This is a genomic window from Chitinophaga sp. NPDC101104 (genome assembly GCF_050277495.1).
Classification (GTDB): domain Bacteria; phylum Bacteroidota; class Bacteroidia; order Chitinophagales; family Chitinophagaceae; genus Chitinophaga.
In genome coordinates this window covers 2,575,647-2,632,787 of record NZ_JBNNSF010000001.1, presented here as the reverse complement: position 1 = coordinate 2,632,787, position 57,141 = coordinate 2,575,647, and the positions used below count along the sequence as shown (strand labels likewise).

General features: G+C 56.4%; 51 protein-coding genes and 1 tRNA gene (2 of these 52 running past the window's edge). 23 read left to right on the top strand and 29 right to left on the bottom strand.

The genetic code is table 11. From position 1 onward, the window contains the following. A protein-coding gene (locus ACQKLP_RS10485; protein WP_427322654.1) for a DEAD/DEAH box helicase crosses the window boundary here: on the top strand, positions 1–355 show its 3' portion. It extends 890 nt beyond the left edge of the window; only the last 355 of its 1,245 coding nucleotides appear in the window; its start codon lies beyond the left edge, outside the window; the stop codon is at positions 353–355. A gap of 35 nt (positions 356–390) precedes the next feature. Beyond that, on the top strand, positions 391–1,185 hold the full coding sequence (locus ACQKLP_RS10480) for a 3-keto-disaccharide hydrolase (protein WP_427322652.1): 795 nt from the start codon (positions 391–393) through the stop codon (positions 1,183–1,185). Positions 1,186–1,188: 3 nt separating this feature from the next. Here ACQKLP_RS10480 and ACQKLP_RS10475 read toward each other — a convergent pair whose 3' ends face one another. The 4 genes from ACQKLP_RS10475 to ACQKLP_RS10460 all read right to left on the bottom strand — a co-directional run bounded on the left by ACQKLP_RS10475 (position 1,189) and on the right by ACQKLP_RS10460 (position 5,061). Next, positions 1,189–2,190 (bottom strand): ABC transporter permease, encoded by a 1,002-nt coding sequence (locus tag ACQKLP_RS10475; RefSeq protein WP_427322650.1) that lies wholly within the window; start codon positions 2,188–2,190, stop codon positions 1,189–1,191. Between the two features lies 1 nt (position 2,191). Beyond that, positions 2,192–3,151 carry an ABC transporter ATP-binding protein gene (locus ACQKLP_RS10470; protein ID WP_427322648.1) on the bottom strand — a complete coding sequence of 320 codons (960 nt, stop codon included), beginning with the start codon at positions 3,149–3,151 and terminating at the stop codon, positions 2,192–2,194. A gap of 5 nt (positions 3,152–3,156) precedes the next feature. Further along, on the bottom strand, positions 3,157–4,002 hold the full coding sequence (locus tag ACQKLP_RS10465; protein ID WP_427322646.1) for an NEW3 domain-containing protein: 846 nt from the start codon (positions 4,000–4,002) through the stop codon (positions 3,157–3,159). Between the two features lie 501 nt (positions 4,003–4,503). Beyond that, positions 4,504–5,061 (bottom strand): 5' nucleotidase, NT5C type, encoded by a 558-nt coding sequence (locus ACQKLP_RS10460; protein ID WP_427322644.1) that lies wholly within the window; start codon positions 5,059–5,061, stop codon positions 4,504–4,506. A gap of 95 nt (positions 5,062–5,156) precedes the next feature. Here ACQKLP_RS10460 and ACQKLP_RS10455 point away from each other — a divergent pair, with 95 nt between their 5' ends. Then, a complete protein-coding gene (locus ACQKLP_RS10455; protein WP_427322642.1) occupies positions 5,157–5,903 on the top strand; it encodes a DeoR/GlpR family DNA-binding transcription regulator in 747 nt (248 codons plus the stop codon). Here the strand turns inward: ACQKLP_RS10455 and ACQKLP_RS10450 are convergent. From ACQKLP_RS10450 to ACQKLP_RS10430, 5 genes are all read right to left on the bottom strand, one after another. After that, positions 5,890–6,852 carry a YihY/virulence factor BrkB family protein gene (locus ACQKLP_RS10450; protein ID WP_427322640.1) on the bottom strand — a complete coding sequence of 321 codons (963 nt, stop codon included), beginning with the start codon at positions 6,850–6,852 and terminating at the stop codon, positions 5,890–5,892. The genes ACQKLP_RS10455 and ACQKLP_RS10450 overlap by 14 nt on opposite strands. 108 nt (positions 6,853–6,960) lie before the next feature. Next, positions 6,961–8,640, bottom strand: a complete 1,680-nt coding sequence (locus ACQKLP_RS10445) for a SusD/RagB family nutrient-binding outer membrane lipoprotein (protein WP_427322638.1) — start codon at positions 8,638–8,640, stop codon at positions 6,961–6,963. Positions 8,641–8,664: 24 nt separating this feature from the next. Next, on the bottom strand, positions 8,665–12,378 hold the full coding sequence (locus ACQKLP_RS10440) for a SusC/RagA family TonB-linked outer membrane protein (RefSeq protein ID WP_427322637.1): 3,714 nt from the start codon (positions 12,376–12,378) through the stop codon (positions 8,665–8,667). A gap of 66 nt (positions 12,379–12,444) precedes the next feature. Continuing rightward, complete coding sequence (locus ACQKLP_RS10435) at positions 12,445–13,482, bottom strand: FecR family protein (protein ID WP_427322636.1); 1,038 nt, start codon at positions 13,480–13,482, stop codon at positions 12,445–12,447. Positions 13,483–13,604: 122 nt separating this feature from the next. Then, complete coding sequence (locus tag ACQKLP_RS10430) at positions 13,605–14,192, bottom strand: RNA polymerase sigma factor (RefSeq protein WP_427322635.1); 588 nt, start codon at positions 14,190–14,192, stop codon at positions 13,605–13,607. A 105-nt stretch (positions 14,193–14,297) separates the two neighbouring features. On the opposite strand from ACQKLP_RS10430, the gene ACQKLP_RS10425 reads away from it, so the two are divergent. After that, entirely contained in the window at positions 14,298–15,299 is a 1,002-nt protein-coding gene (locus ACQKLP_RS10425; protein ID WP_427322633.1) for an NADP-dependent oxidoreductase, read from the top strand. Positions 15,300–15,365: 66 nt separating this feature from the next. On the opposite strand, the gene ACQKLP_RS10420 is transcribed toward ACQKLP_RS10425, so the two are convergent. Beyond that, on the bottom strand, positions 15,366–16,493 hold the full coding sequence (locus tag ACQKLP_RS10420; protein ID WP_427322631.1) for an aldose epimerase family protein: 1,128 nt from the start codon (positions 16,491–16,493) through the stop codon (positions 15,366–15,368). Positions 16,494–16,641: 148 nt separating this feature from the next. Here ACQKLP_RS10420 and ACQKLP_RS10415 point away from each other — a divergent pair, with 148 nt between their 5' ends. Beyond that, positions 16,642–17,352: an NUDIX hydrolase gene (locus ACQKLP_RS10415; protein WP_240646639.1), complete on the top strand. Its 711-nt coding sequence runs from the start codon at positions 16,642–16,644 to the stop codon at positions 17,350–17,352. On the opposite strand, the gene ACQKLP_RS10410 is transcribed toward ACQKLP_RS10415, so the two are convergent. The 4 genes from ACQKLP_RS10410 to ACQKLP_RS10395 form a co-directional block, all read right to left on the bottom strand. Continuing rightward, positions 17,349–19,064, bottom strand: a complete 1,716-nt coding sequence (locus ACQKLP_RS10410) for a DUF885 family protein (RefSeq protein WP_427322628.1) — start codon at positions 19,062–19,064, stop codon at positions 17,349–17,351. The two genes, ACQKLP_RS10415 and ACQKLP_RS10410, sit on opposite strands and share 4 nt — an antisense overlap. Positions 19,065–19,139: 75 nt before the next feature. Continuing rightward, positions 19,140–20,597 (bottom strand): Gfo/Idh/MocA family protein, encoded by a 1,458-nt coding sequence (locus tag ACQKLP_RS10405; RefSeq protein WP_427322626.1) that lies wholly within the window; start codon positions 20,595–20,597, stop codon positions 19,140–19,142. Positions 20,598–20,781: 184 nt separating this feature from the next. Next, positions 20,782–21,486, bottom strand: coding sequence for a dipeptidase PepE (gene pepE / locus ACQKLP_RS10400; RefSeq protein ID WP_427322624.1), 705 nt, complete (start codon positions 21,484–21,486; stop codon positions 20,782–20,784). Between the two features lie 127 nt (positions 21,487–21,613). Further along, complete coding sequence (locus ACQKLP_RS10395) at positions 21,614–22,108, bottom strand: nuclear transport factor 2 family protein (RefSeq protein WP_427322622.1); 495 nt, start codon at positions 22,106–22,108, stop codon at positions 21,614–21,616. Between the two features lie 147 nt (positions 22,109–22,255). Between ACQKLP_RS10395 and ACQKLP_RS10390 the strand changes: the two genes are divergently transcribed. Beyond that, positions 22,256–22,582, top strand: coding sequence for a MerR family transcriptional regulator (locus tag ACQKLP_RS10390; RefSeq protein ID WP_341838984.1), 327 nt, complete (start codon positions 22,256–22,258; stop codon positions 22,580–22,582). A 57-nt stretch (positions 22,583–22,639) separates the two neighbouring features. Then, on the top strand, positions 22,640–23,404 hold the full coding sequence (gene map, locus ACQKLP_RS10385; RefSeq protein WP_427322619.1) for a type I methionyl aminopeptidase: 765 nt from the start codon (positions 22,640–22,642) through the stop codon (positions 23,402–23,404). Between the two features lie 52 nt (positions 23,405–23,456). Here map and ACQKLP_RS10380 read toward each other — a convergent pair whose 3' ends face one another. After that, positions 23,457–23,789 carry a hypothetical protein gene (locus tag ACQKLP_RS10380; RefSeq protein WP_427322617.1) on the bottom strand — a complete coding sequence of 111 codons (333 nt, stop codon included), beginning with the start codon at positions 23,787–23,789 and terminating at the stop codon, positions 23,457–23,459. Positions 23,790–24,045: 256 nt separating this feature from the next. Between ACQKLP_RS10380 and ACQKLP_RS10375 the strand changes: the two genes are divergently transcribed. The 5 genes from ACQKLP_RS10375 to ACQKLP_RS10355 all read left to right on the top strand — a co-directional run bounded on the left by ACQKLP_RS10375 (position 24,046) and on the right by ACQKLP_RS10355 (position 31,981). After that, positions 24,046–26,232, top strand: coding sequence for a chondroitinase-B domain-containing protein (locus tag ACQKLP_RS10375; RefSeq protein WP_427322615.1), 2,187 nt, complete (start codon positions 24,046–24,048; stop codon positions 26,230–26,232). An 86-nt stretch (positions 26,233–26,318) separates the two neighbouring features. After that, a complete protein-coding gene (locus ACQKLP_RS10370) occupies positions 26,319–27,497 on the top strand; it encodes a heparan-alpha-glucosaminide N-acetyltransferase domain-containing protein (protein ID WP_427322613.1) in 1,179 nt (392 codons plus the stop codon). Between the two features lie 9 nt (positions 27,498–27,506). Further along, positions 27,507–28,376, top strand: a complete 870-nt coding sequence (locus ACQKLP_RS10365; RefSeq protein ID WP_427322611.1) for an aldose 1-epimerase family protein — start codon at positions 27,507–27,509, stop codon at positions 28,374–28,376. A gap of 178 nt (positions 28,377–28,554) precedes the next feature. Continuing rightward, positions 28,555–30,645: a hypothetical protein gene (locus ACQKLP_RS10360; RefSeq protein WP_427322609.1), complete on the top strand. Its 2,091-nt coding sequence runs from the start codon at positions 28,555–28,557 to the stop codon at positions 30,643–30,645. Between the two features lie 13 nt (positions 30,646–30,658). Continuing rightward, on the top strand, positions 30,659–31,981 hold the full coding sequence (locus ACQKLP_RS10355; RefSeq protein ID WP_427322607.1) for a hypothetical protein: 1,323 nt from the start codon (positions 30,659–30,661) through the stop codon (positions 31,979–31,981). Between the two features lie 57 nt (positions 31,982–32,038). On the opposite strand, the gene ACQKLP_RS10350 is transcribed toward ACQKLP_RS10355, so the two are convergent. Genes ACQKLP_RS10350 through ACQKLP_RS10330 form a run of 5 tightly spaced genes read right to left on the bottom strand, consistent with a single transcriptional unit; the run spans position 32,039 to position 34,577 of the window. Further along, positions 32,039–32,746: a DNA alkylation repair protein gene (locus tag ACQKLP_RS10350; RefSeq protein WP_427322605.1), complete on the bottom strand. Its 708-nt coding sequence runs from the start codon at positions 32,744–32,746 to the stop codon at positions 32,039–32,041. A gap of 9 nt (positions 32,747–32,755) precedes the next feature. Next, positions 32,756–33,628 carry a pirin family protein gene (locus ACQKLP_RS10345; RefSeq protein ID WP_427322604.1) on the bottom strand — a complete coding sequence of 291 codons (873 nt, stop codon included), beginning with the start codon at positions 33,626–33,628 and terminating at the stop codon, positions 32,756–32,758. A gap of 13 nt (positions 33,629–33,641) precedes the next feature. Further along, positions 33,642–33,872: a (4Fe-4S)-binding protein gene (locus ACQKLP_RS10340; protein WP_427322602.1), complete on the bottom strand. Its 231-nt coding sequence runs from the start codon at positions 33,870–33,872 to the stop codon at positions 33,642–33,644. 11 nt (positions 33,873–33,883) lie between these two features. Next, positions 33,884–34,255: a hypothetical protein gene (locus ACQKLP_RS10335; protein WP_341838974.1), complete on the bottom strand. Its 372-nt coding sequence runs from the start codon at positions 34,253–34,255 to the stop codon at positions 33,884–33,886. A 22-nt stretch (positions 34,256–34,277) separates the two neighbouring features. Further along, on the bottom strand, positions 34,278–34,577 hold the full coding sequence (locus ACQKLP_RS10330) for a GNAT family N-acetyltransferase (RefSeq protein ID WP_126246502.1): 300 nt from the start codon (positions 34,575–34,577) through the stop codon (positions 34,278–34,280). A gap of 190 nt (positions 34,578–34,767) precedes the next feature. On the opposite strand from ACQKLP_RS10330, the gene bioA reads away from it, so the two are divergent. Continuing rightward, positions 34,768–36,048, top strand: coding sequence for an adenosylmethionine--8-amino-7-oxononanoate transaminase (bioA, locus tag ACQKLP_RS10325; RefSeq protein ID WP_427322599.1), 1,281 nt, complete (start codon positions 34,768–34,770; stop codon positions 36,046–36,048). A gap of 122 nt (positions 36,049–36,170) precedes the next feature. On the opposite strand, the gene ACQKLP_RS10320 is transcribed toward bioA, so the two are convergent. The 3 genes from ACQKLP_RS10320 to ACQKLP_RS10310 form a co-directional block, all read right to left on the bottom strand. Continuing rightward, positions 36,171–36,662, bottom strand: coding sequence for a DUF2911 domain-containing protein (locus ACQKLP_RS10320; RefSeq protein ID WP_427322597.1), 492 nt, complete (start codon positions 36,660–36,662; stop codon positions 36,171–36,173). Between the two features lie 74 nt (positions 36,663–36,736). Continuing rightward, positions 36,737–37,282 carry an SRPBCC family protein gene (locus tag ACQKLP_RS10315; RefSeq protein WP_341838971.1) on the bottom strand — a complete coding sequence of 182 codons (546 nt, stop codon included), beginning with the start codon at positions 37,280–37,282 and terminating at the stop codon, positions 36,737–36,739. Between the two features lie 27 nt (positions 37,283–37,309). Further along, positions 37,310–38,386 (bottom strand): ABC transporter permease, encoded by a 1,077-nt coding sequence (locus ACQKLP_RS10310; RefSeq protein ID WP_427322595.1) that lies wholly within the window; start codon positions 38,384–38,386, stop codon positions 37,310–37,312. A 267-nt stretch (positions 38,387–38,653) separates the two neighbouring features. Here ACQKLP_RS10310 and ACQKLP_RS10305 point away from each other — a divergent pair, with 267 nt between their 5' ends. Continuing rightward, positions 38,654–38,998, top strand: a complete 345-nt coding sequence (locus ACQKLP_RS10305; RefSeq protein ID WP_423735751.1) for a hypothetical protein — start codon at positions 38,654–38,656, stop codon at positions 38,996–38,998. A 187-nt stretch (positions 38,999–39,185) separates the two neighbouring features. Here ACQKLP_RS10305 and ACQKLP_RS10300 read toward each other — a convergent pair whose 3' ends face one another. Next, on the bottom strand, positions 39,186–39,971 hold the full coding sequence (locus ACQKLP_RS10300; RefSeq protein ID WP_427322593.1) for a hypothetical protein: 786 nt from the start codon (positions 39,969–39,971) through the stop codon (positions 39,186–39,188). A gap of 76 nt (positions 39,972–40,047) precedes the next feature. Beyond that, complete coding sequence (gene sppA / locus ACQKLP_RS10295) at positions 40,048–41,805, bottom strand: signal peptide peptidase SppA (protein ID WP_427322591.1); 1,758 nt, start codon at positions 41,803–41,805, stop codon at positions 40,048–40,050. A gap of 80 nt (positions 41,806–41,885) precedes the next feature. Between sppA and folK the strand changes: the two genes are divergently transcribed. Further along, positions 41,886–42,380: a 2-amino-4-hydroxy-6-hydroxymethyldihydropteridine diphosphokinase gene (folK, locus tag ACQKLP_RS10290; protein WP_427322589.1), complete on the top strand. Its 495-nt coding sequence runs from the start codon at positions 41,886–41,888 to the stop codon at positions 42,378–42,380. A gap of 3 nt (positions 42,381–42,383) precedes the next feature. Next, the gene (locus ACQKLP_RS10285; protein ID WP_427322587.1) at positions 42,384–43,004 is read left to right on the top strand and encodes a deoxynucleoside kinase; all 621 of its coding nucleotides are present in this window, start codon (positions 42,384–42,386) and stop codon (positions 43,002–43,004) included. Positions 43,005–43,162: 158 nt separating this feature from the next. On the opposite strand, the gene ACQKLP_RS10280 is transcribed toward ACQKLP_RS10285, so the two are convergent. After that, positions 43,163–43,369: a hypothetical protein gene (locus ACQKLP_RS10280; protein WP_341838964.1), complete on the bottom strand. Its 207-nt coding sequence runs from the start codon at positions 43,367–43,369 to the stop codon at positions 43,163–43,165. A 181-nt stretch (positions 43,370–43,550) separates the two neighbouring features. On the opposite strand from ACQKLP_RS10280, the gene ACQKLP_RS10275 reads away from it, so the two are divergent. Together ACQKLP_RS10275 and ACQKLP_RS10270 are read left to right on the top strand one after the other, a co-directional pair. Continuing rightward, positions 43,551–44,144 (top strand): hypothetical protein, encoded by a 594-nt coding sequence (locus ACQKLP_RS10275; protein WP_427322584.1) that lies wholly within the window; start codon positions 43,551–43,553, stop codon positions 44,142–44,144. A gap of 107 nt (positions 44,145–44,251) precedes the next feature. Beyond that, the gene (locus tag ACQKLP_RS10270) at positions 44,252–46,222 is read left to right on the top strand and encodes an STN and carboxypeptidase regulatory-like domain-containing protein (protein ID WP_427322582.1); all 1,971 of its coding nucleotides are present in this window, start codon (positions 44,252–44,254) and stop codon (positions 46,220–46,222) included. On the opposite strand, the gene ACQKLP_RS10265 is transcribed toward ACQKLP_RS10270, so the two are convergent. After that, the gene (locus ACQKLP_RS10265) at positions 46,219–47,463 is read right to left on the bottom strand and encodes an NAD(P)/FAD-dependent oxidoreductase (RefSeq protein WP_427322580.1); all 1,245 of its coding nucleotides are present in this window, start codon (positions 47,461–47,463) and stop codon (positions 46,219–46,221) included. The two genes, ACQKLP_RS10270 and ACQKLP_RS10265, sit on opposite strands and share 4 nt — an antisense overlap. Positions 47,464–47,596: 133 nt before the next feature. Here ACQKLP_RS10265 and ACQKLP_RS10260 point away from each other — a divergent pair, with 133 nt between their 5' ends. Beyond that, positions 47,597–50,032 carry an MG2 domain-containing protein gene (locus ACQKLP_RS10260; RefSeq protein ID WP_427322578.1) on the top strand — a complete coding sequence of 812 codons (2,436 nt, stop codon included), beginning with the start codon at positions 47,597–47,599 and terminating at the stop codon, positions 50,030–50,032. A gap of 238 nt (positions 50,033–50,270) precedes the next feature. On the opposite strand, the gene ACQKLP_RS10255 is transcribed toward ACQKLP_RS10260, so the two are convergent. Continuing rightward, the gene (locus ACQKLP_RS10255) at positions 50,271–51,479 is read right to left on the bottom strand and encodes a hypothetical protein (RefSeq protein WP_427322576.1); all 1,209 of its coding nucleotides are present in this window, start codon (positions 51,477–51,479) and stop codon (positions 50,271–50,273) included. Positions 51,480–51,796: 317 nt separating this feature from the next. On the opposite strand from ACQKLP_RS10255, the gene ACQKLP_RS10250 reads away from it, so the two are divergent. The 3 genes from ACQKLP_RS10250 to ACQKLP_RS10240 all read left to right on the top strand — a co-directional run bounded on the left by ACQKLP_RS10250 (position 51,797) and on the right by ACQKLP_RS10240 (position 55,384). Next, positions 51,797–51,870: transfer RNA gene (locus ACQKLP_RS10250), tRNA-His, on the top strand. A gap of 71 nt (positions 51,871–51,941) precedes the next feature. Continuing rightward, positions 51,942–52,532 carry a DUF445 domain-containing protein gene (locus ACQKLP_RS10245; RefSeq protein WP_427322574.1) on the top strand — a complete coding sequence of 197 codons (591 nt, stop codon included), beginning with the start codon at positions 51,942–51,944 and terminating at the stop codon, positions 52,530–52,532. A gap of 278 nt (positions 52,533–52,810) precedes the next feature. Further along, positions 52,811–55,384, top strand: coding sequence for a TonB-dependent receptor domain-containing protein (locus tag ACQKLP_RS10240; protein WP_427322572.1), 2,574 nt, complete (start codon positions 52,811–52,813; stop codon positions 55,382–55,384). A 130-nt stretch (positions 55,385–55,514) separates the two neighbouring features. Here ACQKLP_RS10240 and ACQKLP_RS10235 read toward each other — a convergent pair whose 3' ends face one another. Continuing rightward, positions 55,515–56,171, bottom strand: coding sequence for a protein-L-isoaspartate(D-aspartate) O-methyltransferase (locus ACQKLP_RS10235; RefSeq protein ID WP_341838956.1), 657 nt, complete (start codon positions 56,169–56,171; stop codon positions 55,515–55,517). Between the two features lie 96 nt (positions 56,172–56,267). On the opposite strand from ACQKLP_RS10235, the gene ACQKLP_RS10230 reads away from it, so the two are divergent. Further along, a protein-coding gene (locus tag ACQKLP_RS10230; protein WP_427322570.1) for a phospho-sugar mutase crosses the window boundary here: on the top strand, positions 56,268–57,141 show its 5' portion. The gene runs 848 nt beyond the window's last position; only the first 874 of its 1,722 coding nucleotides appear in the window; the start codon lies at positions 56,268–56,270; the stop codon falls past the right edge of the window.

Here is a 57,141-nt window from a genome sequence, read left to right as displayed (position 1 = left end):
ACTGCTCATTACCACTGACGTGAACGCCCGCGGGATCGATATCCCCAACGTAGACTACGTGGTGAATTACGACCTGCCCGAAGACCCCGAAAGCTACGTGCACCGCATCGGCCGTACGGGCCGGGGCGTCCAGAAAGGCCAGGCCATCAGCTTCTGCAGCAAGGAGGAAAAACCCCTGCTCGACGCCATCCAGGAATATATCGGCAAGCCCGTCCGGGAAATGACCATTTCCAAATCCGACTACGACGCTACCATCAAATTCTCCGAAGACGTGCCGAATGAAAACGTGGAATTGCTGATCCAGCAACACGAAGCGGAAATGAAAGCCGCAAAAAGGAAAAAGAAAAAGAAGTAATTGCTTATTTTGGAAGCCGATCTACTCTTTACATTATGAAAAAACTCTGGATCGGCCTCCTGGCCTGCATCACGCTTACCGCTTCCTCTCCCGCCACCGCGCCCGGCGACGGCGAATGGATGTCGCTGTTCAACGGCAAGAACCTGAAAAACTGGATCGTCAAAATCCACCATCACCCCGTCGGCAAGAACTTCGGGAATACTTTCCGCGTGAAAGACGGTGTCATCCAGGTGCGGTACGACCAGTACGGCGGGAATTTCAACGAGCAATACGGCCATCTGTATTATAAAACGCCTTTTTCCCATTACCACCTGCAGCTGGAGTATCGCTTCCGCGACCCCTGGGAAAAAACGGCGCCTTCCTACACCATCCTCAACAGCGGATTGATGTTCCATTCGCAGGACCCGCGTACCATGCCCGTGGAGCAGGACTGGCCCATTTCGGTGGAAATGCAGTTCCTGGCGGGATTGGGCGACGGGCAGCCGCGGCCTACAGGCAACATGTGCTCGCCCGGTACCAACATCGTATATGAAGGCAAATTCGATACGCGGCATTGCATCGACTCCAAATCAAAAACCTACGGGAAAGACGAATGGGTGAAAGCGGAGCTGATCGTTTACGGCGATTCCCTCATCCAGCACGTCATCAACGGCGATACGGTGCTGCAATACAGCAAGCCCTCCATCGGCGGCGGTGTGGCCAACCGGTACGATCCCAAACAGAAGATAGACGGTAAAGCCCTCACTTCCGGGTTCGTGGCCCTTCAAAGCGAAGGCCAGCCGATCGATTTCCGGAACATCCGCATCAAAAAACTGCCGGGCAACAAATAACCGTCAGCTTCTGATCTCCCTTCGCATAAACAGGAAATAAGACAGGGCAAAACAAGCCATGGTGGCGGCGATGAGACCGGTCACCTGCGGCCAGACGATCATGAGGCTCTCCCGGAACGATAGTGGCGCAGGGATCGCACCGGCCATCTGCTCCATCGTCAACGGGCCGAGGCTCCTTACGGAAGGCATGAGCAATGTGGTGGCCGCATCGCTGTACATCTGGCTGGGCGCCACGCGCAACAGCGACAGGAACATGTTGTTGAAAGATATGGCCCCCGCCTCCGACAGAAACCGCGGGTCCGGCACCAGCGCCCCCATCACCATGTTCACGATGATCTGGTAGAACACCGTGAAAAACAGCCAGATACCGATGGCCGTGAGCGCCGATGTAGCAGCATGCCGGAATAAAACCGACAGGCATATCGATAGGCTGAGCCAGAAGCCTACGTACACGATATTGAGCGCTACGAACGCCAGTATCCGTAACCACTCCGCCCCTTCGGGCCTTACGCCCGTCAGCAGCATGCCGCCACCCGCCATCAATAACACCAGGGACAGGAACAGCACGCCCACTACGAGCAATGCCGCATAAAACTTCGCCAGCAGCAGGTTGTCGCGGTACAAGGGCTGCGCTACCAGGCGCACGAGCGTGCCATTGTTACGCTCGGCGTTGATGGCGTCGAAACCCAGGGAAATGCCCAGCAGCGGGCCCAGGAAGCTCATGAGCACATGGAATGCCGGTAATGTATTGTCTGTAGACGTCAACAGCTTGAGGTATACGAATGTATGGTCGGGGTCGCTGAAGTTGGTGACCGCCTGTTTGATGTTGCCAAGTGAAATGTAAAGGGCGCCAACGAACGTGAGCAGGATCAGCGCCAGCATGATGTAAAACCGCCAGCTACGGATATAATCGCCTACTTCCTTCCTTACGATCACCTGGAACGGCGTGGCGATGGGCGCCACCCGCGTGGCGCTGCGATCAAGCCATGCGAAAATATTTGCCATGTCAGGAATGTTTATTTGATTGATTATCGAAAAAACGCGCGTAGATATCGTCGAGCCCGTACGATTTCCGCTGCACGCCGGTGATGCCGATCCCCAGGCCCACCAGCAGCTGCACGATTTCCGGCGTTATTTCCGTGCTGCAGGTAATGCCGATCGAATGTTCCTCAACGGTAACATCCTCGATGCCCTCCAGATCCCGCAACGCCGCCTCCACGGAAGGCTGACCGGTCAGGCTTTCCCGCGAAGTAACGGTTACCAGGCAAGGCTCCTGGCCAAACAGCTTCCCGGAAATGGAAGCGATATCGCCTTCCATGCGAAGCTTGCCTTCCACGAAAATGCCGACGCGGTCGCACACTTGTTGCATGTGATGGAGGTGATGGGAGGAAAGCAGTACCGTGAGCCCCTGCTGCCGGCTAAGACGGCGCACCAGGTCGAGGAATTCCTGGATGCCGCCGGGATCGATGCCGAGGGTGGGCTCGTCGAGGATCATCACCTCCGGCCCCCGCACAAGAATGTCTGCTAGGCCCAGCCGCTGCTTCATCCCGCGGGAATAAGCGCCGGTTTTCTTGTGCATCACGTCCGCCAGCCCTACCAGCTCCATCGTTTGCTGTGCCCGGCCAATGATCTCCTGCTCCGCGATCCCGTTGAGGCGGCCGATGAGCTGCAGGTTCTCCAGCGCCGTGAGGTTATCGTAAAAACCAACGCTATCGGGCATGTAGCCGACTTTTCGCTTCACGGCCACCGGGTTGCGCGTGGCATCGATCCCGCATACCGTGGCTTTGCCTGCCGAGGGTTCAGACAATCCCAGCATCATCAGGATGGTAGTGGTTTTACCGGCGCCGTTCGGGCCGATCAGGCCGAAGATCTCCCCCCGCCCGATCGACAGCGTAAGGCCGTCTACCGCCTTCTGCCGGCCGTAGTACTTCGTCAGCCCCTCCAGCTCAATTACAGGATGTTCCATAACGCTTATCTTCTTCCGTATTTACGAATCAGGTAATACACGATGCCCAGTGACAGCAGGATCACGAGGATGCCCAGCCAGCCCGACAGCAGGGAGGTTTTTACCGTCATCCGGAATGTGGCGGTAGCGTTGGCCGCATCGTTCTTAGCCGTGAAATTCGTCACATAATCGCCGGCAATGGTTTTATCCGGCACAGTGAGCACAGCGATGAGGGTTTTGGTCTGTCCCGGCTCCAGCCTTTCGATCTTCGAAGGCTCAAACGTGGCGCTCCAGCTAACAGGCGACTGCGCGGAAAGCTCCAGGCCTTCCAGCGGCAGCGTACCGGTGTTTTTCACTGTCATTTCGATGCGTTTCGCCGAGCCTTCCGTGATATCGTCGCTCAGCCGGCCCGTAGGCGTCGAAAGCTCCAGGCCATAGTTCCCTTTCACGACGGCTTCCAACTCCAACCGGAGGGTGTCGTTATCGCCGACGGCCACTACCGGCACTTTGTACTTACCGGGTTTTGCGGCGGGGGCGGCAGTGATCTCTACGGAAATTTCCTGGATACGCCCCGAATCGAGCCGCAGGCCCGCCACCTGGCTGCCGTCTACGCGGAAAACGCCCGACCAGCCAGCCGGTACCATGGCGCCGAGCTCATAGACCTGCGTACGACCGCTGCCGTTACTCAACGTAGCACTGTACCGGAAAGGCTCTTTCGCGGAAGATTCCAGGTTCATGAGGCGGACGGTGAACGTGTTTTTGCCTTTTGGCTTGCCCGTTTGCGCACGGACTTTAGCGGTGGAAGCGGCCATCAGGACCGAAAAACCAAGCAGGGCCATGCAACGGGCCCTCAGAAGAAGTTGCGCTGACATAGAAAAACAAGTAACTATTAAATAATGGTTGACAATAGACAATATCATCCGTTCCCCGCCGGGCGGGAACGGCACAATCACCATAAACGGCGTGATGCCCCGTATCAGGTTAGCTTACCTGAGGGCGGCGAATATTGGGAAATGAAAAAAGGCGTATGCGCTTTAGGAGGAGAAGCGGGAAAAATAAGCGGGCTGGCTGTTTGCGAATGGCTTGTCGCGGTTGCGTCGTGTAACTTGCTTTGTAGTGAATCGCTGGTCTTGATTTCGTTTGTCATACTAAATGAAATTGAATGTGTCAGAGACAAGTTCATGTAGAAAATCTGTCGGTCCCGGAACAATCCCATTGGAGTTGCCATGCAGGATTAAATTTTTGACAATGCGGCAAATTAGAAATTGAAATGTTATAAGAAAGTTAAAACCGGGCCCATCATGCAAAAAAATAGCCGGCAATGATTTGCCGGCCCCACTTCCTTACCCTTTTCGGGTATATGTCCATTCTATTTAAGCGAGTTGTTGGGCTACGGGCGCACGTTCCGCGGCGAAGAACTTCGCCACTTCGGCCCAGGTATCGTAGCGCTTGTAGTCCTGGTAATTGACGTTGTGGGGAGCGGTGAACAGGAGCCGCTCGCCTTCGAAGTAGCGGAGGTTTTTATCGTAATCGTCGATCATGTAATCCGCTTTTACGATGGTTTTAAGACCGCAGAACACGATGTTTTTCCAGCTGATGAAAGGGAAATGTTCCTTCAGCCAGTCGATCTTCTCTACGAGCGACTGCGGGAATTCCACCGCCGCCGAAACGATGAACACTTCATAATGTTCCATCAGTTCCAGGATCACGCGCTGGCTGCCTTCCATTACCGGCGCCGTGCGGAAAAAACCGGGGGTATGGAGGAAATGATGCACAATCCCTTCCTGCGGGAAACCCGTCGTTTCCGGCACCCCGTTCAGCTGCTCCTTGGTTACCCGCTCGCCCGTGCGCTCGAAGTACCAGTCGCAATAATGCTGGTTCAGGTCCGCCATAACTCCATCCATGTCGATTGCGATACGTTTCTTTGCCATATTCTGCTATTTACTGCAAAATTATGCAACTTTAATCAAATTAAAAATCCAATTATTGCTATTTATCGCATAAATTCGCATAAAACCGCAGGAATATGTTGAAAGAAGAAAGGCTGGATTACATCCTGAAAAAGCTCAAAGCCGACCAGAAAGTGCTGCAAACGGAGCTGAGCACGGATTTGCAGGTGTCTGAGGACACGGTCCGCCGCGACCTGGAGTCCCTCGCACAAAGCGGCCTCCTTATCAAGGTGCGGGGCGGTGCGATTCCCCATTCTCCCAATCCTTATTCTTTCAAGGAACGTACCCTTTTCCATACAGACGACAAGCTCCTCATGGCCCAAAAAGCCTTGGGCCTGCTGCACAACGGGCAGACGGTCATCCTCGATGGCGGCACGTCTACCCTGTCGCTCGTCAAGATATTCCCGCCGGAACTGCAATTGACCGTCATTACCAACAGCGTTCCCATCGCGGCGCAACTGATCGAGCATCCTCAAACGCAGGTCATTTTAACAGGCGGGCGGGTCAATAAAAACGCGCAAACCGCCGGCGGACAGGAAACCATGCGCATGTTGCGCCGCGTCCGGGCCGACCTTTGTTTCCTCGGCGTTTGCAGCCTCCACCCCATCCTCGGCGTAACGGGCATGAACATGGAAGAAGCGGAAGTGAAAACCACGATGGTAGAGTGCGCCAGCCATGTGGTAGCACTGGCTACCGGCGATAAAATGGGCACGGCGGAACCCTATAAAGTGTGCGACATCACCGATCTGGATACCATAATTACGGACAATGCCGAGCTGGAATTCCTGGAAGCTTACCGGGAGCAGGGCATCAGGGTGGTGTGATGGTTTCCGTACCTTTCTTTTCGATCATCTGGCCTTTTGTCTCCATTTCCACCTGTTCCACCCACACCGCATAATCGTTCGGGTAGATCCGTTCGCCTTTCTTTTGCACGTATTGCCGGGTGAATTCCGCGCCGAAATACAGGATCGCGGAGGAATAGTACACCCATATGAGCAGGATCACCAGCGACCCCGCGGCACCGTACGTTGTCCCGATTTTGCTGGAGCCCAGGTATAGCCCGATGCCGCTTTTCCCGATCATGAACAGCAATGCCGTCACCATCGCGCCCACCCAAACATGCCGCCATTTCACCTTCGCATCCGGCAAAACCTTGAAAATAACCGCAAAAAGCGCGGAAATCACGATGAAAGTGAATAGTAGGTTGACAATGTACACGGCCACAACCGTTACGTCAGGGAAAAGTGTGGTCAGCCGGTCCATCAGCACCTCGATAAGGCCATGCAGCACGAGCGACACTACCAGCACAAATCCGAGGCTGGCCACCAGCGAGAAGGAAAGCAACCGTGTGAGGAGGATTTTCAACAGTCCGCGCCCCTTCCGCGGCTTGGCTTTCAAGCGCCAGATCAGGTTGATCGAGTCCTGGATTTCCGTGAAAACACCCGTGGCGCCTATGATCAGCGTCGCGAAACCGATGATGGTAGACCAGCCTACGTCGGGCGAAAGGTAGGAATTGGCCACCACGTCCTGAATCTGCGAAGCCGCCGAAGCGCCCACCAGATCGCGCAGCTGGCCGTAAAGATTGCCTTCCAGCGCCTCCCGTCCCAGGAAAATATCACTGAAAAACAGGATGATGATCAACATCGGGGCAATGGAAAACACGGTGGAATATGCTAGCGAAGCGCTCATTTTCAATACTTTATCGTCCATAAAGTCGCTACCCGAACATTTGAGCAGCTCCCAGCCGTGGCGGATGATGAAAGGTTTTTCCATACTGCCCATAACACAAAAAGAAGGCCATGGGTTAAAAAAAGGCCGTCCCCCGGAAGAGGGACGGCTGTCTCTGGAATTGAGTATATATCAACAATAAACAAGGCGGAATTAATTCCCCTGTCCAAAGGCCGGACTGTTCTTATCGAACCAGAGGCGTTGCGCCGCCAGCGTGGTAGCGGTCCGGTCGTTGGGCGTGAAGCCCTGTTCCTGCTGTGCTTTCAGCCAGTTTTCGTTGTTCGTGCCGAGGGCGGGCTCATCCAGCGCGTAGCGGCGCGGAATTGGCTCGTTCCACGCGTTACGGGGGTAAAAGGCCGAATTGTTTTTCGGGTACCCGGTACGGCGGCAGAATGTGAACGCTTCGTTGGCGAGGCGGTAGAAATTCAGGTATTCCTGGATGTAAATCCGTTCCAGATCGTTCACCCCGTTGAATTTCACGTTGGGATGGTTCAGGTACGCAGCCACCTGCGCATTCCCGTCGCCCGAAAGCCCTGTAGTGCTTTCCGCGGCCACTGCGATGGCGTTCATGGTGCGGAGCGACGATTCCACACCGCGCTTATACCAGTCCTCTGCAGAACCTTTCGTATCAAAACCCGTCCCATGGCCTTTCTGGATCAATTCAGCGATGTAGAAACAGGTTTCGGCGCGGGTCACCATATAATCGAGCAGGCGGCCGGTGGTATTGCTCCCATATCGCGGCGCAAAGAATTTCTTGTTGATGAAACCGATGAGCCGCCATTTGTTGTTGCCGCCGGCATCGAAGGTGGATTTGTACCAGGTGGCTTTCACGGGGTCGGTGGTCCAGTCTGCGGGACCGCCCTGCCATCGGACCATCGGGTCGTTCACGTTAATAAACGCGGGCAATGTTTTGCCGTATTTGGTCAGCGTGTCTTTGAAGCTCCCTACCAGGTCGTTCGGCGTGAAGTAAATGGGCAAACGCGGATCGTTGGTGGATTTGAGGAAGTTGATGATAGACGAAGTGCCGAAGCGCGGGCTGCGGTAATCGATATCGTTGCCGATGGGGTTCCAGGTGGGGCGGTCGTATTTGAACTGCGACTCGTCCGTATCGATGGGCCCCGCGGCGCTTGTCATCACTTCGCGGAACACGCGCTTGGTGACGTTGACGTCTGCCTTTTCGTACCGCACGGCGATGCGGAGCTTCAGCGTGTTGGCGAGCTTGGCCCAGTGCTGCCAGTTGTTGGCGTAATACAGGTCCGACTGCCCGAACCCGATCTGGTTGGCGGCAGGCTGGCCGAGGGTGTCGATAGCGAGGGAGAGCTCCTGGAGCCAGGTGTCGAACAGGGCTTTCTGGTTGTCGTATGCCGGCCGGAGCTCGCCGGTATAGCGGGCCTGCATAGCCTGTGTATACGGCAGGGAGCCGTTCATGTCCGTCGTTTTCAGCGCCTGGAGGATGCCCAGCACGTAGGTAGCCGCGCGGATGTTGCGGTACCGGTCCCGGTCGGGCAGGCCGCTGCTGTAGCGGCGTATTTCCACGAGATTGGGCAGCACGTTATTATACAGCACACGGTAGCGGCTGTTGACGTTGTTGGACAGTTCATAAGGGTCTGTGGTGAGGTGCTGGGTGAAGCGCAACAGCTGCTCCAGGTTTTCCCACACCCATTCCGTGCCCTGATAATTTTCCACGCTCTCACAGGAATAGGCGAAGAGCGCGGCCACATCGGGCGTGGTCACAACGCTGGGATCGGTGTTGATGTCCGCGAAATCCTTCTTGCAGGAAGCGGAAAAAAGCGCGGCGGCCGATATGATGGAAAGGATCGTTAACTTTTTCATGTGTTTCGTTTGATGGGTGAACAACTAGAATCCGGCACGGATGGTGAACACGAAATTCCTTGTCATGGGCGGCACAAAGCCTTCTTCCTTGTTCACGCTCGTTCTGTTGGAGTTGTTGGCCGCCGGGTTGAAATTGTTCGGAAGCGTATTGTACAGGTAACCGAGGTCGCGGCCGATGATGCTCACCTGCAGGTTGTTCAGGTGCAGCCGTTCGGCGAAGCTGGCGGGCAGCGTGTAGTTCAGCGCGATCTGCCGCAGCGCGATCCAGGAGTTTTCCACCACCCAGTAATCGCCCACCGCAGTGGAGAACGAACCGTAGCGGTAGCTGAATTGCGGAAGGTGCGTGGGCTCCACGTACCCTTTTTCATACGCTTCGCGGAACGTCATGCCGGAAACATCCACCTGGGTGCCGTTGGGCTGCTCGATTTTCTGGCCGTTGTCGAACACGCCGTCGGGGATAATGCCATCGTCGTACGTGCCCAGGTCGTTGGGATATTTACTCGTCCATGAAATACCGCCATGTTGCGCATCGCGGCCCTGCAGCGAGGATTTGAAGATACCGGTGTGCGTGCCGTAGCGCATGGAGTGCATTACCATATCGCCGCCGATCTTGGCATCGAACAGAACGTTCAGGGAGAAATTCTTGTAGCGGAACGTATTGTCGAAGCTGGAACGGAAATCGGGGTTGATATCGCCCACGTCCATCCATTCGTTGCTGCGTTGCGGGAAGGCCGCGCGGGCGTCTGACCGCCAGGCCAGCACCGTTTTCCCGTTGTTGGCGTGCGCGATGGGCTTGCCATTGGCATCGTAAGCCTGGTAGCTTTTGGAATGGATCCGGGTGCGGATCACGCCGTAGGCGCCACCCACTTTCGCGTATGGGATCTGGTCGTTGGAACCGAGCCCTTCTTCATCGAGCGCATAATATTCGCGGTCGCCATACAGTTCGATGATCTTGTTGCGGTTCCGGGTGAAGGTGAGCGTCGTGTTCCAGTTGAAGTTCTTCGTTTGCACGGGCGTCGCGTTCAGGGAGATTTCGATCCCCTTGTTCTGAATGTTGCCGGCATTGATGAGCTGGCTGTTTACGCCGGATTCGGCCGCTGCGGGGATGAGGATACCCTGGTTGAAAGTATTGTCTTTATAAACGGTTACATCCACGCCCAGCCTGTCTTTCATGAACCGGACATCGACCCCTGCCTCCAGCGCGCGCTTGCGGCGGGGTTTGAGGCTCTTGTCGACCATATACGATTGCCCCTGCGAATTGAGGATGTACGCGAGCATGGGGATGTTGTTGCCGTTCGCCTGCGAGAACCCTCTCAGCTGGAAGCCGGGGTTGAGGACGAAGGGGTCCATATCGCCGCCGAGCCAGGCCACGTTGCCCCGCAGTTTACCGAACGATATGAATTCGGGCAGCTTGAACGTTTCGGAGAAAATCCACGAAAGGCTCACCGCCGGATAGTTGTAAAAGTTGAAACCGGTACCGTCGCTGTACGTGAGGGCCGACGACCAGTCGCCGCGCCATGTGGTTTGGAGGTACAGTTGTTCTCTCCAGGCGAGGTCGGCGCTGGCGTAGATGGAATTGATGGTTTTACGCGTGCGCACGCCGCCCGTGGAAATCTGCGGTTTCTTCGAGTTGGCGAGGAAGTAGTTGCCGGGGAAGATGAGGCCGCCGTCCGTTTCGCTGAGGTTATACACGTTGTTGTAGCGTTGTGTTTCGCCGCCAACGTAGCCGTTCAGGGAAAGGTCTTTGGTGAGCTGTTTGGTGACAACGCCCATCCATTTCATGAACCAGGCACGTTTCTGCGTAAGGCCGAGGCCGTATTTGCCGCCGCTGGTATTGTCTTCGCCCTTGAAATCGTATCCCTGTCCCAGTTCTTTCGATTCGTTCTTGATGCTGATATTGCTGAAGTTCCCTTCCAGCTGCAATCTGAGCCAGTTGGTAATGGTGGCGTTGATCGCGAGGCGGCCGCGGAACATCTGTTCGTCCTGCAGGTAATTGTTCTCGAAAATGCGGAACCAGTAATCGGCGCCGGGCACGAAATTCGTTTCATTGGGATCGTATACCTTGGGCACCCCGCCGAGCGAGCTGGTGTATTTGCTGCGCTGCATCCAGTATTTGGTGTCGTAGTTGCGGGGGAAGATCCAGATGAAGTTATTGAGCCCCAGCTGCGGCGGGTTCTCGGCCTGGATGTTGGTGTAATCGGCACCGGCGTCGAGGCTGATAAAGCTGGTCAGGTTATGGGTGGCGCGCAGGGTGAAGGCGTTTTTGTTCATCTTGTTGCGGAAGTTGATGCCTTCGGCCTGGTTGCGGGAATAGGAAACCCGGAACGAGGATTTGTCGGTAGCCCCGTCGAGCGCCACGTTGGTGAGGTAGCCCACACCGGTCTGGAATGCGTCGAGATAGTTATTGGGAACGGCTTTGTATTCCGTCCAGGTACCATCATAATTGCGGACGCGCTGGTTGGCGAATTTGGGCCCCCAGTTCTCCAGTTCCCTGTTTTTCTGCGGGTCGATATAAGGTTCGTTGGCAGCGTTGGTGGGGAACACTTTCGTTTGCCAGTTGGTACCGTTAGGATAGCCGGGGTCGCGGGTATCGGTGAAGAAAGCGCCCACGGTGCCGCCGCCGTATTCATTCTGGAAGTCCGGTCCGCGGTAAGGGTCCTGGATGTTGAGGGATTGGCTGACAGACACGCCCCATCCTTTCTTTGTCCGGCCTTTCTTGGTGGTGATGAGCACCACGCCGTTGATGGCGCGGGTGCCGTAGAGCGCCGCGGCTGCGGAGCCTTTCAGCACGGAAACGCTTTCGAACTCTTCCATGTTCAGGTTCTTGAGATCGTTCCCGAAATCGCGCCCTTTCCCGTCGAACGCGTCGTTTTCCACGATCACGCCGTCTACCACGAAAATAGGCTGGTTATTGAGGCTTAGGGTGGAGTTGCCGCGAAGCAGGATCCGCGAGTTGCCGAAAAGGCCGCCCGAGCCCTGGTCGATATTGATGCCGGGAGCTTTGCCCTGCAAGGCGTTGATAGGGTTCACTTCGTTGGTCTGCGCCAGGTCTGCGCCTTTCACTTCGGATACGGAATACCCCAGCGCGCGCTTCTCTTTCCGCTGGCCGAGGGCCGTTACCACTACTTCCGACAGTTCGCGCTTGGATTCCTGCAATACCACGTCGTAGTTGCCCGCCGATCCGACCGCAATTTCCTGGGCGGCGAAACCGATGGCGGAAAACACGAGCACCGCGCCTTCTTCGGCGTCGATCTCGAAAAACCCGTCGGCATTCGTGACCGCACCTTTGGAGGTGCCCTTCACGGTAACCGTTACGCCGGGAACGCTGGTGCCGTCGGCCGCCTTCACGCGGCCCGTCACTTTCTTGAAAAGCGCGTCGCGGGAGATGACCACTTTCACCCCGTCTTTCTGGATAATGATCTGGTTGCCTACAACTTCGTAACTGACGTTATAGGGCTGCAGGAGCGATTGCAGCACGTCGCCGAGGCGCGTATCGCGCACAGAGAGGCTCACGATGCTGGTGAGCGGAATAGTCCGGGTAGCATAGGCGAACTTGACGGAAGCCGCCTCTTCGATCTTGCCGAGCACATTTTTCAGTTCCTTGTTGGCTACGGTAAGGGAAATTTTTTTGTCGAGAACGCCTTGTGCGCCTGCTACCGCCGCCATGGCGGTGGTCACGAAAATGCACAGCAAGGTCTTCAACAGCGCTACCCGCATCATGAAACGGATGGTGTTCATACGCTTGATTTTTGGTTGACAGTAAATGTGGAATCGTTTGTTCAGTGTACGGTGGAGCGGTAGCGATCAGCAGCCAGGACCAGCAATCCGTACTTCATTGTTCACTATTTCATATGTGGCGCCCAGCACTTTGCAGAGCACCTCCAGTTTATCGTAAAAAGTGCCTTCTTCGAGAGACACGGTAATCCTGCATTTTTCGAACGTCCGCCTGTCGTAGCGGATATTCACGGCATAAGTTCCGGACAGTTCGTCTATCACCGCCGGGGCCGGGGTTTCGTCGAAACTGAACCGGGGAGTCGGCGGAACAGGGTTTTCGAGGATGGTTTTATTGATAACAACCGACTTGGCCATCGTGTTGCGACCGGCGTCATAAACCGCCTGTTCGTTGGGCAGCAAAATCCAGGCGCTGTTATCTCCCGCATGGGAAACGGACACTTTTCCCGAGCGCACGGCCACCGTGATGCTGCGTTCCCCGCTGATCCGGAAGCTGGTACCCAGTACGCGGGTCACCACTTTGCCGGCGAACACGGTGAAGGGCCGCTTCGGGTCGGGCGATACTTCGAAGAAAGCCGAGCCTTCCAGCCGCACGTTCCGGGCATCCGGGCCGGGCAGGCTTTGAAAATGCACCTTCGCGCCGGGGCTCAGCGTAATCCGCGAACCGTCTACCATTAATACGGTTTTCAGTCCCGCCCCGTTATTGGCCGCCGATATTTCCCCGTTTTCCCCTTTCACGACAGCGGGCGCTTCCATGGCCATATCCCCTTTTCCTGCGGGCCGCCCGTCCATCCACCACCATCCCGCCCCTGCCAGCAGCAATACCACCGCAGCGACCGCCGCATAAGACATCCAGCGGACCTTAGGGCGGAGGGCGCCCTGCATCTTATCCCAGATTTCCCCGGCCAGCATTTCGGCCGGAACTTCGGATTCCGCGGCATGAACGGCCAAAACGGCGCTCCGGCAGCGGTCTACCAGGGCACGGCGCTCCGCATCCCCGCCTATCCAGGCCTCCCAACGCGCGTCCCCTTCCGCCGTTGGGCGTAAAGTCCATTGCACGAAGTCGTCGTTTCGCAGTAAATTTTCCAGGTCGGATGGGTGGTTAGACATTTGCTGAAATGTGGTCGTTCTTCAATAGGTGACCCATTCCGCTCCGCGATACTCACCTGGCGGCGTTTTTTTTTTATTTTTTTTCGGTGGAAGGAAAACTGCGGGGCTACGGCCGTTTTTTATCAGCCCTCGCGGCAGAGGATAATGATGGCAAGCGCCCCGGGCCCGAGCATTTCGCGGAGCTGCGAAACGGCCCTGTGGAGAAGGTTGGCGGCGGATTGATAATTGACGGACATGACGCTGGCGGCTTCTTCCGTGCTCAGCCCCTGGTAAAACCGCAGGTTGACCATTTCCTGCTGGCGCTTCGGCAAACGGTCGATGGCCCGGCGGATGAGCTGGCGGCGGATGACTTCGTTTTCGTGCTCGAGGATGATGGATTCCGGGTTGGCGGTGTCTGCCTGTTCGGGGAGCGAATCGGCGTACAGCAGGCGCACGGCCGCTTTCCGCATGAGTTTGTAGCGGAGGGCTTTCAACAGGTAGCCCCTCACCGAACCGGGCGACTGCAGGTTCGCGCGGGAGCGCCAAATTTCAACGAAAAGGTCCTGGACCACGTCGCGCACCAACCCCTCGTCGCCGCTCACCCTGATCCCGTAAACGATCAGTGGCGGGGCGTGTTCGTCATACAACTGCGCAAACGCATCCCTGTCCCCTTTCCGGAAAGCCTCCCAGCCCGGGTCCGGTGCGGGAGGCGTGTTATCTTGTAGCGACATGCTGATACGGCGGCTTTCGTGCAGACAAGGTATGCATTATTCGTAAAAAATCCGATTTCAACCATCGACCGGCAACCAAACCCCGTGCCCGGGGGTTATTACAACATGAAAAAGGTAAAACAGATCACGTTCGCCGCCCGGCCCACCGGTCTCCCCGACGCTTCCATTTTCAGGATAGACGAAGTGCCGTTGCCCGACGCGAAGGAAGGCGAGCTTCAGCTGAAAGGATTGTTCTATTCCGTGGACCCGTACATGCGCGGACGGATGAACGATAGCAAATCCTACGTCCCCCCGTTCCAGGTGAACAACGCGCTGGAAGGCGGCGTAGTGGCGGAAGTGACCGCTTCCCGCGATCCTAAGTTCCAGCCGGGGGACGTGGTGCTCGGTCCCTACCTTCCCTGGCGCACGGAAATGACCGTTCCCGCATCCGCTGTTCAGAAAATCGACGCCAGCATCGCACCGCCCAGCTATTACCTCGGCGTGCTGGGGATGACGGGCCTCACGGCCTACATCGGCCTCATGGACATCGGCAAGCCCAAAGCCGGCGAAACCGTTGTGGTATCCGGCGCTGCCGGGGCCGTGGGCTCTGTGGTCGGGCAGATCGCGAAGCATTTGGGCTGCCGGGCGGTAGGGATCGCCGGGTCGGACGAAAAAGTGAAACTGCTGACCGATTACTTCGGATTCGATGCCGCCATCAATTATAACGAGCCGGGGCTCGACGATCGCCTGTCGACGCTCTGCCCCAACGGCGTGGATATTTATTTCGATAATGTGGGCGGCGAAGTGTCTGACGCGGTGATGAGACAGCTGAATTTCTTTGCGCGGGTGCCGCTTTGCGGGCAGATCTCCTACTACAACGCCACCGAAGTGCCGACCGGCCCGCGCTGGCAGGGGCTTATGGTGACGCGGAGCATCCTTATGCAGGGGTTCATCATCCGCAATTACGCATCCCGGTTCCGTGAAGGGATCGAGTTTCTGGCGCCGCTCGTGAAGGCGGGCAAAATCAAGTCGGAGGAAACCGTGGCGGAAGGGTTCGAGCAATTACCCGAAGCCCTGCTCGGCCTGTTTTCCGGCAAAAACAAAGGTAAAATGATCGTAAAAGCCTGATGGCGTGGGCATAAAAAAAGCCGTTCCGGTATGATCGGGACGGCTTTCCATTTTCACGAAATGCGATTATTTGCGTACCGCGAACCGGTACACCGTTGTTTGTTTGTAGGTTTCTCCCGGCCGGAGAATGGCGCTGGGGAACGACGGCTGGTTCGGAGAATCCGGGAAATGCTGGGTTTCCAGGCACATGCCGGCGTGTTTTCCGTACACGGCGTTGTTGCGCGTGTTTTTCAGCGATCCGTCGAGGAAATTGCCGCTGTAGAACTGGACGCCCGGCTCGGTAGTGGCCACCGTCATCACACGTCCGGAAACGGAATCGTACAACATCCCGAATTCCTGCAGCCCTTCGCCTTCTTCCAGCACCCAGTTATGATCGTAGCCGCCCTGGACCTGGCTGATGCGCTCGCCGATCTTGTGCGGCGTTGTAAAATCCATGGCAGTGCCGGCCACGGAATCGAGGCGGCCCAGCGGGATGAGGTTTTCGTTCACCGGCGTGTAGCGCGGCGCGCGCAACTGCAGCTCATGGCCCAGGATGTCGTGGCTTTGGCCGGCCGACAGGTTGAAATAGCTGTGGTTGGTGAGGTTGATGGGCGTTGCCTTGTCGGTGGTAGCCGTATAGTCGATCTGCAGGGCATTGTCGGCCGTAAGGGTGTACACCACTTTTACGTCGAGGTTACCGGGATAGCCTTCTTCCCCGTCTGCGGAGCGGTATTCGAGCAGCAGACTGGAATCGCCGGCCTGGGGCGTGGCTTTCCAGATCACTTTATCGAAACCTTTCAGCCCACCGTGCAGGGTGTTGCCGTTGTTATTTGGCGCCAGCTTGTACGTAACGCCGTCCAGCGAGAACTGCGCATTGGCGATGCGGTTGGCGTACCGGCCCACGAGCGTCCCGAAATAAGGGTTGCCGGCCTGAAGGTAGCCGCTCAGGCTGTCGTACGAAAGCACCACGTTGCCGGGCGCCCCGCTCTTGTCTGGCGTGATGATATCGGTGATGATGCCGCCGTAGTTCAGGACCTTGACGATCATGCCGTTGGCGTTGGTGAGGGTGTACTGGGTGACTTCCGCGCCGCCCGTTTCGCCGTACCTGGCGCTGGTCAGCGATACCGCGCGCGCTTTGCCGCCACCGTCGCCACAGGCGGTAAAAGCCATGATGCCACCGGTAGACAGGGCCATGAGGGTCGATAACTTTTTCATGTAAAACGTGAAATTTTAAAACAGAATTCGGGTTTGATCCTTTAAATATCTGGATTAAATCCCGAAATTTCCAGCCAATTTTTCAGGAATGTTTGATAAATTGTCTGTGCGACATTTATATCGTGACCACGTAAAAAACTGATCCGCCTTGAGAATCGCCCAATACTCCAGCAAAAACAGGATGCTGGTGGCCGTAGACTGTATTATTTTTGGATTTGACGGAACGGAGCTGAAACTGCTCCTCATCAAACGGGGCTTCGAGCCCGAAAAGGGCCGCTGGAGCCTTGCCGGCGGACTTATGAAGCGAGACGAGAACATCGATCTTGCGGCGAGCCGTGTGTTGAAGGAGCTGACCGGCCTGGAGAACGTGTACATGGAACAGTTGTACATTTTCGGGGAAGTGGAGCGCGACCCGGTGGACCGTACGCTGTCTGTCGTATATTCCAGCCTGATCGACATTAACCGGTATACACAGCAGATCAACCAGGATTACCATGCCGAGTGGTTCCCCCTCAAAAAGCTGCCGTCCCTCATTTTCGACCATCGCGACATGGTGGCCCTGGCGCAGCAGAAACTCCGCTACAAGGCTGCTTTCCATCCCATCGTGTTCGAAATGCTCCCGGAAAAATTCACGCTCCCCCAGCTCCAGCACCTCTACGAAGGTATTTTCGACACGCTGATGGATAAACGTAATTTTTCCCGGAAAGTATTGTCGACAGGGCTGCTCGTCAAGCAGAAAGACAAAGAAAAGGCCACCTCCAAAAGAGGCGCCTTTTACTATAAGCTCGACAAGCGGAAGTACCAGACCAAATTCAACGCCTTCCTCAATTTCATTCCCAACCCGGATTCCATCCGCTAGAGCGGGTAAAACCGCCAGCTGGACTTGAAATCCTTATTGGGCAATTTGTCCAAAAGAATGGCGCGCACCATTTCCACCGGCATCGCGTTTTCGCGGATGATGGCGTCATGGAAATCGCGGATGTTCATTTTCCCGCTGTCTACCAGTTCCTTCTTCAATGCTTCGAACTGTAAACCACCGATCATGTAAGCGATCTGGTACAGCGGGCCGTACCCGCCGGTGAACGAGCGGCGCACTTCGCCTTCCGCGTTGGCGCGTTCGTGGTTGACCCGCTCCACGAGGAAATCGATGCATTGCTGCGGCGTCCATTTATTCGTGTGATAGCTGAGGGAAAAGATGATGCGGGCGCAACGGTGCATCCGCCAGAACAGCATGCCCACGCGGTCTTCCGCAGAACGGGGAAAGCCCCTGTCCCACAACAGCCGCTCCCAGTACAATGCCCAGCCTTCGGTCCAGAACGGCGTATCGAAATGGCGATAGGCTTTGTAGCGGTCGTTCATGAACTGCTGCAAACCGTGCCCCGCCAGCAATTCGTGATGCACCACGGCGCGGGAGAAATGAGGGTTATTGCCGCGGATCGACATCATCTTGTCATCGTGGCGCATGGCGTTGGTCGGAAAGGCGATCAGCAGCTCCTCCCCGCCCAGGAAGAACGGCGCCACCAGTTGTCTTTCCGGCGAAAGCATGTTCATCCGCCAGGTTTCCTCGGCCAGCGGCGGTAACGATATCAATTGATGTTCCTTCAAAAACGCGACGGACTCGTTATACAGTCCCAACATCGCTTCCGGCTGCGAACCCGGCTCCACGGAAGTGCCTTTCACCTTTTCCATGGCGGCTTTCCAGTTATCGCCGAACCCCATGTCGCGGGAGGCTTTGAGCATTTCCTTTTCACACCAGGCGAATTCGCGGTTGGCGATGGCGATCAGCTCGTCGGGCGAGTACGGGATCATTTCATGTTGCAGCAACACCTGTACGCCGGCCTGGCCGATGGGGTTGCCGATGATGCCCGACCCGTCGTCTTTCTGCGACGGCGCACGTTTCGCGATTTGCTGGAAGGTGTTGGCGTAATGGTCAAGGACACTGTCCAGCTCCCGGTACGGCGCGGGCATCCACCAGGAAAACTGGGGATCGAAGCCGGTGTAAAACTCGTAGGTGCTTTTGATGGCCTGTTGCAAGCCCCGTGCGATGCCGGCGCCGCGTTGGGCCAGGAAGGGAGACAGCGTGCTGTCTTTCGCCAGCAAAGCCAGCTGCGCGCGAACCGCCTTGCCTGCTTCGTTCCACGCGGCGGCGAGGGCGCGCGCGTTGGGCGTGAGGCCCCTTCGCCTGCGGGCTTCGGCGGCATACAGCGAGTCCGCGAACGGGAAATACCGTTTCAACTGCGCCGTTTCCACCTTTTCGACGGTCAGCGTATTCCGCTCCTGTTGCAGGTTACGGCGAAACAGGACATAATCGGCGCGGGAGCCCGTGGGCAGTTTGTCCCAATCCAGCGCAGCCAGCCTTTGCATATAATCCGCGTACAATTTTTCCAGTCTTTCCCGCCGTTCGGGCGAGTTGCGGATGGCGTAAAACCGTTGCAGGATGCCGCGGTCGGCCTCGAACTGCACCATAATATTGTTGACTTCGCTGGTTTGCGCATAGAGGTCGGTGTCGAGGCGCTGCGCCATCGTGGTAGCCGAAAGCAGCAGCAGGCAGCAGGAAAGGAAATGTTTCATAGCAGGTAGCGGTAGGTTGTAAAAAAAAGCGCTCTCCCGGTAAAGGAGAGCGCCAGGTATCGTTTGCGTGCGGGATTAGTGCACGTTCAATTGCTTGGACTCACCTTTCTTTTCCACGCCGATCACGCCGGTGGTGCCGCCGCCTTTCAGCGTCAGTTCAACGGGGGCGTTGGTTTTCCAGGCGCCGCGGGTAAAGTCGGGAATATCCACGCTGGAAGAACGTTTGGCGATGGATTTTCCGCTCAGCGGGAAGATGCAGCTCCATGCCACGCCGTCGTACACGTCCTGGTCCAGCGGGAGGCCGTTGCGCAGACAGTCGATGAGGCGCCAGTCCATCATGAAGTCCATCCCGCCGTGGCCGCCGATTTGCTTGGCCATTTCCCCGATCTTGCGAACGATCTCGGGGGTGTACTGGTCGTAAAGTTTTTTCAGTTCTGCTTCCTTGATCCAGTCGTGGCCGAAAGCGATGCGCTCGGGATCGGGCCATTTGCTGGCTACGCCTTTGGTGCCGCTCACGAGGTGGATGCGGGAATACGGGCGAGGGGAAGTTACGTCGTGCTGTACCATCAACGTCTTGCCTTTAGCGGTTTTGATGGTGGTGGTGTTCATCTGGCCGCGATAGTTTTTGCCTACGAATTCGTTGAAGAACGGATCTTCGGCTGCTTTGGCTTTCGCGATCTCGCCCATCATATAATCGTTGCTGGACATAGACACGAGGTAATCCATTTTATCGCCGCGGTTGATGTTCATGCACTGTGCGATGGGGCCGAGGCCGTGGGTCGGGTACAGGCAGCCGTTGTGCGCGATGTTCTCGCGGAGGCGCCACATGTTCTGGTACCCTTTTTTGGAGAAGTTGAGATCACGCAGATCGTGGATATACGCGCCTTCTGCGTGCACGATTTCGCCGAAGAGGCCCTGGCGCGCCATGTTGAGCGTCAGCAGCTCGAAGAAGTCGTAGCAGCAGTTCTCCAGCATCATGCAATGCTTTTTGGTGCGTTCGGAAGTTTCCACGAGTTTCCAGCAATCTTCGAGCGTGAGTGCGATGGGCACTTCGGACGCTGCGTGGCAACCGTGTTCCATGGCGTAAAGGGCCATAGGGGTATGGAGGTCCCAGGGCGTGGTGATGTACACCAGGTCCAGTTGCTCCTTATCGATCATTTCCTTCCAGCCATTGGCGCCGGAATATTCCTTGGCGGCAGGGCGGCCCATTTTCGTAACGATACCGTTCGATTTGGTGGCGCGCTCGGGCAGCAGGTCGCAGATGGCTACGATCTCAACACCATCGATATACGACATACGCTGAACCGCGCCCGGCCCGCGCATACCCTGTCCGATGAAACCGATCCGCACCTTGTCGATCTTGGGAGCGGCATAACCGCTCATGTTGAAGCGTTGCGATTTCTTGGACTGATCCAACGCGATTTTCAGTTCCTCATCGCTGGGAACGGAAGATGCGAAAGACGGGATACCGGTCATCAGTGCGCCGGAACCGATCGCCAGGTGGCGAAGGAAATTTCTCCGATTTGAACTCATAGTGAATTGGTTGAGCTTGTAGACAATAAAGAGCCGGTTAAATTAATAAACATTTCCACTTTTTTCAGAAAACCTCCACTAACGGTGAAAATTGTTGAAGAAATCATCAAATAACTGGATGGAATGGCAGAAAAAGCGGGCGACCGGTAAGCCGCCCGCTAAATATTTAGCTGTAAAAAGAAGATCATATGAGGGACAGGTTGCCGCCGGGCGACATTTCATAAGGTTCATGACCGGCTTTGAAGATCCTGGCAGTGAGAGGCCCCCGCAGTGTGATCTCCGTTCCTTTCACTTCGATCCAGCTGCCTTCGCGCAGGCCTACTACCGGTATGTTTTGCTGGGTGTGGAATTCGCGGATGCGGGTTTCACGGGTTTCGCCCATATGCGCGGAACCGGGTTGCGGATCGAGGTAATGGGGGTTGAGGTTGAAGGGGACGAGGTCCATGGTCTGGAAACTGGGCGGGTACACGATGGGCATGTCGTTGGTGGTTTGCATGTTCACTCCGCCGATGTTGCTGCCGGCGCTCGTGCCGAGGTAAGGCTTCCCTCCTTCCACTTCGGCGGCCAGCAAATCCATGAGTTTATTTTCGTGCAGTTGTTTGACCAGGAGGAAGGTGTTGCCGCCGCCGGTGAAATAACCCGCAGCATGCCGGATGGCCACTTCCGGATCCGGGAAAGTATGCAGGCCCCGCACCTGGATGCCCCAGGCAGCGAAGGCTGCTGCGGCGCGGGCGGTGTAATCGTCGTGGGAAATGCCGCCGGGGCGCGCATATGGGATGAAAACGATCTCCGGAATGCCGGCAAACAGTTCGCGGATGGCGGGTTCCAGGTAAGAGAGGTAATCCTGGCCGAATAAAGTCGATGTACTGGCTAAAACAATCTTTCGCATGTCCTAAATTACGGAACCCGCGGCAAACGGGAACGCAGGAAGCGTGGAATTTTGGGAATGGCGGGATAAGGAATCCGCGGAGCCCCCTTCGCAAAGGGCCCCGCGGCATAAGCACGGCTGCATGGGATCAGGCGCCGCTGGCCTGCGCATAGGCGGCGGAATCTTCATAGAAGTGGTACGATACGATCTTGCCGTTGCGAACGGTGCATTTCAGCGCCCAGTCGCTGGAAAACGTTTTGCCGGTGGCTTTCACGAGGTGCGTGAATTTGCCGCTGGCGAACACGGTCTCCCCTTCGCCGATCACCTGCTCCACGGTAAATGCCTGCGTCTGGAAGGCGGCGCCGAGGCCGGCTACGAATTCCCGAACGCCGGCGTGGCCTTTGTAGGAACCGTAGATTTGTCCGGCGGTACGGTTGCCGGCGCGAACGGCCGTGATTTCCGCGGCGGGGTCGAAGGTTTGGACGAGGGCTTCCAGGTCGCCTTTGCCGAATGCGGCGAAAAAGGCCTGGACGGTGGATTTGGCGGGCGCTTCATGGAAGCGGGGCGCCGTGGCAAGGGGGTTCCGGGCCTGTGCCGGAACGAATCCGCCGGCCAGGCAAAGCACGATAAATAGCCTTTTCATGAGTCGAGATTTTGTGGGATCAAATGCCGCCAGTGGCGGTTTGAGGCATACAATGTAATTTAATGTCCTGTTTTGTAAATTATTTACAATTGCAAATTAAAGGAATAGTTTTTAATTTCACAACAATCATTGTAAATAATTTACAAAATGGACACGACGGAAGATTTGCAGTTCGATTTTGAGTTCCTGGGGCGCCTGGTGGTGGGGATCGGGGAAGTATCCCAGATCACGGGGATCCCGGCCAGGCAGATCCGGTATTGGGAAGACAAGGGCATTATCATCAGCCTGACGGAGGAAGAAGGTAAAAACCGGCGGTACGATTACGCCAATATCAAGAAGATGCTCCTCATCAAGGAGCTGCTCGACGAAGGTTTTACCCTCGATGCGGCGGCGGAGAAGATCCGCAAGCGGATGGACACCATCGAGAAGGCGCTCAAACGCCTCTCCCGGCCCGGCAAACCGCCTAAGCACTAGTACCCATGTGCCAATGCCTATTATTAACTAAATTGCGACAAACAGATAACGAATCCCATGTCTATCACGAACGAAGCGGAATTACAGGGCATGCAGGCGGCCGGAGAAGCGGTGGCCCTCACCCTGAAAGCGATGCGGGAACACGCCCGCCCGGGAATGTCGACCGGTGAACTGGACGAATTCGGCAATGCCGTGCTCGCGGCATTCGGGGCCAAAAGCGCGCCTAAACTGACGTACGGTTTCCCTGGCTGGACGTGCATCTCGGTCAACAACGAGATCGCGCACGGCATCCCCTCGGTGAAGCGCATCTTGCAGGAGGGCGACCTCGTAAACGTGGACGTTTCCGCCGAACTGAACGGCTTCTGGGCGGATAACGGCGGTTCTTTCGTGCTCGGGGAAGACATCCACGGCCATCAGAAACTCGTGGACGCTTCGCGCGACATTCTCCGCAAAGCGATCGCCAACATCCGCGACGGTGTGAAAATTGCAGAAATCGGCGGATTGATCGAAGCGGAAGCGAAGAAAAGAGGTTTCCGGGTGATTGAAAACCTCACCGGCCACGGCATCGGCCGCAGCCTCCACGAAGAGCCCCACTCCATCGCCAACTACTACGACAAATACAACCGCGCCCGCTTCCGCAAAAACGGCGTGGTGGCCATCGAAACCTTCATTTCCACCCGGGCTACCTGGGCCTATGAAAACGGCGATGGCTGGACGCTCCAGACCAAAGACGGCAGCTTCGTGGCCCAACATGAGCACACCATCATGGTAACCGACGGCGCCCCCGTTCTCCTCACCGAAGGCAACGAAATCTGGAGTTAAATCCGTTCGAAAATACTGCGCGACAGCCCCTCCGGAGGCTGTCGCTTTTTATTTATAAAGCAAATTCCAGCGGAATGGGCGATAACAGCCAAGACGTTCCGTCTTCCTGCTGTTTCACATGCCAGATCGTAACGCCCATCGGGTTTCCGGCTTTCAGGGCAAATGGAGGGACCCACATCAATTCGATCTTCCCATCTCCTTCCCAACCAACTTCGAGAAACATTTCTCTCGCGATGGAAATATAAGGCGCGGGATCGTCCAGACATTCTTCCGGTGTTAAGGTAAAATTCAGATTATCGATCCATTCATACCTGAAGGAATGAAAATCACGGAGTTTTTCCGGCGGATAATCGATGACGCGTTGCTTGTCTCTATAAAAAGCCATGCTCCAATGTACGTCCCCACATCAAAATTCAACCCATTTTCCCCAAAAAATATTCGCAAATATGCAATCGTTTGCATATATTCGAACCCTGCCATTCCCGATAGTTATGAAAACGCGCATCTACACACTGAAAAACGTATTTCGCCAATGACCTTTTATGCCTGGCAAGCATTGATAATCAAAACGTTTCCGCAAAAATGCACGATCATCTTCCCGTCTGCCGGACCGTATTTTATTCATCACCCAAATTCCACTTATGCGAAAACGTTACCACTGGCTTATTTGCCTGCTATTATGCTGTACCGTTGCTTCGGCCATCGATCGCAACGTGTCTGACATGACCGCGCTCAACGCCGCCATTTCGGCCGCGCAGCCCGGCGACCGCGTCATTTTACAAAACGGCACCTGGAACAATGCCGCCATCACTTTCAGTTCCTCCGGCACATCCACCGCCGCAATCGAAATGCGCGCCCAAACACCCGGCGGCGTTACGTTCACGGGCAACTCCACCCTCAACGTCACCGGCACTTACCTGGTGGTACGCGGGTTCAAATGGACCAACGGCACCGTCACCGGCAACGTGGTGACCATCCGCGGCAGCTACAACCGCATCACGCAGTGCGCCATCATTAACTTCAATTCCGGATCGAAATGGATGGTGCTCGACGGGTTTCGCGCCCGCCTCGACCATTGCCATTTCGAAGGCAAAAACACCGTTGACCCTACCCTCCAGATCGAAGTGCGGGACAAAACCGCCGACTTCCATGTGGTGGAATACAACCACTTTTCCCGCCGCCCGCCGCTGGGCGTAAATGGCGGAGAAACCGTACGGGTAGGCTATTCCGGGCAAATGGACAACATCTCCCGGACGCTCTTCCAATACAACCTCTTCCGCGAATGCGACGGCGAAAACGAGATCATTTCCAACAAAAGCGCGGAAAACCTCTATCGCTACAATACCTTCCGCCGCTCGGAAGGCCAGTTCTGCTTCCGCCATGGCGACCGTAACGTCCTTTACGCCAACTGGTTCCTCGGCGAAGGAAAAGCGAAAACCGGCGGCGTGCGCGTCATCGGTTCGCAGAACTATATCATCAACAACTTCTTCTATGGCCTGGACGCAGCCAATTCCACCGGCGATGCGGTGATCACCCTCCAGAAAGGACAGGATTACCCGGCCGGGGAAGTCCGCTACAACCCGCAGATCAACGGCTGCGTGATCGCCTACAACACCATCGGCGAATTCAACAGCGGCCGCGCCATCGATCTGAACAACGGCTCCCGGCCGCTATCGCCCACCGGCGTGAAAGTCGCCAATAACGTGGTCGTAGACGCCGATCAACCGCTCGTAGCCAACACCCTCACCGGTTCCGAAACCTGGCAGGGGAACATTTTTTCCGGCACCCTCGGCATCACGAATCCCGGCGGCATCACCATCGCCAACCCGCAACTGGAATCGGCGGGCAGCTGGCGCATCGGCGCGTCCAGCCCGGCCATAGACGCAGGCGTCGGCGGATGGGGCGGCGTGCTCGATATTTCCGGATTGCCGGTAGATATCAATGTATCGTTCGACATCGACGGACAGGCCCGCACTTCCTCCAAAGATGCAGGGGCCGACGAGCGTGTGTCCGGAACGGTCACCAATCGTCCGCTCGACTCGATGGACGTTGGGCCGGCCTGGATGGGCGGTCCTCCCGACCCGGACGCTCCTCCCGCGCTCGCCAATCTCGCCCTCAACAAATCCGTGACGGCCAGCAGTCAGCCCCAGCCCGAAAACCCCGCAACCTCGGCGGTAGACGGCGACGTGAACACCCGCTGGTCGGCCAGCGTGTACCCACAGTGGCTGGAAGTGGACCTCGGCGCGGTGTACGATATTTCGAAAACCGAAGTGGTCTGCTTCAGCGACCGCGCCTATCAATTCACGATCCAGGCCAAAACCACGGCTGGCGGAAGTTTCACGCAAATCGTGAACCGTTCCGCCAACACCACGCCAGGTACGGTGGCTTCGCCGATTACGGACAATTTCAGTCCGGTAGCGGCGCGGTACGTGCGCATCAACGTAACGGGTGCGGCGGATTATACCGGCACCTGGGCGAGCATTTCGGAGCTGCGGGTGTTCGGGCAGAGCGGTGGCGGCGGGGCTTTGATGCAGGCGAAACTGGACGGCGGAAAGGCGGAACTGTCGAAGGACGTGAAGCTGGAAGTGTACCCCAACCCCGTATCCGGCGGGGCATCCACGATAAAATATGCGCTCCCGGAAGCGGGAAACGTGCAGATTTCCGTATATAACATGAACGGACAAACGCAAACATTGCTCAACGCGCGCCAGGAAGCCGGCGAGCACACGCTGCGCTGGCCGCAGTCGCCGCAGCCTTCGGGCGTGTACATCCTGCGGCTGCAATCCGGGCGCATGGACAGGCAGGTACGCCTGGTGGTGGCGCGATAAAAACTGAAGGTTACAACGAAAGTCAACGGGGCGCGGTTGATAATGCCGGCCCCGTTTTTTAACTTGACACAAATTCCACCCATCTTATGACCCTTTCCCAAAGAATCGCGTCGATAGACATTACCCGTGCCCTGACGATGACGCTCATGATCTTCGTCAACGACCTCTGGACATTGCACGACATTCCCCTGTGGCTGGAGCACACCAAACCGCGGGAAGACGGTATGGGCCTGGCAGATACCGTGTTCCCCGCCTTCCTGTTCATTGTGGGCATGAGCATTCCCTACGCCGTGGCCAACCGTATCAAAAAGGGCGACGGCACCTGGGCGCTCGTCCGCCATGCGCTGGAGCGCGGGATCGGTTTGCTCGTGATGGGGCTGGTATTGGTGAACGGGGAATACCTGAACGAGGGGGCAACCGGCCTGTCGCGCGGGGCCTGGAACGCGATCGCCTGCACATCGTTCATCCTTATCTGGAACCAATATCCGGCTGGCTGGCCGAACGTCCGCAAATACGTGCTCAAAGCGATCGGCATCGCCGGATTGCTGTTACTGGTGAGCGTTTGCCGCGGCGGCGAACATGCGCAGGGATTTTCGACGTACTGGTGGGGGATTTTGGGATTGATTGGCTGGGCTTACCTCGTGGGGGCGCTTACTTTCATCCTCGGCAAAGGCAAAATCGGTGTGGTACTGGGCGTTTGGCTCGTATGTATGGCTTTCAACATGGCGGCGCATGGCGGTCTCATCGCGGAAGATCATCCGCTCCGGCGGTTCCTGGCCCCGGTGGGCGACGGCGGACTGGCGGCCCTGGTGCTCGGGGGAACGGTGGCATCCATTCTTTTCCGGGATTTCGTGGCGAAAGGGCGCCGAATTCCCGTTATCGGATGGTTAACGGGCATTGCAGCGGGGCTCCTGGTGGCGGGGCTCGCTACACGGCCGATATGGGGCATTTCGAAGGTGATGGTGACGCCCAGTTGGGTGTATATCTGCAGTGCGATTACCCTGCTTGTGTTCACGCTGGTGTACTGGATCGCGGATTTGAAGGGGAAAGGCGATGTTTTCAGGATCATTCGACCTGCGGGGACGGACACGTTGCTCTGTTACCTGATGCCTTATTATGCTTATGCCTTGATGGGCGCACTGTCGGTTCCGATGATGTTCCCCTGGGGCGGGGTACCCGGGCTGTTGAAATCGCTCACCTTCGCGCTGATCATCGTTCAGCTGACGGGATGGATCAGCAAACGGGGAATCCGGCTGAAACTGTAAATTTGTAGCATGACTACTATCGAGAATGAGATCCTGCGCGTGCAGATCAGCCCGAAAGGCGCGGAACTGCAGGCTATCCAACGGAAAGACAATCACCTGGAATACCTCTGGAGCGGCGATGCCGCTTTCTGGGGAAAGAAAAGCCCGGTACTGTTCCCCATCGTGGGCGGACTGAAAAACAACCGGTACCGTTTCGACGGAAAAACCTACGAGCTGGGGCGCCATGGCTTCGCGCGGGACAAAACCTTTGAACTGACGGAGCAGACGCCGCATTCGGCGACGTTCGTGTTGACGGACGATGCAGACTCCCTGGCCCGGTACCCCTTCCCTTTCTCACTGAGCATCCGGTATACGGTGAACGATGCCACGCTGACCGTCCGCTACACCGTGCAGAATACCGGCGACCAGCCCATGTATTTTTCGATCGGGGCGCATCCTGCTTTCAGGGTCCCGCTGGCGGAGGGGACGCATTACGACGACTATACGCTCCACTTCAATGCGCCGGAGAACGCAGCCCTGTGGCCGCTTTCGCCCGAAGGGCAAATCCTCGACGAACCGGTCGCGTACTTCGACAATGCGCAGGAACTGCCGCTTACCAAAGAGCTGTTTTTGAAAGATGCGCTGGTCTTCAAACACCTCGCGTCCAACGCCATTTCCCTCCGCAGCGATAAAACGCCGCATGGGCTCGAACTGCGTTACCCGGGTTTCCCGTACATGGGGATCTGGGCCGCTCCCAATGCCGATTTCGTGTGCATAGAGCCCTGGTGCGGGATCGCCGACCACGTAAGCGCCAGCGGAGACATCACGGAAAAGGAAGGTATCATCGAATTGGCGCCCGAAGCGATCTTCCAGCGGGAATGGTCGGCCGTTTTTTTCTAATTCCCCATGTTACATTTCAACCGCCCTTCCGGCTGATTTCAGCCGGGACTACCCCCTATTTGCCTGCAAACCAATTCGTTTGTGCGTTGGTGTCATAACATGTATTAACATTTTAACCAGATCGAATTCCCTTAATTGCGTCCGTTAATGCATTGTTAATCTAATACACCTACCCCCAATGTCTATTTTCGATTACCCCAGGATCAATTTCAAGGGCCTGATTTCCATCAATGTAGGCACTGCGAATAATGACGATTACTCCGGCGAGCAGTTCGCCTCCGGCCCTTATGCCGGGCAACCCGTCCGCCTTGCCGACTCCGCCAGCGTTCAACCCATGACTTACGGCATGACCGACGATGCCTGGGTGAACTGGGCCATCACGCCGCTCGGCGTCTACAATCCCCCACCTGCCAATCCCTGCGCCACAACAGCCAGGCGGTTCGAAGGCGAAAGGCCCGCCCCTGCCGCGGAATTCACCGTCAACGACACCATTTTCCCGGGAGAATGGAACTATTACGGCGATATGGGACTGGATATGATCGGCGTGAACGTGACCGGCATCAACGACCCGAACAACATTATGTCGCCCGCCCTGAAAAGCCAGATCTCCGTTGCCCAGCTGTCGTTCCTCAACCGCTCCGGCCCCAACGGGAGAAGCACCGGCATGGTGATCGACATCAACCCGGAAGACCCTACCAACACCCAGCTTTACACCGATTTCCTCAGTCTCATTGCCGGTGATACGGCGTTGTTCATGGGAAAACCTTCCAAAGCGATGACGCGCTGGATCAACTTTTTCAAGAACGGCGCGCTGACGGGCCCCAACGGCGCGGCGGCCATGTTCCAATGCGTGATCCCCCTCAGCGAGCTCACCGGCCAGCCGATCCTCCAGGGCATGCCGTCCAACTCCCCCACCGCGGCCAAAAAACCGCTGGCAGGCATCGTCTGCCGGTTTACGGTGTACCGGCCGCTACAGAAAATCAACGTCTTCAAATACAAAGGCCAGGCCTACATCGACCAGATGAACGCCCTGTATGCCGTACAGGGCACCAATTCCGATTTCCTGGAGATCCAGGGAACGGTTGCACCCTGGTTCGAAGGCGACGCCACCTCCCAGACCACGGGCCGCTACCTCGAGCCGCAAACCTTCCCCTGGCCGATCGGCTGGAAAGGCAATACCATGGGCGCTCCCAAAATGCAGATGCCACCGGCTATACTGTATTACCGTACAGACGACAGCATCTACAAAATCTCCCCGCAGATTTCCCTCGATCTTTCTCCCGTGCTGCCCGATCTGTACATGGGCAATTACGATCCGATGGTCACCGGGAACAACCCCAAATTCGATCTGGGCGCTATTTCGCTTATGATCGGCGATCCTGCCAATCCGCAGTCGCCCAACAACTTTACCCTTGGCCAGATCAATTATATGGACGTAAAGGCCAACGACGCCAACGGCTGGATTTTCGACTTCGGCTGGAACGCTTTCATCAATGCCCGCGTGCGGGAAGGCCAGCCATTCTTCCTGTATTGCACGGGGCCGATGGGCATCAGCCAGGTGATCCACGTGGAAAAGCCGCTGTTCCTGTTTTCCGAAACCTCCGGTGTGTATGCGGAACAGAATACGGCCAATCCCAACGCCACCACCACGCAGTTCCGCGACTATGGCCCGGGAACGGTGCCGATTTCGTTTATCGGGTATAAAAACGGGGAAAAGCTCACGAACAATGGCGGATACAATTACCAGCTCTGGTATTACGACACCACGCCCAACCAGGCGCCGGGCAACGCCGTCAAACTGCAGGACAATTACAACCTCGGCGATCCCATTGCGCTGCCGGTGAGCAAAAAGGGGAACGTCCTCATCACCTGCACCACGAGCGATAACCCGCCGCCATCCTGCTACGCGGAGTTCAATCCCCTGACCGGTTCCATCATCAACGTACGGGTGTTGCCGAACGACGAAGATTATTCGCAATACTACAAAGACCCCGGTTCGCCGCAACCCACCGGCAACGACAAGCTCACCTGGGACGTGGTGTACAGCAAAGTGCTCCGGAACTATTACCTCCTCTATCCGGCCATGAGCCAGGTGGTGAAGCTCAACGATCCCAACATCTGGAAAGACCCCGTGATGGCACGCGCACTCATGGACAGGATCAGCCTTGCGCAATGGGCGAATTCCGTGGCCATGCCCCGTACCCGTGACCTGTCCGATTCCCGCCGCAAATTGCTCACCGCCTGGTGCCTCAAAATCATCAACCCCTAAAAAACACACATCCATGAAACACCTCCTTTTCGGCCTGTTGCTATGCGGATGCTTGTCCGCCGCCGCGCAGGCGCCTTACACCATCACGCTGAACAAAGCCGCGAACCAGCCGGCGCCGGCGCTCCAATCATATTGTATCGCCACATCAGGCAGCTATTGGCTGCTCATAGGCGGCCGCACCAACGGGTTCCACGGCACCGCGGGCTCCGGGTCCACCTTTCCCGCTTCCGCATCCAACACATCGATCTGGGTGATAGACGTTGCCTCCAATAAATCGTGGAAAGCCGCTATCCCGGCGAATCTGCAATATCAGCTCAGTTCCACCAACATCGCCTTTTTCCAGGACGGGAATACGCTGTACCTGATCGGCGGATATGGTGCCGGATGCGCGAACGACGATTGTTACCAGACTTTCCCGCAATTGACCGCCATCGATGTGCAGCGGACCATCACCGCCGTCCAGAACGGTTATGCGCTCAACAATTACATCAAAACCACGACAGACAGCCGCATGGCCGTTACCGGCGGATATCTCGTGAAGCTGAACGACTGGTTCCACCTCGTGATGGGGCAGAATTATACCGGGAAATATTCCGGCGGGGTGACGGGGAAATATACCGAGCAGATCGCGCGGTTCAAGATCGACAACAGCGGTTCAACCCCGGCGATCACTAATTATAGCGTGGTCACGACCAACGAACAGTACAATGGCGCCAACCAGTTCCACCGCCGCGACTATCCCTCCGTGAAGATGGTGATGCCCGCCAACCGAAACGTGGGCGTGGCGGTGTTCGGCGGCGTGTTCAACAACCAGGGCGGGCCGTTCATCAACCCCGTGTATTTCGAGGATATGGGTTTTAATACCCTCGCACAGATCGATACGAATTTCAGGCAACGGTTCTGCATGTACGATTGCGCCGCTGTATCCGCGTATAATACTTCCACCGGTGAAGCTTACGTGTCGTTCATCGGCGGTATTACGGACTGGTATATCGACGACAGCGGGAACGAAGTACCGGGCAACGCGTCGAATTTCATGCCCTGGTTCAACCGTGTATCTACGATCGTACGGTCTATGAACGGCACGCAGGAATATCCACAGAAAAATGTTACCCTCCCCGGCTACATCGGGGCCAATGCGGCTTTCATCCTGAACCCGGCTATTTCGCTGATCGACAAATCGGGAGAAGTGATCGATTACGCGAAATTACCGGCCGGTAATAATCTGATCGGATGGATGTATGGCGGGATCGAAGCCACCGCCCCGCAAAGCAACGGCTTCAACCCGACCAGCGCCAGTAGCACGATTTACGAGGTATGGTTGCAGAAAAACTGATCCGGAAGGGTTGGTTTTTCGAAAAAGAAAGCCGCGCTTTTTGCGCGGCTTTGCTATTTAACACTTGAGCGTTTTCTTTTTCTTCGCCCCGCCCGGCCTCCCGCGCGATGCTGCGATGTACCCTTCGGCTTCGGGCACTTTGCAGGCCGTGTTCCCCATGTTCACCGTTACCGTCCCGATGTTACGGGCCGCGGCCACTGCGGCGGCGTGCGCGGGATCCACGTACGTTCCCGCGCCGATGACGAACCCGTTCATCACGTAGCGCACACGGTTGGGCGCACCATGTATTTCTTTTTCTACACGTTTGAGCAGGGCCAGCACTTTGTGCACGTCGATCTGCTCGTCGGGGAGCAGGGAAAGCAGTCCGCCGAGCGTCGCCCATCCGCTGACGGCGATTTCCGGGGCAGGATCGTCGATCCACGACAGCGCGATGTCCCAGGCATCCGGATGTTCGGCCGTGACCCAGGGCACCGTGTATTCGCTGATAACGCCGGCATTGGGCGTTTCGGCCCAGTGGCGGAGCTGCGCGGGCGTCATGAGGGCGCCGTTGGCAGCGAGGCCGGCCAGGTATTGCGCGTCGTAATGCCCGGTATCGTAGAGCGCCAGGGCGAGGGCCTGGTCTTTGCGGATCTGTTTGAGGATCACCTTCAGGTCGGAGACTTTCACGCCGGAAATGGGTTCCCGGCCGCCGTGGTTCATGAGCGTTTTCTTCGTCTGGGCCGTTCCTGCGGCGGCGATGGCCGCCATGGTTTCTGCGAGTGTCATGGTCAGGGTTTATTCTTCGATCAATATACCCATTTTCCCCATCTGGTAATCGCGCATCGCCTGGAGCACTTCCGTTTCGGTGTTCATGACGAACGGCCCGTTGGCCGCGATCTTCTCCCCGATCGGTTCGCCGGAAGCGATGAACAGGCGCGTATCTTCTTCCGCCGTGATCCCGATCCCCTTCCCGTCTTGCCGGAAAACGAGGCAATGGTAACCGGTGTAGACGCTGGCGCCGGTGATCTTCACTTCACCGTCCAGCAAATACACGAATGCGTTGTGCGTTTCCGGCAATGGAATGTAATAATGGCCGCCCTTACGGAAATGCGCGGTAAAGGTATTGACGGGCGTCAGCGTGGGCACCGGGCCTTTCACGCCCATCAGTTCGCCCGCCACCACGGAAATGGTCACGAGCCCGTCGTCGCTGGTAACCGTTGGCGTATCCACGCCATGCAAAGGGAAATACGAAGGCTGGTCCATCTTCCGGCCGGAAGGCGAGTTCACCCAGATCTGTATCATTTCCTGTTCGCCGCCGGTATCGTGGATATCGTCGGGCGGGCGCTCGGAGTGCACGATCCCCATGCCTGCATGCATCCATTGGGTGCCGCCTGCGCGAACGATCGAGTTGTTGCCCCGGCTGTCGCGATGATGGACGCCGCCTTTGAAAATAAACGTGACCGGCGAAAATCCCCGGTGCGGGTGCGGCCCCACGCCTGCCTGGCGCGGCGGAAGGTAGTCGGGCACCCGTACGTCGATATGATGGAGAAGCAGGAAGGGATCGATCCGGTCGGCATGAACGGAAGGGAACGGCTGCCGTACGGGCATATCGCCCATGTCTTTCAGGTCTGCGTACAGCACATGCTGCACGCTGCGGTATTGCTGCATACGTTTCGTCTGGCTAATCTTTCGGTTTGTCTGCGTTCATGTAAAAACTAAGCGCGCCGGAAGGGCAAAGCTTTACCTGGGAAATGATCGCATCGGTCGTAGCGCCGTCCATCTTGATCCAGGGCCTTTCCTTCGGCTGGAATACCGCGGGCAGTCCGCGTGCGCAGATGCCCGTGTGGCGGCAAATGCGCGGTTGCCATACAACCGTTACTTCGCCATTGGTATATTCATTTTTCATTTCCATGCGGGGAAAATTTAGGATTCGCGCAATTGCTGCTTGAAGTGTTTGAATTCTTCGCGCAGTTCGATGAACAGGCGGTTGAAGGTTTCCACATCGTCTTGCAGCTTGTTGTGCAGCATGTGCAGCTGCGCATCGTCGCCCTGGGCTTCGGACATCATTTTATCTCCCTGGATCACTTGCTGGAGGAGCTCGTTCACGACTTCCTTCTGGCGGATGAGGGCGTTCTGGAAATGTTCCACTTTGGCGGCGGCGTCGTGGTCGAAGCGGCCGTTGGCGAGCTCAACGAGCTCGTCGCGCAGGGATTTGATTTCCTTTTCGTTCAGCAGCAGATCTTTTTTCCATTCCTGGTGTTGGTGATGGAGCTTGTCAAAATTGGTCAAGGGCATATTTCAAAGATTAATTGAGTGTTCAGACGTTGATCCCGTGTGCCAGGAGTTTTTTCCATTCCGGGTGTTTGCGGATGTAAGTGGCTACGTATGGGCATAGGGGCACGATTTTCTGGCCCCGCTCGTCGATGATGGATAAAACGCGCTCTACCAGCAGTGCGGCAACTCCCTGGCCTTCGAGCTGCGGCGCTACTTCGGTGTGGGTCAGGAAGATACGGTTGCCGCCTTCCATGTACTCGATCTTGGCGAGGTGCCCGTTTACCCGCGTCTCGAATTGTTTCGCGTTTTCATTGTCCCTGATCTCGAGGAGCTTTCCTTCCATAATGTAGCTTTTGGGTTCTAATCGTAAATTATCCGGATATGGTTATTCAACAACGGAGGATGGCCAAAACCATGCCATCTAAATACAACACAAAGGTAGGCAATTGGTTGGCTCGGCAATTGAATTAGGGGAAACATGAATATGTGATATCGTTATTTCCGTTGTACGGACGATGGAGTACATTTGCGGCATGCAAAAGAGTTTAAGCGAGCGCGACCAGGCCGTGATCTGGCATCCCTACACCCAGATGCAGACGGCCCCCGCACCGATAGGCATTGTAAAGGGCGAAGGCGCCCTGTTGACCGACGAGCACGGCAAAACCTATATAGACGCCACCTCCAGCTGGTGGGTCAACATCCACGGCCACGCCCATCCGCATATCACGAAGCGGCTGGCCGAACAGGCCGCGGTACTGCATCACGCCATTTTCGCGGGGTATACCCACGAGCCGGCCGTTTCGCTGGCAGAGCAGCTCCTGCCGGTATTGCCGGGCGCCCAGGCGCGGGTGTTCTATTCCGATAACGGCTCCACCGCCGTGGAAGTAGCGCTGAAAATGACGATCCAGTACTGGCAGAACAAAGGCACCCCCCGCCGCAAACTCCTCGCCTTCCACGACGCCTATCACGGCGATACGTTCGGCGCGATGAGCGTGTCGGCACGCAGCGTGTTTACCCGGGCGTTCGATGATTACCTTTTCGAAGTCACCTTCCTCGACCTGCCCACCGCCGAAAACCTGCCGGCATTGCTCTCGCAGATCGACGATATCGCCGCAGACACCGGCGCATTCATCTTCGAACCGCTGGTATTGGGTTCCGGCGGCATGATCATGTACGATATCCAGGCATTCGATACTTTGCTGGCGCATTGCCGCAGCAAGGGCATCCTGCTGATCGCCGATGAAGTGATGACGGGCTTCGGCCGGACGGGCACCAACTTCGCCATGGAGCAGCTCGGCACACCGCCGGATATGATCACCTTGTCGAAGGGTTTGACCGGCGGCACGATGGCCATGGGCGTTACCACCTGTACCGAAGCGATCTACGAAGCGTTCCTCAGCAACGACAAGCTCAAAACCCTCTTCCATGGCCACTCCTACACCGCCAACCCGTTCACCTGCGCGGCGGCGCTGGCCAGCCTGGAATTGTTCCTCGACCCCGCCTGCGCGCAAAACCGCCGCCGGATCGCGGCGCGGCACCAGGCGTTCGGGGAAACCCTCCGCCAGCATCCACGCGTGAAAAACGTGCGGCAAACCGGCACCATCCTCGCCTTCGAAGTGAATACCGGCGAGGCAGACAGCTACGTCAACAACCTGGCGGATTTCCTGCACCGCTTCTTCCGCGAAAAACGCGTCATGCTCCGCCCGCTCGGCAACACGCTGTACATCCTTCCCCCGTACGTCATTACCGACGAACAACTGACCACCGTTTACGATTGTATTCTAGATATGCTGGAGGAATACGGCAAACGGTAAACCTCCATCCATAAAAAAATCCGCTCCCTTTCCGGGGCGGATTTTTTCTTTTCTGCAAGAAAAAACCCTCCCGTTTTGCGGGAGGGCGTAAAAATGCGTTAGCTGTGTTGACGGTGCGGTAATTATTTTACCGGAACAGTAATCTTGGTATCGTCCCACTCCATCTGCAGATTGCCTTTCGGGAAGGAATACGTCAGTTTTTCAACGGTGGAAGCCGTTTTCTGACGGGGAACTTTGACTTCGGCTACATTCTTGCTTTTGTTGGCTTCGTACTGGGAGGAGCCCATCTGCTTGGTCTGCGAGTTCAGGATTACCGTGAATTCCTTTGCAGTGGGGATGATGAACAGGGCATAAGAACCTGCTTTCACTTTCTGGCCGCCGAACGTTACATCTTTCTTGAAAGTAATATCGGTTGACATATTGGCCCCTGCGCGCCATACTTTATCGTACGGGACCAGCTCGCCGAAGATCACGCGGCCTCTTTTGGAGGGCTGGCTGTAGGAAATTTCGACATTGTCGCCAGACGCTGATACCAGCGGGCTTTTCGGCGGATCTTGCGCTAATACTGCTGTTGCGGAGAAAAGAAGGGCGAGGCCCATTAACATGCTTTTCATAAAAATAGGATTTGAATGAACACGGAAATTACGCCGGAAAACGGAAGATTTCCAAACCGTTCAACATAAAAAAATCAAGGAGCTTCGGCGAGGCTTTTGAGGTGGTTCAGCCCGTCTTCCATCGTAGAACCGAACATCCTGTCCATCATGAACCCGCGGAGCTTCCACCAGGGCGCCATGCCCACATGCGCTTCGAACCGCCAGAGGATGGCCGTGCCCTGCCCGTCGGCCGTAGGTTTGAGGTCGAAATGCGCGGTAATATGCTTCATATCCGGATGTATCATGATGTAGGTCACGCTTTTGCCGGGTACCACTTCAGTGATCCGGACGCGGCCGGGCTCGTTGCTCCCGGGCACCGCCCAGGTGTAAGACGCGCCTTCTCCGGCCGTTACCGGGCCGTAATTCACGGAAACGCCGGGTTTCAGACTGAACTCCGGGTGCCAGGGGTTCCAGTTTTTCCAGGTTTTCAGGTCGGTCAGATACGTGTACACCTTGTCTGCCGGCGCTTCGATGGCGCCGGAGCGTTCCAGCAGCGCGGTAGACGGGAACGCCAGCGACAGCAGGAAGATCAGCGCGCCGAGAATGGCCACGGAGATCAGGAAGAATTTAAATAATCTCATTTCAGGTTTGATTACGGTTGTTAGATTTTATTCCCAACGGAACACTTTCACGGCCACGCCGTACACCACCACGCCCCAGATGGTGAGCACCAGCAATTGCGGGCCCAGGTCCCACAGGTGCATCCCTTCAAAAGCGATCTTCCGCAAGGCATCGTTCAGGTAAGTCAGCGGCATGATCTTGCAGATGGGCTGCAGCCAGGCGGGGAACACATCCACCGAAAAGAACGTGCCGGCCAGCAGGAACTGCGGCAATGTCACGATGTTGGCCATCGGCGGGATGGTACTTTCCGATTTGGCGATGCCGCTCACCACGAAACCGAAGCCCATGAACACGATGAGCCCGAACAGGCAAAGGACGAGCATTTCGAGGAAAGTCACGAACCCGTTCACCAGCGTAAACCCGAACGCGAAATACCCCAGCCCGATGATCACGATGGAGCCGAAAGACTGGAACAGCAGCCGGCTGATGGCTTCGCCGAGAATGATGTACATGCGGTGGATGGGCGTGGCGAAAAAACGCTTCAGCACCAGCGTTTGCCGCAAGCTGAAAAAGAGGAACGCCGTCCCGAAAACGGCGGCGCTCAGCAGCGAAAAGCCCAGCTGGCCGGGCAGGATGAAGTCGATCGGCTTGTATTGACGGCCAGGCACCGTTTCGGGAATGATCTCCGCTACGGACGGGCGCGGGTACACAACGTCGTTGGCCGCGTTGATGCCCATCTGGAGCACGTTGATGAGTTGCGCTTTGTTGTCCGGACTGGTGGCGGTGGATGTTTTGACATGCAGCTTCAGCTGCGGCGCCGCACTATCCGCCCCCGCCCCTTTCTCGATGCGGAGAATGGCCGTGAGACGGCCTTTGCGGAGGTCGTCTTCCATATCCGCCTGCGGCTCGTCTGTCACCAGTTTAAGGTTAGGCGCGGCGGCGAGGCGTTGGTACATCTGACTGGTAGTGTCTGACCGTTTATCGATCCCCACTTTTACCGAGCCCGACCTTCCGCCGATGAAACCGAACACCAAAATGAAGACCAGCGGGAATGCGAGACTGAAAACCACTGCCGAAGGGCTACGGAACATAGCCCGGATGCTCGCCTTCGTAATTGCCCACATTGCCTTCCGCTGATTGTATGCTGACGCCATGCTATTAATCTTTAACAAGGGGCAAAACTAGCAAACAACGGTCAATTATCCCCTGAAATCTGAAGGGCCGCTCCAGGAGCCGTTTGCTGGGCTTTAACCCACCAATAACGCCCGGTTAACAATTTTTGAAAGCGCCGGGCGGCGGTCTTTTCTTAAGTTGCAGGCCAGGACGAGAGTCATAAACCGCGTTTTTGATCAACCAATCATGCCGAAAAGGCGCCCTAAAATCCAACCTGTATGGCAGAGAAAAAAGTGCAGGCAGCCGCTGCTGCCGCCCCTTCACCAGCCGTAGAACAGATGTGCCGCTGTTACGACGACATCCTGCAACGTCTCCAGGATTTCGACCCCTTCAGCGGATCTCAGATCATCTGCAATGTGATCAATGAGCACATCAAAAGACTGAGCAACGTTATCCGCCACCACAACGAGATCGCGGAAGCCGCCGAAAAATCCATGGAAGCCCTGGCCGACGGGCTCCGCCGCCTCCGCATGCAAGCCCAGAAAATCGTTGATGAAAATCACAACAACGTGATCCGCCTCACCCCCGAAGAACGCGACCCCGTGTACACCGAAGAGGGCTGACCGCGCTTCCCGAAAGGAAATAACCGCCAACTGATGCCGGCGATATATGGCTGCAATCTGATAAGCCGGCAGTTTCCGGTCCGGCCATGAAAGCATCGCTTTTCGCACCGGGGACGGGGCCTCCATACCGGGCGCATTCCGCCTATGCGTGTGGCTTCCCCGCCCCGGGGACCGGCCTTGGGGAACCCTATTTCCTTACCGGCTCCAGGCGGACATAATGATAAATCAGATCATTGTCTTTCGTCAACACGCCGAATTTACCCACCAATACATTGGCGTCGAGCCACTTGATGGATTCCGGGCCCCATTTCTCAGGACTGAAATCGTACTGCTTTTCCAGTCCCTTGCCGTTCATCGTATAATATTCCAGTCCGTTAAAGGTAAACGCCGCCATGAGGTCGAGGTTGGAAGCGATCAGTTGCTTGCCGTCGGGCGATACCTGCGGCAGGCCGATAATGGGCGTTGCCTCGCCGGATTTTTCATCCACCAGCAATACATCGTACGTTTCATATCCATACCTGAAAATCACGAAACACCCGATCGCCGGCAGGTAACCATTATAGATATGCACTTCATGGTCTTCCCCGTCGCTCTCCGCATTGTCGCGGAAATCCTTTTCTGATCCGTTTTTCAGTTTGATATACAACTTATTCCCTTCGCGGCGGACGAGGTCTTTTTGCGGTGCGATGTTTTTCGCTTCGCTCGTGTCGGGCCTGAACTCCGGCGCGCTTTCGAACAACTCTTCGGTAGAAGGCACCACGCGGTATAACTGATTGCCGATCGTCAACGTGTCGGGCAAACCGAACTCAGACGCCAATGCCGTGTCGCGGACAAGCGCAGGGCTATCGGGCCTGGAACTGTCGGCCGGGGAAGCGGTCTGCGTGGAGTCTTGCGAACTTTGCGTGGCGCCCGACTGGCAAGCCGCGAGCCCGCAAACGATCATGGCGGGCAATATGGATTTCAAACGGTACATAAGGGTCGTTTTTTAAGCGAAATGCCGTTCCTTTTCGGGAACGGCATCGCAATATCAGTATTTTTCCGGGATCAGGTCAATCGATCACCATTTCGTACGGCAGGCGGGCCTGCGCTTCGCCTTGCATGGCGCGTACCTTTTTGATCGTTTCGAAAATGCGGTAATCCTGGCCCAGTTCTTCTTTCATGAAGCTGGCTTTCATTTCCTGCCCGAAAAGTTTGACGAGTTTTTCCATAGTGTCTTTCGGACGGGGGTAAGTCACCAGTTCCACTTCCGGAATGTTGGCCATGCGCGCCGCGCAGTCGACCGCGTCCTGCACACCGCCCAAACGGTCTACCAGGCCCAGTTGCTTCGCCTGGCTGCCGGTCCACACGCGGCCCTGCGAAATGCTGTCAACCACTGCCGCGCTCAGTTTCCGGCCGTCTACCACGCGTTGTTTGAACGTGGCGTAGATGGAATCCACTCCCCGCTGGATGAGCATTTTTTCCTTGTCGGTGAGCGGGCGGGCGGTTGAGCCTGCATCAGCATATTCGCCGGTTTTCACGCCGTCGAACGTAATGCCGAGCTTGTTATTGAAAAACCCTTTCATGTTGGGCAATATCGTAAACACGCCGATGGAGCCGGTGAGGGTGTTATGTTCTGCGAAAATGCTGTCTGCCATGCAGGAAATGTAATATCCGCCGCTGGCTGCATAATCGCCCATGGAAACGATCACGGGCTTGGATTTGCGCGCCAGCGTCAGTTCGCGCCAGATGCTTTCGGACGCCAGTGCGCTGCCGCCGGGAGAATTAACGCGGAACACGATGGCGCGGATGCTTTTGTCTTGCCGTGCGTCACGGATCATTTTCACGTAATCGTCGCCGGCGATGGCGTCGTCGATATCGGTACCGGAGCGGATCTCGCCTTCGGCGTAAATGAGGGCGATGTTGCCGCTGTAGCCTTCGTACAAGCGATTGGCGACGGCATATTTATTCAGGCTGATGAAATTCACGGATTCGTCGCCGCCGATGGACAGGCTGCGCTTGATCTCGTCCATCACCTGATCGTCGTACCGCAACCCGTCGATCAGTTTGAGGCGCTGGGCGTCGGAGGGCTCCAGAATCTGCGCTTCGTTGGCGTAGCGGTGGAGCGTGGCGGTATCGATCTTCCGCGCTTCGGAAATGCGCACGAGGAAATCGCCGTAAAGTTCGTTGAGGAAGGAAGTGGTCTGCACGCGGTTGGCGTCAGACATTTTGTATTCGCGGAGGGGTTCCGTAGCGGATTTGAATTTTCCGTTATAGAAAATCTGCGGTTCGATGTCGAGTTTTTCGAGCAGGCCTTTGATATAAGTGGTGGTGAGGGAGAAGCCGGTGAAATCGACGGCGCCTTTCGGGTGCACATATATTTTGCCTGCGGCGGAAGCTACGTAGAAAGCGTTCTGGCTGAGGCCGTCCGCGTACGCATATACGAACTTGCCGCTTTTGCGGAACGCCACCAGGGCGCGGCGCAGTTCTTCGCTGGCGGCATATCCGTTACTGTTGCCATCGGCCTTGATGTAAATGCCTTTCACGTTACCGTCTGTTGCCGCTTCGCGGATGACGCGCACGGCATCGAAAAGCCCGGGTGCGTTGCCCGCGCCGCCGCCGAAGAGGTTACGGAAAGGATCGTCGGTCCGCAGTTCATGGAATTGCTGGCTGAGGTCTACCACTACAACGGCGTTGGGCCCTACCACTACTTTTTCGCGGGCGCCGGCGCCCAGGCGGGCGAGCAGCATCAGCATGAAAAAGAAGGAGATAATGGAGAAAACGATAAGGGCTACAAAGGATGCCAGGAAAAATTTGAGGAAACTGCGCATGAGTATCTGGTTATTGGACGGAAATCTATATTAATTTTCTCAAAAATACGGAATATGGGTACTTTTGAGCCGTCAAATTCATGAATACTGCAATATTACTGATAGGTGGCAACATGGGAGACCGCTCCGCGAACCTGCAGGAAGCGGTGAAACTCCTGCAGGCGGAGGCTGGGACCGTAGTGCGCGAATCGGCGCTGTACGAAACCGCTGCCTGGGGAGGCGTTGCCCAGCCCGACTACCTGAACCAGGCCCTGGAGCTGCAAACCGGGCTCGACGCGCCCTCGCTGCTGCGCCTCATGCTCGACATCGAGCGCCGTATCGGCCGTGTGCGACGGTTGAAATGGGGGGCGCGGGTGATCGATATCGACATGCTGTTTTTCAACAACGATGTCATCACCCTGCCGCAACTGAAAGTACCGCATCCCCAGCTCCAGAACCGCCGTTTCGTGCTGGCGCCCCTGGCGGAGATCGCGGGGGATAAGGTGCACCCCATCCTGCAACTGACCGTTGCCGAGCTGCTGGCGGCCTGCCCGGACCCGCTGCCCGCCGTGAAACTCGCTACCGCGCCACATTAGCCCATGCAATACCCGTTCATTACCATAGAAGGGAACATCGGCTCGGGGAAAACGACCCTCGCGCACCAGCTCGCCGAGCATTACCGTGCGCGCCTGGTGCTGGAGGAGTTCGCAGACAACCCTTTCCTGCCCAAGTTTTACGCAGACCCCGCCCAGTACGCCTTTCCGCTGGAGCTGTTCTTCATGGCCGAACGGTACAAGCAATTGAAAGACATGATGGGGCCGGACCTTTTTTCGCCCCAGACCATCAGCGATTACCTTTTCATCAAAAGCCTGCTGTTCGCCAAGATGAACCTGGAGGCCGACGAGTTTTCGCTGTATCAAAAGCTGTTCGACATCATCAATCCCCAACTCCCCCAGCCCGATATCCTCATTTTCCTCAACGCGCCGGTAGACCAGTTGCAGCGCAACATCCGCAAGCGCGGGCGGCCGTACGAGCAGCAGATCAAAAACAGCTACCTGGAGCGGGTGCAGGAAATGTACATGCAGTTCCTCCGCCAGTATCCCATGCGTACGCTCATGGTAGATACGACGAAGATGGACTTCCTCCGGAGCCCCGAAGATTTCCGGGCGCTGACCGCTGCGCTGGGCAACAGCTATCCGCCGGGTATCCATTACCTGTAGGCGCCGGCGGACAACAATCCTCCCTTTTCCGTTGTTACTTGCTCATACCCTGCCCTATTTGGGCAGACGGGAAATAATCCATAGTTAGTGTTATCATAAGCAAAACAGGCAACCTGCATCTGCAGATTGCCTGTCATTTTTTGTGGCTACAGTGGTGATTATGCCGCTGTTACCAGGGGGTCTACGAACGATGTAAGCAGTCCGAAAGCCAGGGGGCCTGCCAGGGGCACATTAAGTGTGAACCCTTTTGTCAGGAAATATGCGCCTTTTACGAGGGTCAGAAGATTGGCCACGTAAGCACCGCCCTGGATGTTCTGCATGTCTTGTGCCTCGAGCGGCTCGCAGCCGAAGTAGGTGTTTTCCATAATAACAATGTGAGGTTAAGTAAATAAGGTTTGTTAATCAATTTACCCCTTATTATCCTGTTCATTTTATTCATTCCCCAAAACAGCTGTTCATTTTCATTCAGAAAATATTTTTTTGCCGGCTTATGGGGGGAAGGGCGATTTGTCCGTCATAATAGCAGCAAACAAAAAACTTTACAATATGAAAAAGCTGCTGACACTCTTCGCTTCGATGTTCATCATCACCGCCGCCAACGCCCAGGAAATCGAAACCCTGGCCGGCAAAACCTCCAAAGCCAAATCGTTCGGCGCATACGGCCACGGTTTTGGCACGATCTCCGCCCTGAATGGCGATTTTGCCGTGCTCACCGGCGCATACGGAGGCGTTTTCCTCAACAAAAAGTGGCTCCTCGGCGCCGGCGCCAAAAGCCTCGCCAACAACATCCGCGTAGAAGCGCCCGACCGGCCCGTCCTCAATTTCTGGTACACCGGCGCCGTAGTCGAATACGTGCACAACTCCGACAAGCTTTTCCATTGGTCGGCCGGCACCCTCATCGGCGGCGGCGGGGTTTCCGAACGCGAAAAATTCGATAAAGGCCGCGATCATGTTTATGGGTCCAGCGCCGTTGTAGTGGCCGAGCCCTTCGTTCAGCTGGAAATGAACGTCACCCATTACCTCCGCGTAGTGGCGGGCGGTTCGTACCGGAGGGTGTTCGGTGTGGGCGGTCTGCATACGACCGACGAGAAGCTCAGCGCCCCCGGGTTCTCCCTGGGCGTGAAAGCAGGCATTTTCTAACCGCCTGTCCTTTTTTCTCCCCCATCCATTGAACGTTTTACGCTAATTTTGGCCCGCCGGTCCCCACAAGGAGGCCGGCGTCCGCCATGTTCAAACCCTGCTCCAACTTGTTCCGTAACTGTCTCATCGCCCTGCTCCTCTGGCCCTGCTGCCTGATGGCGCAGCAACAACTCCAGCAAACCGTTTCCTTCCGGGCCGTTAACTGGCCGGTAGATTCCGTGCTGTCCAAAATCACCGCCCAATCGGGCCTCAGCTTTTCCTACGCCGGCAGGCCTTTCCGGGGCGACAGCCTCGTGAACCTCACCGTGCAGCGGAAACCCATCCGCCAGGTGCTCGACCAGCTCTTCCAGGGCCGCATCCGGTATTCGGTGGTAGACGGGCACATCATCCTCAACGCCGCCGAAGGCGCCAGGGAACGGTTTTACACCATCAGCGGCTACGTGCGCGACAAATACAACGGCAATCTGATCGTAAACGCCAGTATCTACGAACGTTCAGACCTCATGAGCGCCTTCACCAATACGGACGGCTATTTCCACCTGCGGCTGAAAGACAAAGGGAAGCAGCCTTCCGTCCAGATAACGGTCAGCAAGGAGTTTTATATCGATACGATGCTGTACGTCATGCCCGGCTTCGACCGGGAGATCTCCATCGCCATTTCGCCGGCCATGCCGGTAAAATTGCGGGAATTCACCGTGTCCGACAAAGTGGACAAAACCTGGCTGGGCAGCCGCCTGCTGAGCGAAACCCTTCGCCGGCAGACCCGCAATATCGGCAAGTTCTTCGCGGAAAAGCCGGTGCAATCGTCGCTCGTGCCCTCGCTCGGCTCCCACGGCAAGATGGCCGGCCAGGTGGTCAACAAATTCTCCCTCAACCTCGTTGGCGGTTATTCTGCGGGGCTCGACGGACTGGAAATCGCCGGGGGCTTCAATATCAACAAAGGCAATGCGCAATACGCGCAGGTGGCGGGCATTTTCAACCTCGTGGGCGGTTCGGTGCGCGGCGTGCAGGTGGCCGGCATCTTTAACCGCAACATGGAATTCGTGGAAGGCGCGCAGATAGGCGGCATCAGCAATATCGCCGACGGCTGGCTCATGGGCGCCCAGATTTCGGGGATCTTCAACCGCGCCATGGATTCCGTGAAAGGCATCCAGATCGCCGGCCTGCACAACAATATCATGGGCGACGTAACGGGTGCGCAGATCAGCGGGCTCATGAACCACAGCGGCGGGCACCTCAACGGGCTCCAGATCAGCGGCCTCATCAACCGCGTGCGCGGCAATTCCGAAGGCGCGCAGATCACGGGGCTCATCAATTACACCAAGGAAATGAAAGGCCTGCAGATCGCAGGGCTCATCAATCACGCCGCAGGCAAAATCGATCTCAAACATCCCATAAAAGATACGGCGGACCGGGATACCGGCGGCATCGCGCCCGGCATCCAGATTTCGGGGCTGTACAACCAGCATCATGGCAGCGGCCACGGCGTGCAGCTCACCGGCGGCTGGAACCATGCCCGCGATACGATGCGCGGCCTGCAACTCTCGTTCTTCGGCAACAGCGCCGGGTATAACCGCGGCGTGCAGTTCGGGCTGGTCAATATTGCCGACAGCTCCGACGGTGTGGCTTTCGGGCTGGTCACCATCGTGAAGAAAAAAGGGTATTACCGCCTGGAAGCGTTCTCCAGCGACCTGATGCCCGCCAACCTGCAATTCAAAAGCGGCCGGAAGGGCTTTTACTCCATCCTTTCCGGCGGCGCGCGCAACGGCATGCATTACCTGGGGCTGGGTTTCGGTGGTGAATGGAAATTGAAAGGAAGATTATCGATGAACACGGACGTGTCGCAACTGAACTTTTTCGATAATGGCTGGAAATCGCTCGCCCAGGCCTGGCGCGCCTCCCCTTCCCTCAGGGTGCGGCTGGGCAATTGGGTGACGGTATACGGCGGACCGGCGTTTACGTTCATGGACGATAACAAACTGATCGTAGACAAGCCATGGAAGGGATATCCCGGCTTTTCGTCGGCCGAAGGCCGCGCGGGATGGCTGGGCTGGCAGGCGGGGCTGAGCTTTTTCTAAAACCGTGCCCCTTCGAGCTGTGCGGCGATCCAGCCGCTCGTCCAGGCATGCTGGAAATTGAAGCCGCCGGTAATGCCGTCCACGTCCATCACTTCTCCCGCAAAATATAACCCCGGCACCACGCGGCTTTGCATGGTAAGCGGGTCTATTTCCGGCAGGCGGATGCCTCCGCAGGTCACGAATTCCTCCTTGAACGTCGTTTTCCCCGACACCGGGAACTCCATGGCCGTGAGCAGCCGGATGAGCCGGTTTTGCTCTCTGGCAGGGATTTCCGCCCATCGCGTGGATTCGGGGATACCGGCTTCCGCGAGCAAAAAGAGCCATAGCCGCGACGGCAGCCCGAACGGGTTGCGGGTGCCGGTCTGCTGTTTGCCCAGCTCCTGCCGCCATTGCGGCCACGCGTCGCGCAGGGCGTTTTCGTTCATATCCGGCAGCCAGTTGACGATCAGCGTGAATGTATATTGCTGCTCCTGCAGGTAGCGCGCGCCCCAGGCAGACAGCCGCAGCACGGCCGGGCCGCTCATCCCCCAATGGGTGATCAGTAACGGGCCTTTCTCCGCCAGTTTGCTGCCGGCGATGCGAACGGCGGCTTCGGGCACGGAAACGCCCATGAGGCCTGTGACCGGGTTGCCCGGCATGTTGAACGTGAAGAGCGACGGCGCGGGGGGCTCGATGGTATGGCCCAAAGCCGTCAGATAAGCGAATTTATCGGCCGACGCATACCCGCCCGCCGCGATGCAGACGTTCGGTGCCGTGATGGTAGCGCCGCCGGCGATAGTGATCTTCCATTCTCCGTTTACCCGTTCCAGTGACTGGGCCTCCGCATGCCGGCGGATTTGCACGCGATGGCGGTCGGCCTCCCGGAGCAGGCAGTCGATAATCGTCTGGGAATCGTCGGAATCGGGGAACATCCTTCCATCGGCTTCCGTTTTCAGCGTCACGCCCCGTTCGGCATACCAGCCGATCGTATCGGGGACGAAGAACCGGGAAAAGGATTTTTTCAGGAAATTGCCGCCGCGGGGATACCGCTTCACCAGCTCGGACACACTGTCCAGCGCATGCGTCACATTACAGCGGCCGCCGCCGGACACTTTCACTTTCGACAGCAGCTTGCCCGTTTTCTCCAACAGCACGATCTTTTTACCGGGATGCAGCCTCGCGGCGTTCACCGCGCAGAAAAATCCTGCCGCGCCGCCGCCGGTCACCACCAGGTCCGCCTTTTCCGATTGAGCATGTTCCATATTCATAATTTGCCGGTCTATCGGCGGCGAATTTCGCAATAAACCACCAAAAACGAAATGTTAAAAAAACGGGCGCCCGCCCTACTAATTATTCGTAATTGATTATCTTGGTACATTAAACGATCCGCAATCCATGCAACAAACATCCCTGAAAAAGCTCCGCAAGCTAATGGTAGCCGGTCTTCTCGGCCTTTGCTTCTGGGGCGCTTCGGGCTTCGCCAAACCCGACGACTGGACAGAACGCATCATTCAGGCTTTAGAAAAATTCATCAATAATTACCCGCAGGAAAAGGTGTATCTGCACCTGGACAAGGATTATTATGCCGCCGGTGAAACGATCTGGTTCTCGGGGTATGTGACCCTGAACGACCTTCCCGCCTACGGCGCCCGTAACCTCTACGCCGAGCTCCGCGACGCGAAAGGGGCCATCGTGCAGAAGGAGCTGCTGCTCGTCTACGACGGTGGCGCGGCAGGCGAATTCTCGCTACCGGAGAACACCAAGCCCGGTCTATACCAGCTCCGCGCCTACACCGCCTGGATGCTGAACTTCGATACCACTTTCATGTTCTTTAAAAATATCCAGGTGTTCGACCCCAAAACCGGCAAAGCCGGCGAAGCGGCCGCACCCAAAGAATATTCCGTTCAGTTCTTCCCCGAAGGCGGCGACCTCATCACCGACGTGAGCAGTGCCGTAGCTTTCAAAGCCATCGATGAAAACGGGTACCCTGCAAAAGTGGCCGGGGTTGTGAAAGACTCCAAAGGCGCCCAGGTAGCGGTCATCGAAACGCTGCACGACGGGATGGGGAGCTTCGAACTGAAACCCGCAGCGGGCGAAACCTATAAAGCGGTGGTCACCAATGCGGGCGGACAGCAAAAATCGTTCGACCTCCCCGCGGCCAAGCCTTCCGGCATTGCCCTGAAAGTTTATAACCGCGGTGCGCGGATCTTCTACCTGACCGGCTTCAACAAACTCGAAGCGTCACAGAATGAAATGCTTCTCATCGCACAGATGCATAACCAGGTGATTTACAAGGCCGACCTGAATGTGGCAGAAGGCAAAGTGAGCGGGCTCATCCCTGCTACCAACCTTCCTTCCGGCATCATGCAGCTGACCGTGTTCGACAACAAAGGCACGCCACTCAGCGAACGCATCGTATATGTGAAAGGGAAAACCGATTCGCTGGAGTTTTTTCTCGACCCCCAGGAGCTGAACAAGGGGCCCCGCCAACGTACGGAACTGGTGCTGCAGGTCCCCGATTCCATGCGCGGCCGCATTTCCGCATCGATCACCGATGCCGACCAGGTAGCCTACGATCCTTACGCCAACAACATCATGAGCCATACCTTCCTCACGTCCGATCTCAAAGGTTATGTGCACAATCCCTATTATTATTTCCGGGATACCAGCGCAAAAGCCGCCCAGGCGCTCGACCTGGTGATGATGACGAACGGGTGGCGCAGGTTCAGCTGGCAGGAAATCCTGCAGGATAAGTTCCCCACCATCAAATACCCCTACGAGCAGGGCGTTACCATTACCGGTAAAGCCATGACGCCCGCGCGGCAGCCTTTACAGGGCGGGAACGTCAATTTCCTCATCCGCATTCCGAGAGACAGTACGCAGAGCTTCCTCATGGCGCCGATCCAGCCGAACGGCACGTTCGCGCTCAACAACCTCGTTTTCGGCGATACGGCCCTCTTCTATTTCCAGGGCCAGCGGGATACCAAGCAAAACCGCGAAGTGGTGGTGGAATTCGACCGGCATTTCTTCGATGTGTACGCGCCGGTTAAAACGCCCATTCCATTGCTGCCGCCGCCGCCGATGGATAACCGTATCCTGAAAAATTACCTCGCCACCGTGATGGAAGGCAACAGCGTAAACCGGATGATCACCAACCGGACGATCCAGCTGAAAACGGTGGATGTAAACGCCAAAAAGCCCACGGCAGAACAAACCACTTCGTCGCGCTACGCGAGCGGGATGTTCAGCAGCGACAACGGTTATACCTTCGACCTGACCAACGAAACGCCCACGAATTTCAACGTGTTCCAATACCTCCAGGCCCGCGTGCCCGGTTTACAGATCCAGGGAGACATGAGCAACCCGAGCCTCAGCTGGCGCGGCGGCGCTCCCGGCGTCTTCCTCGACCAGATGCCGGTGGATGTGGGTACGGTGGCCAATATTCCCATGGCCGATGTGGCGCTCATCAAGGTGTTCCGGCCCCCGTTCATGGGTGGTTTCGGCGGCGCCAACGGTGCCATCGCCATCTGGACGCGCAAGGGCGGCGATTCCCGTCCCGACCCGAACGCCAAAAAACTGGAGCTCCTGAAGAAAGGCGGTTACCGCATCATCAAGGAATTCTACAACCCGGACTACTCCGTGAAAAAAGCCCAGCACGAGCTGCCCGACAAGCGCCTCACGCTCTACTGGAACCCGAACCTGGTGGTAGATACCATCAGCCATACGGCCCGGATGATCTTCTATAACAACGACCAGACGAAGAATTTCCGCGTGGTTGTTGAGTCGATGGACCAATTCGGCCGCGTTGGCAGGGTGGAGAAAAACTTCTGACAATTACAAGGGTTTCCGGCAGACGGCCGGGAACATTCGGGAAAGCAATACATGGCCCCGGCGGAATGCCAGGGCTTTTTTTTATGCAGCCGGCATCGGTTGCCAATAAAGAACATCCCGGAGGAGGCGCGCCGCCGTGCACGCGGAGCGGACGGCACCGGTTGCCAATAAAAAAGCCTCCCGGGACGGGAGGCTCTTCTCTGTTCACGCAGAAAGGATCGCATAATGAAAAATCAGGTTAATCTTTCAGTTTGTTGAGGTAGTAGCTCAACTTGTACAGCAGCTCGTCTTGCAGCCCGGCGCGAAGCTTGGCTTCGTCTTCGGTGATACCGAGGCGGCGGAGGCGCTGATAATATACATAGGAGCCGCCGATCAGTTCCAGGCATTCCTGGATCTTGGTTTTCACTTCGGCTTCCTTGGCTTTCTTTTCGAATTCCTTTTTGGACAGGATCTTGTCTACGAAATAGAACGGGTCCTTGTCTTCCGCCCACTTGCCGTTTTCCTGGTGTTGCGGTTTATATACCTCCAGGTAAACGTTGTCCAGTTTCAGCGGTTCCCCGAATTCGGCTTTGATGTCGATCACGAGGGGTTTTGCGCTGGCGGGATTGGTGAGGCGTTTCTTGATGGCGTTGCTGATCTGCGTGCCGAGCTCGCCGCTGGCCATGAGGAGCTGGTTGAGCTCGGAGAACTCCAGTCCGATGGTGATGCGGGTGTACCGGCTGCCTGATTTCTGTTTTCCGAAGAGGCTCGGGGTGGTTTTATCGTCGAACACGATGTCTTCCACGAGCACTTTGGAGATCGTCTTATAATTGGGCTTGTACCCTTCTTCCGCGGGCGACAGTCTTTTGCGGGCTGCGGGGCGGGTGGTTTCCTGGCGGTGGATGTGCTGGATGAAGTCGTCCACGAACCGGAGCTGGTACTTTTTCAGTTTGGCGTACAGTTCATGATTGCTGTAATTGCTGATTTTGGACAGCACGATGAGGTCTTCCCAACTATTGTGCGTCTGAACCTGCTGGAGCTCGTCGAGGATATCCTGGGCGGGCATGTTGCGGCGGTACAGCAGTTCGCCGATGAGGAACACAGCGTAATCGTGGGCGGGGTAGCCGAGCTCCGGCAGTACGTCGAACGGACTGCGTTTTTGTTCCATCGCCTGGTTGAGCTGATCGAGATCGCTCATGACGGGTGACAGTAAATATTTCCTTGCGGCGGTGCGCAGTTTCCGGGATACGTAATCCAGCAGCTGGTCGTTAACCGTGCCGTGGTTCACAAAATCATGCAGAATCTGCACGAATCTTTTGGAAACGGGCAGGCCGAATTGGGTGAGGATGTCGCTCTCCAGGTCGTGAACGGTGCCGGTGCCTTTAGGTGCCGCCTGTTCCTTCGGCTGTTTGTCTAGCTTCCGGTAGTTCTGGTAATACTCCTGCAATTTCAATTTTAGCTGATCCATATGCATATTGTGTTGTGTTTCAGTCTGATATATAATTATTCCTTCATTCATAAAAACAAAAAGCCCAGCACTTCGCATGCTGGGCTAGTAAGTTTTCGGGTGAATTGCGAGCAGCAAATATACGCCAATTTTTGTGGAAATCGTGGGGATAAACCCATCTTATCGGGTTCCTGATTTGTCTTATATGTTAGGGTATTCGGGATCAAGGGATTAGAATTGTATGATCGAAAACAAAATTTGTTAAAGATTTCCGCGAAAATGTTTGGAAGTTAGAAGGGAAAATTATTACCTTTGCACTCCGCAAAACAAACAACACGGTGGTTGTAGCTCAGTTGGTTAGAGCATCAGATTGTGGTTCTGAGGGTCGGGGGTTCGAGACCCCTCATCCACCCGAAAAAAAGGTCTCCCGAAACGGAGGCCTTTTTTTATTTGCACAACTCCCGAATTAAAAAGGAAATGGTTATGCTGTATCTTATTCCATTACTGACTGCTTTCACCGGCTGGTTCGTGAACCGCGCGGCCCTCTGGCTCCTTTTCCGCCCCGCGAAACCCCTGAACCTGGGCCTCTTCACCCTCCAGGGCGCTTTCCCGAAACGCCAGCAACAGATCGCCCAGGCCGTCGGCAACGCCGTTTCGCAGTTCGTTTCCTTCGACGATATCCGCAACAAGCTCACCGACCCGGAAAAGATCAGCGCACTCAAACCCGTAGTCGAAGAACATCTCGACCACTTCCTCCGCAACAAGCTGCCGCAAGCCATGCCCATGATCTCCATGTTCATCGGCGACAGCACCATCAACCAGATCAAAACCACCCTCGCCGCCGAGCTCGACCTCCTCTTCCCCAAGCTCATCGGCCAGTTCCTCGATAAAGCGCAGGCAGACCTCGACCTTTCCGCCATCGTCTCCCACAAGATCGCCGGCATCGCCAGCGAAAAAGTGGAAGCCGGCCTCCGCGAAAGAATGGGTGGCGCCTTTACTGCCATGGGGCTCCTGGGCGCAGGGATCGGGCTCGTTATCGGCCTCCTCCAGCTCTGGATCGCAATGGCCGCCTAAGGCATTCCCTACCGTCAAACACACGGACCTTCCGCACAGCGTCGCTGCGGTTCCTCCGATTCCCATACGGAATCCGTACGAAAGCACCGCTATTTCTATACTGTCCGGGGACCGGACCGGCGAAACCGTCACCCTTCCCGAAAATCCATCCTTCGGCCAACCGTTTTATCCGGCTTAATGACCGTTGTTCCCTTATTCGTGTAAACTTTACACACCCGTGCATGTCCATTTCAAAAAGAGCGTCTAATTTCCAGCTAATCAAGACATCAATGCTTCCAATGAAAAAAGTATACGTCCTCCTCGCAGGTCTGTTCCTTTTCCAGCTTCAATCCATTGCCCAGGCCCCTCCCGCCGGCGGTCGCCCCGCAGGCCCAGGCGGCCAGCAACGACCCGGCGGCCAGGCACCCGCCATCGGCCAGATTTACGGCAAACTGATAGACGCCAAAACGAAACAACCCGTCGAATATGCATCCGTGGCGCTCCTCCGCCAGCGCGACTCCTCCGTTGTTACCGGCATGCTCAGCAAAGGCAACGGCGATTTCAGCCTGGACAACCTCGCCTTCGGCCCATACATCATCCGCGTCAATTTCATGGGATACACCACCCTTTTCAAAAAGGTGACCGTTACCCCGCAAACCATGGCGCAGGACCTGGGGAACATCCGCCTCGAGCCAAATGTAAAAGCCCTCAGCGAAGTGGAAGTAACCGGCCAGCGGTCGGCCTTCCAGATGGCGATCGATAAAAAAGTGTTCAACGTAGACCGAAACCTCACTTCCGTGGGCGGAACGGCCACCGACGTGCTGAAAAGCGTGCCCTCCGTTAACGTGGATATCGACGGGAACGTGCAGGTCCGCAACGCTTCGCCCAATATTTTCGTGGACGGAAAGCCCAGCACCCTCACCCTCGACCAGATCCCGGCAGACGCCATCGAGAGCGTGGAACTGATCACCAACCCCTCTGCCCGGTACGACGCGGAAGGCATGAGCGGCATCATCAACATCGTCCTCAAAAAGAACAAGAAGGCCGGCTTTAACGGCCAGATCCAGGGCGGCATCGGCACGAACGACAAATACAACCTCGGCGGCAACATCGCCGCGCGCCAGGGCAAATGGAACGTATCCGCCAACTACAACCTGAACATGAACCGCAACTGGGGAGAAGGCATTACCGAGCGCGAAAACTTTGCTACCGCCACTACGCCGCAAAGCTTCATTAACCAGACGTCCGACAGCTACGGCGGCGGCAAATTCCAGTTCGGCCGCATCGGCGTTGACTATTTCCTCGACAACCGCAATACGGTGTCGCTCTCCCAGAACATCGTGGGCGGATCGTTCAAAAACCACGACGAGCTCGGCAGCCAGTATCTCAACGAAAACAAGGGATTGACGAGCCGCAACAACCGTATTACCGACAGCAAGTTCGGCTTCAACAACTACACGACCACGCTCGGTTTCAAGCACCTCTTCGCTGAGCCCAACAAGGAACTCACGGCCGATGTGTCAATGAACAAAAGCAAGAACGACCGCAGCGGCGGATTCGCCACCTATCCGCAAAACCTTGCGGGAGAACCGGCGGGCGATCCTTACATACAGTCGAACAGCGGAAATGGCAAAACCGACTTCTACTCCTTCCAGGCCGATTACGTAGACCCGATGGGAAAGACCGGCAAGTTCGAAACCGGCGTGAAGGGGACTTTCCGCAACTATACAAGCATTTACGACGTATTCGAGAACGGGCAGCATGCAGATGCCCTTTCCAACGACTACAAATACAAGGAGCAGATTTACGGCGCGTACGTGAACTATTCCAATACCGTTAAAAACTTCGGCTACCAGCTGGGCTTGCGTGCGGAACAATACGTGTACTCCGGCGAGATCCCGAACGAGAACAAAGTGTTCAAGCCCACCAAAGCTGTTCCCGGCCTGTTCCCCAGCGCGTATTTCTCCTACAAGCTGCCGAAAGAGCAGGAACTGCAGTTGAATTATTCCCGCCGGGTGAACCGCCCGAACTTCTTCCAGCTCGTGCCTTACCGCGACTTCAGCGACCCGCTGAACCACCGCGAAGGCAACCCCAACCTGAAGCCCGAATACACCAATTCGCTGGAATTCAGCTACATGAAGCAATGGAAGAACCATAACGTCCTCGGTTCGCTGTACTATCGCAATACCAATAACCTCATCAGCACCCTCAATACCCCGATCTCGGCCGGTAACGACACGCTGCTGACCACTTTCGTGAATGCGAACAAGAACTTCAGCTACGGCGCGGAAATAACCGTGAAGAACCAGATCGTGAAGGGATGGGATATTACCACCAACGTGAACCTGTACCAAACGGAACTGCAGGTCCACAATGACAAGGAATCCTATACCAACCGTGGTTTCAGCTGGCTGGCGAAGATCAATTCCGAGACCAAGCTGCCGTATAATTTCACGTTCCAGGTAACGGCCAACTACCAGGCCCCCGCGATCACGATCCCGCAGGGAAGTGGCGGTGGCGGCGGCGGCGGCGGACGTGGCGGCGGTGGCCCCATGGGCATGATCCCCACTTCCGCACAGGGCACCATCAAAGGCCTCAGCGCGGTAGACCTGGCGCTTAAAAAGGACTTCCTGAAGAACAGGGCGGCGTCCGTTACGCTGGCGCTCAGCGACGTGTTCAACACCCGCCAGTTCGAGCTCGACCAGTCGTCGATGTTCTTCTCGCAATACATGCTGCGCAAGCGCGAATCCCGCATCCTGCGCCTCAACTTCTCCTACCGTTTCGGCAAAATGGACGCCAACCTGTTCAAACGCCGCAACAACCGCTCCAGCGCGGAAGGTATGCAGATGGAAGGCGGTCAGGGAGGGTTCTGATCCCGACGCTACAACAATCTGATAAACATGAAGAAGCCGTCCCTTTGCGGGGCGGCCTTCTTTTTGGGGCATGAAAAAAGGCTGACGCTCCCGGGAGATAGTCAGCCTTTTTCGTGAATTCCTTTACGGCTCAACTGTTTTTGCCGGCCAGCATGGGCACGAAGGAGAAATTGTCGAAAATCTCTTCCTCGAACTGGTCTTCCGCCACTTTGGTGATGCGCAACATCCGCTGCACGTCGCCGCCGCCGACGGGGATCACCATTTTGCCGCCGATCTTGAGCTGTTTGAGCAGTTTTTCGGGGATTTGCGGAGCCGCCGCCGTTACAAGCACTTTGTCGAACGGGGCATAGGTGGGCAACCCTTCATATCCGTCCCCATAAAAAAACCGGAGGGTGGGATATTTTGATTTGAAGGGAAATGATTTCACCAGGTCGAACAGTTTTTTCTGCCGCTCGATGGTGTAGACGTTCGCTTTCAGTTCTCCCAGCACACAGGCCTGGTAGGCGCTTCCGGTGCCGATCTCGAGGATCTTCTCAAAGGGTTTTACTTCCAGGAGTTGCGACTGGTAAGCCACCGTGTAGGGCTGCGAGATCGTTTGCCCTTCCCCGATCGGGAATGCCCTGTCTTCATACGCGATCCCTTCGAACGCGGTGTCCAGGAAATAATGCCGGGGGATGTTGTTGATGGCTGCCAGTACGTTCTCGTCCGTAATACCTTTCTTTCTGATGTTGTCAACCAATTGTCTGCGTAGTCCTTTTTGTTTGTAGTTGTCTTCGTACCGCCTCATATTACCGCAAAAATAACCATTACCCCCGTAATTCCCTTTTTCTCCTTATTTTACAGTCCGTTTTTAGTCAATAAGCCCTCAAAAGTTAATTCACACATGGACGCAAACATTCTCAGCAAGGCAGAACAGTGGCTTCACGGAGGCTATGATGCTGACACCGTATCGACTGTTGAAAAACTCATCAAGGAAAACCCGGACGAGATCACCGACGCATTTTACCGTAACCTGGAATTCGGCACCGGCGGCCTCCGCGGCATCATGGGCGTAGGCACCAACCGCATGAACAAGTACACCGTGGGCATGGCCACCCAGGGCTTCGCCAATTACCTGAACCAGTCTTTCCCCGAAGGCGTGAAAATCGCCATCGCGCACGACAGCCGCAACAATAGCCGCTTTTTCGCGGAAGTGGCGGCCAACGTCATGGCGGCCAACGGGATCAAGGTATATCTCTTCGAAAGCCTCCGGCCCACCCCCGAGCTTTCGTTCGCCATCCGCCACCTGGGCTGCCAGGGCGGCATCGTACTTACCGCTTCCCACAACCCGCGGGAATACAATGGGTATAAAGCTTATTGGAACGACGGCGCCCAACTGGTACCGCCCCACGATAAAAACGTGATCACCGAAGTGGAAAAAATCTCCGGCATCGGAGAAGTGAAATGGACAGGCTGGGAACAGAACATCACGCTCATCGGCAAAGAGATCGACGAAGCGTACCTCGACATGCTCAAAAGCCTCAGCGTATATCCTGAAATAGTGGCCAAACAGCACGATCTCAAGATCGTCTACACGCCCATCCACGGCACCGGCATCACCCTCGTGCCCGAGATCCTCCAGCGCTTCGGGTTCACCAATGTCCATATCGTGGAAGAACAGGCCAAGCCCGATGGTAATTTCCCCACGGTCGTTTATCCCAATCCGGAAGAATCGGAAGCCATGAGCATCGGCCTGAAAAAAGCCGCCGCCATCGATG

Coding starts and splice junctions, on each gene's coding strand:
- ACQKLP_RS10450 (WP_427322640.1), bottom strand. CDS start 6,852: ATGGAAAAACCTTTCATCATCCGCCACGGCTGGGAGCTGCTCAAATGT.
- ACQKLP_RS10360 (WP_427322609.1), top strand. CDS start 28,555: ATGTCTATTTTCGATTACCCCAGGATCAATTTCAAGGGCCTGATTTCC.
- pepE (WP_427322624.1), bottom strand. CDS start 21,486: ATGCGAAAGATTGTTTTAGCCAGTACATCGACTTTATTCGGCCAGGAT.
- ACQKLP_RS10425 (WP_427322633.1), top strand. CDS start 14,298: ATGAAAAAGGTAAAACAGATCACGTTCGCCGCCCGGCCCACCGGTCTC.
- ACQKLP_RS10350 (WP_427322605.1), bottom strand. CDS start 32,746: ATGACACTCGCAGAAACCATGGCGGCCATCGCCGCCGCAGGAACGGCC.
- ACQKLP_RS10465 (WP_427322646.1), bottom strand. CDS start 4,002: ATGTCAGCGCAACTTCTTCTGAGGGCCCGTTGCATGGCCCTGCTTGGT.
- ACQKLP_RS10430 (WP_427322635.1), bottom strand. CDS start 14,192: ATGTCGCTACAAGATAACACGCCTCCCGCACCGGACCCGGGCTGGGAG.
- ACQKLP_RS10370 (WP_427322613.1), top strand. CDS start 26,319: ATGACCCTTTCCCAAAGAATCGCGTCGATAGACATTACCCGTGCCCTG.
- ACQKLP_RS10265 (WP_427322580.1), bottom strand. CDS start 47,463: ATGGAACATGCTCAATCGGAAAAGGCGGACCTGGTGGTGACCGGCGGC.
- ACQKLP_RS10365 (WP_427322611.1), top strand. CDS start 27,507: ATGACTACTATCGAGAATGAGATCCTGCGCGTGCAGATCAGCCCGAAA.
- ACQKLP_RS10410 (WP_427322628.1), bottom strand. CDS start 19,064: ATGAAACATTTCCTTTCCTGCTGCCTGCTGCTGCTTTCGGCTACCACG.
- ACQKLP_RS10460 (WP_427322644.1), bottom strand. CDS start 5,061: ATGGCAAAGAAACGTATCGCAATCGACATGGATGGAGTTATGGCGGAC.
- ACQKLP_RS10345 (WP_427322604.1), bottom strand. CDS start 33,628: ATGCAGCAATACCGCAGCGTGCAGCATGTGCTGTACGCAGACCTGAAA.
- ACQKLP_RS10285 (WP_427322587.1), top strand. CDS start 42,384: ATGCAATACCCGTTCATTACCATAGAAGGGAACATCGGCTCGGGGAAA.
- ACQKLP_RS10355 (WP_427322607.1), top strand. CDS start 30,659: ATGAAACACCTCCTTTTCGGCCTGTTGCTATGCGGATGCTTGTCCGCC.
- ACQKLP_RS10435 (WP_427322636.1), bottom strand. CDS start 13,482: ATGTCTAACCACCCATCCGACCTGGAAAATTTACTGCGAAACGACGAC.
- ACQKLP_RS10280 (WP_341838964.1), bottom strand. CDS start 43,369: ATGGAAAACACCTACTTCGGCTGCGAGCCGCTCGAGGCACAAGACATG.
- ACQKLP_RS10375 (WP_427322615.1), top strand. CDS start 24,046: ATGCGAAAACGTTACCACTGGCTTATTTGCCTGCTATTATGCTGTACC.
- ACQKLP_RS10390 (WP_341838984.1), top strand. CDS start 22,256: ATGGACACGACGGAAGATTTGCAGTTCGATTTTGAGTTCCTGGGGCGC.
- map (WP_427322619.1), top strand. CDS start 22,640: ATGTCTATCACGAACGAAGCGGAATTACAGGGCATGCAGGCGGCCGGA.
- ACQKLP_RS10255 (WP_427322576.1), bottom strand. CDS start 51,479: ATGGATCAGCTAAAATTGAAATTGCAGGAGTATTACCAGAACTACCGG.
- ACQKLP_RS10445 (WP_427322638.1), bottom strand. CDS start 8,640: ATGAAAAAGTTAACGATCCTTTCCATCATATCGGCCGCCGCGCTTTTT.
- ACQKLP_RS10440 (WP_427322637.1), bottom strand. CDS start 12,378: ATGAACACCATCCGTTTCATGATGCGGGTAGCGCTGTTGAAGACCTTG.
- ACQKLP_RS10305 (WP_423735751.1), top strand. CDS start 38,654: ATGGCAGAGAAAAAAGTGCAGGCAGCCGCTGCTGCCGCCCCTTCACCA.
- ACQKLP_RS10335 (WP_341838974.1), bottom strand. CDS start 34,255: ATGCCCTTGACCAATTTTGACAAGCTCCATCACCAACACCAGGAATGG.
- ACQKLP_RS10275 (WP_427322584.1), top strand. CDS start 43,551: ATGAAAAAGCTGCTGACACTCTTCGCTTCGATGTTCATCATCACCGCC.
- ACQKLP_RS10310 (WP_427322595.1), bottom strand. CDS start 38,386: ATGTGGGCAATTACGAAGGCGAGCATCCGGGCTATGTTCCGTAGCCCT.
- ACQKLP_RS10475 (WP_427322650.1), bottom strand. CDS start 2,190: ATGGCAAATATTTTCGCATGGCTTGATCGCAGCGCCACGCGGGTGGCG.
- ACQKLP_RS10380 (WP_427322617.1), bottom strand. CDS start 23,789: ATGGCTTTTTATAGAGACAAGCAACGCGTCATCGATTATCCGCCGGAA.
- ACQKLP_RS10320 (WP_427322597.1), bottom strand. CDS start 36,662: ATGAAAAGCATGTTAATGGGCCTCGCCCTTCTTTTCTCCGCAACAGCA.
- ACQKLP_RS10260 (WP_427322578.1), top strand. CDS start 47,597: ATGCAACAAACATCCCTGAAAAAGCTCCGCAAGCTAATGGTAGCCGGT.
- ACQKLP_RS10395 (WP_427322622.1), bottom strand. CDS start 22,108: ATGAAAAGGCTATTTATCGTGCTTTGCCTGGCCGGCGGATTCGTTCCG.
- bioA (WP_427322599.1), top strand. CDS start 34,768: ATGCAAAAGAGTTTAAGCGAGCGCGACCAGGCCGTGATCTGGCATCCC.
- folK (WP_427322589.1), top strand. CDS start 41,886: ATGAATACTGCAATATTACTGATAGGTGGCAACATGGGAGACCGCTCC.
- ACQKLP_RS10470 (WP_427322648.1), bottom strand. CDS start 3,151: ATGGAACATCCTGTAATTGAGCTGGAGGGGCTGACGAAGTACTACGGC.
- ACQKLP_RS10245 (WP_427322574.1), top strand. CDS start 51,942: ATGCTGTATCTTATTCCATTACTGACTGCTTTCACCGGCTGGTTCGTG.
- ACQKLP_RS10300 (WP_427322593.1), bottom strand. CDS start 39,971: ATGTACCGTTTGAAATCCATATTGCCCGCCATGATCGTTTGCGGGCTC.
- ACQKLP_RS10405 (WP_427322626.1), bottom strand. CDS start 20,597: ATGAGTTCAAATCGGAGAAATTTCCTTCGCCACCTGGCGATCGGTTCC.
- ACQKLP_RS10420 (WP_427322631.1), bottom strand. CDS start 16,493: ATGAAAAAGTTATCGACCCTCATGGCCCTGTCTACCGGTGGCATCATG.
- ACQKLP_RS10330 (WP_126246502.1), bottom strand. CDS start 34,577: ATGGAAGGAAAGCTCCTCGAGATCAGGGACAATGAAAACGCGAAACAA.
- ACQKLP_RS10235 (WP_341838956.1), bottom strand. CDS start 56,171: ATGAGGCGGTACGAAGACAACTACAAACAAAAAGGACTACGCAGACAA.
- ACQKLP_RS10315 (WP_341838971.1), bottom strand. CDS start 37,282: ATGAGATTATTTAAATTCTTCCTGATCTCCGTGGCCATTCTCGGCGCG.
- ACQKLP_RS10340 (WP_427322602.1), bottom strand. CDS start 33,872: ATGGAAATGAAAAATGAATATACCAATGGCGAAGTAACGGTTGTATGG.
- sppA (WP_427322591.1), bottom strand. CDS start 41,805: ATGCGCAGTTTCCTCAAATTTTTCCTGGCATCCTTTGTAGCCCTTATC.
- ACQKLP_RS10240 (WP_427322572.1), top strand. CDS start 52,811: ATGAAAAAAGTATACGTCCTCCTCGCAGGTCTGTTCCTTTTCCAGCTT.
- ACQKLP_RS10455 (WP_427322642.1), top strand. CDS start 5,157: ATGTTGAAAGAAGAAAGGCTGGATTACATCCTGAAAAAGCTCAAAGCC.
- ACQKLP_RS10480 (WP_427322652.1), top strand. CDS start 391: ATGAAAAAACTCTGGATCGGCCTCCTGGCCTGCATCACGCTTACCGCT.